This window comes from Methylobacillus sp. DLP286 (assembly GCF_056636515.1).
Genome location: NZ_CM153145.1, coordinates 1,136,934 through 1,194,604, shown reverse-complemented (window position 1 = coordinate 1,194,604; position 57,671 = coordinate 1,136,934). Strand labels below are relative to the sequence as shown.

Here is a 57,671-nt window from a genome sequence, read left to right as displayed (position 1 = left end):
TGTTCAACGCCATGATCGCGATCATCCTTATGGAAATGGACGTGTTCCAGGCGCTGGAGCAGGTGCTGGGCCTGTATTCCAATATCGCCATTTCCTGGATCACGGCGGTGGTGGCCGACCTCGTCATCAACAAGCCGCTGGGCCTGAGCCCCAAGGGCATCGAGTTCCGCCGCGCCTACCTTTACGACATCAACCCGGTCGGCGTCGGGGCGATGGTGATCGCCTCGCTGCTGTCGGTGGCCGCGTTCTTCGGCGTATTCGGCGTCGAGGCGGAAGCGTTCTCGGCCTTGATCGCGCTCGGCACCGCGCTGGTGGTTTCCCCGTTGATCGCCTGGCTGACCAAGGGCAGGTACTACATCGCGCGCCGGCCGGTGAGCTACCAGCCGGTGAGCGGCGTGCAGCGCTGCAGCATCTGCGAGAAGCAGTACGAGGTCGACGACATGGCGCATTGCCCGGCCTACCAGGGCGCGATCTGCTCGCTATGCTGCTCGCTGGACGCGCGCTGCAACGATATCTGCAAGCCGCACGGCCGCATCGAGTACCAATGGCAGCGCGTGATGCGGCGGGTGCTGCCGGAGAGCTGGGTCGAGGTGATGCAGAGCGGCCTGGGGCATTACCTGCTGCTGATGGCGGTGACGCTGGCGTTCCTCAGCGCCTTGTTCGGACTGATCTATTTCCATGAATCGCTCACCTTCACGGGCGAGAAGGAAGTCCTGCTGCCCGAGCTCAGGCTGGGCTACTTCAAGGTCTTCGCCGCGCTTGCGTTCGCGAGCGGCATCATTGTCTGGTGGATCGTGCTGACCTCGGAGAGCCGGCGCGTGGCGCAGGAGGAGTCCAACCGCCAGACCAATTTGCTGCAGCGCGAGATTACCCTGCATCGGCAGACTGACGCCGAACTGCAGCGCGCGCGCCAGGTCGCGGAACAGGCCAACCAGGCCAAGAGCCGCTACATCACGGGCATCAGCCATGAGTTGCGCACGCCGCTCAATAGTATCCTCGGCTATGCCCAGCTGCTGGACAACGACCCCAGCATCCCGGAGAGCCGCCACCAGTCGATCCGCGTGATCCGCCGCAGCGGCGAGCATTTGCTGTCCCTGATCGAGGGCACGCTGGACATCGCGCGCATCGAGAGCGGCAAGCTAACGTTCGACCTGCGCCTGGTGCGTTTCCCCGAATTCATCCAGCAGCTCGTGAGCATGTTCGAGCTACAGGCGCACAACAAGGGCATCGGCTTCCATTACGAACTGCATGGCGATTTGCCCAAGGTGGTGCGCATCGACCAGAAGCGCCTGAGCCAGATCCTCATCAACATCCTCGGCAACGCCGTGAAGTTCACGCGCCAGGGCGGCGTTTCGTTCAAGCTGCGCTATGCGCGCGAAATGCTCAATATCAGCATCGAGGATACCGGCCCGGGCATTGCGCCCGAGGAGATCGAGAAAGTGTTCGAGCCGTTTGCGCGCGGTTCGGCCGCCGCCAACAGCAATATCGGCGGCACCGGCCTCGGCCTCACCATCAGCAAGATGCTGACCGAGCTCATGGGCGGCCAGCTCACGGTGCGCAGCACGCCGGGGCAGGGCAGCCAGTTCAATATCCGCCTATTCCTATCGCAGGTGCGGGTGGCTGAAGAGATCGAGAACGCCTCCATGCCCATGCCGCTGGCCTACAAAGGCCCGCGCCGGCGCATATTGGTGGTGGACAACGAGCAGGTGGACAGGGAGCTGCTCAAGAATATCCTGCAGCCCCTGGGCTTCGAGGTGGCGGAGGCGGCGAGCGGGCGGGAGTGCTTGCAGGTCTACACCGAGTTCAAGCCCAACGTCATCCTTATGGACCTTGCCATGCCGGACATGGACGGCTGGGAGGCGAGCTACATGATACGCAAGGTGCACCAGTCCGACGTGCCGATCGCGATTGTGTCGGCCAATGCGTTCGACAAGGGCCTGGAAAACACAGCAGGCATCCCGGCTTCGGATTTCATCGTCAAGCCGGTGAACGTGATGGAGCTGCTGCGCTGGATCGGCGAGCAGCTCAAGCTGGAATGGGTGACCGAGGTGGGCGACGCGGTTGCCGATGCGGGCATTGCCGTCGCTTCCGGGGCTAATAATGCGGTGGAAGCGCCGTCCAGGGAGCAGCGGGACGAATTGATGGCCTTGATCAAGGTGGGCTACGTGCGGGGCATCACGCGTAAGCTGGACGAGATCGGCCAGGACGACCGGTATGGGACTTTTGTTGCGGCGATGCGCCAGCTGTCGCAGCAGTTCGAACTTGAAGCAATGCAGAAAATGTTGGAAGAAGTGAATGATGGAGGCTAGAAAAGACACCGCGGTCGTGCTGATCGTGGACGACGTGCCGGATAACCTGGCCGTGCTGCACGATGCGCTGGACGAATCCGGCTACATGGTGCTGGTGGCCAACAACGGCGAGACCGCGCTCAGGCGCGCGGAAGAGGCGCGCCCCGACATCATCTTGCTGGATGCGATTATGCCGGGGCTGGATGGTTTCGAGGTCTGCGCCAGACTCAAGGCCAACCTCAACACCCGCCATATTCCGGTGATCTTCATGACTGGGCTCACCGAGTCCGAGCACGTGGTGGCAGGCTTCGCCGCCGGCGGCACCGATTACGTCACCAAGCCCATCCGCACTGCCGAAGTCCTGGCGCGCATCAGCACCCACTTGCAGGCGTCGCGCCAGATGCATCAGGCGCGCGGCGCCCTCGATGCCTTCGGACAGGCGGCCATCGCCGTATTGCCCGCGAGCGGCCGCATCGTCTGGCAGACACCCCTGGCGCGGGACTGGATGCAACGGTATTTCAGCACCAGCGAGGCCGATGCCGAAACGCACACGCCGCAGCCCTTGCTCAAATGGCTAGTCAGCCTGAAAGCCAGCGGCGCCGAAGCCAACCCGCTGACCGTGGTGCAAGGCAGCGGCCGCCTGATCTTCTCCCTGGCCGACCTCAATACCGAGGAGCAATGGGTCATCATCCTCAGGGAAGAGTCCGACGCCGCCCAGATCGAAGCCCTGATGCAAACCTTCGGCCTGACCCAGCGCGAATCCGAGGTGCTCTACTGGGCAATCAAGGGCAAGACCAACCGCGACATCGGCGACATCCTCGGCACCAGCCCGCGCACCGTCAACAAGCACATGGAGCACGTCTTCGCCAAGCTGGGCGTTGAAACCCGCACCGCGGCCGCAGCACTCGCCACCAGCAAGATGCGCAACCTCAAGGCGGGCTGACGGCCAGACTTGGAGAGCGGCTAACAAAATTCAGCGAAGCGATGCTGGCTAGGCGCCCTACCGCAGGCAGTACAAGCAGTACGGCCAGGCAGGGCAACAACGCCAGCAGGATTTTGTGGCAGCGCTTAGGCCGCCTGTTCCAGCATATCCCCTGTCTCCGCATTGGATGCGGCGGCATGCGAATTCACCTGCTGCGCCGCTTCGCTGATGCGCGTGATCAGGTTGACGGCCGATAGCAGGATCAGCAGGTTCTCGCCTTTTTCCGTCATCACCTTGGCAATGCCTTCGGCCGGGATGTTGATGGTCGCGAAAAAGGCCGACAGCGGCTCGATCGCGTTGGGGGCGATGGCGGGGATTTCTCCCAGCGCGCTCACCAGCAGGCCGAACTTGGGCAGCTTGGGGCCGGCCTGGACAATGACGATCTGCTTGTCCTGCTCGGGCGGCTGGAAGTCTATGCCGGTCAGACGGGCGAGGTTGAGCACCGGCACGACGTTGTCCTCATGCTTGAGCATGCCTTCCAGTACCGACGAGGTGTCGGGCAACGGCTTGATGTTGTTGGCCTGTACCGCTTCGACAATGTGCGAGGCGGGCAGGCCGAGCCAGTGCTTGCCGATGTAGAAGGTGGCGTATTCCTCGGCATCCGCGGCGGCGGCCTGGTTGCTCGCCGGCTTGAACTGGTTATGCTGCAGCAGGTTTTCCGAATCTATCATGGCATTGATGTCCGCAGCCTTGCCCAGCGGGATGAAGATCAGCGCGGTCACGTGGTTCTTGTAGCTGTCGCCATCGCCTTTGTATTCACGGTACCCGGCCGATGCGCGCGCGCCCACGGCATAGTAGTTGCCGTTGTAGAGCGCGATATCGAAGCCGGTGCTTCCCGGCGTCAGCTTGCACAGCTCCGGATGCACGGAGAAGTGGCTGCCGACGGCAAAATCGCGCGAGGTGGATGAGATCACGCGCAGTTTCTCATCGACGTAGAGCGTGAAGCTGCCTTTGACGGCATTGTTGTCAGCGCCGCGGGGCAGGGCGTCCGCGAGCATGGCGGAAAACTGCGGCGTGCTGTCGAACACGATGCCGATGCCGCCCACGGTCTGCTCCTGGTGGCGGATGGCGGCGGCATAGATGTAGGTGGGTTGGTTGCCATAGAGCGGGCTGGGCTCGAAATCGGACACGACGTAGTCTTGCGAATGGCGCAATTGCAATGCTGCCTTGACCCAGTCGGCGGTGATGGTTTCGCCCACCTGCCGCTGGTAGGCCGGGTTGGAGGCCGCCACGATACAGCCGTGGCGGTCGAAGACGACCAGGTTGGAGTACACCGTGTAGGCCTTGTTGATGTAGACCAGCACCTTGGTGATTGCATTTTTCTCCTGCATGCTGAGTTCCGGCTGGGACAGCAGGCGCTGGAACGTCGCGGTCAATGCCCACCAGCGGCAGTCGTTGGCGCGCTCGTACAGGTTGCGGTCCATGATATCCACCGCCAGCGAGGCGAAAAAGCGCGAGTTTTCCAGCATGACGGCCACCACGGTCTGGTAGAGGTCGGCCACCGTCTTTTCCACCACGTTCTGCGTCTTGAAGCCGGTATTGCTGATTTCCCACAACAGCATCTTGGAGAAGTTGTTCTGTTGCGCGTTGTGGCTTGCATCGCGCTTTTGCCAGATATTGCCGTTCCATACCGACTGGTTGAGCTTGCTCTGGATGGTGGCGGCCTGTTTGGGAATGCCCAGTAATGTCGCCGAGAATAATAGCGGGCTGCGCATGACTTTCTTCAGCAGCTTGCTGTCGATGCCGGCGATGATGTTGGCGACATTGTCCTCGAAAGCATGCTCGAGCGGGATCATCACATGGCCGCGCCAGCCCGGGCCCATATAGCCCTGGTAGCCTTTGGTTTCACGCGTGACGGCAAGATAGAGCCTGCCGGCGAAGCGCGTGAGTATCCAGTCCTGGCCCTGGGCATGCTCCAACGGCGCGCCCAGCGGGATCTGGTAGTGGTCGCTGCTGGCGACGACCCGGTCATTCTCGTCCAGCAGTAAGCCCACGCACCATTCGTTCTTGCGGATCAGGTCCTTGAAGATGCCGTCCATTTCATTTTCAAACTTGAAGCAGAGGCAGAGCACGCCCAGCGCGTCGTCGCTGTCGTCGTGGCATACCCTGCGGGCATAGATCAGGCTGGCATCCTGCCCGGGCGATAAGTCGCTGTGACGGAATACCTCGATATAGGGTTCGTCGGAATGCAGGGCTTCCTTGATCAAGGGGTCGTGCGATTGCCTGGCCGGGTTGTCCTCATCCAGTTGCACCAAAATGTTGCCTCCTGCATCAAGCAGGATCACATTGAAGTACACCGAGTACTTCTGGACATACTCGCTGAAGCGTTCGCGCAGCAGCATGTAGTCATCCTCGTCGGCGCTGCCCGCGAGGTGCTTGTCGAGGAAGTTGCTGAGATTGTCGTCGGTGGAAAGAAAGCCGATATCCGCCGTGCGCTCGAACAGGTTGCGCACCACGATATCCACCGCCACCTGGGCCTTCGCCGTGATCGCTGTGATGGTCTTGTTCAGGGTTTCCCTGGCCAGGCTGTCCAGCACGTCGGTCGTGACCTTGCCGAAGGCCTGGCGCGTCTCGCTCATGTCAGTGCCCGTGCCGGAAAGCTGGCTGAGCAGGGAGAGATTGTCCCATGTGCTCTGCAACTGCTGCAACGATTCGCGATAGCGGTTGAGGCTGCTCATGCTTTGCGTCATGGCAGGGATATTGTGGTTTGCGGTGGTCATGCTTTGCTTTCTTGTAGTGATGCCTGTTTCCAGATCAGCAATTATCATGCCCGCTGTTACGGCCCGGATTGGCCCTTGATTTCTCCCGAAGCTGAAAGTGCGCTTAGCCAGGGAGTAGGCAAATGTATTGTACGAACGTACAATATGCCGATGCAGGTGAAACAGAAACTCGAAATCCTGGCCGATGCCGCCAAATACGACGCCTCGTGCGCCTCCAGCGGCACCGAGCGGCGCGACTCGCGGGACGGCAAGGGCATAGGCTCGACCACGGGCACGGGGATTTGCCACAGCTACGCGCCAGACGGCCGCTGCATTTCCCTGTTGAAGATATTGCTCACCAATTTTTGCCTGTACGACTGCGTCTACTGCGTCAACCGGGTAAGCAGCAATGTGCAGCGGGCGCGCTTCAGCATAGACGAAGTGGTGCAGCTGACGCTGGCGTTTTACCGCCGCAACTACATCGAGGGCCTGTTCCTGAGCTCGGGCATCATCCAGAGCCCGGACTACACCATGGAGCAGGTGGTCGAGGTGGCGCGCATCCTGCGCGAGGAGCATGGTTTCCGCGGATACATCCACCTGAAAACCATCCCGGATGCCGCCCCGGAATTGCTGGCGAGCGCAGGGCGCTATGCGGACCGGCTGAGCATCAATATCGAGCTGCCGACGGCGGCAAGCCTGTCCGCGCTGGCGCCGGAAAAGGACGGCGCGGCCATCCGCATGTCGATGGCGCGGCTGCGCGAACGCATTGACGCCGGGAAGGACAAGACCGCCAGCGGCAAGCGCCCGCCGAAATTCTCCCCGGGCGGACAAAGCACGCAAATGATCGTCGGGGCGGATGCCACGGACGACAGGACGATACTCAGCGCCAGCGCCGAGCTGTATGGGCGCTACCGCTTGCGGCGCGTCTACTATTCCGCGTTCAGCCCCATCCCCGATGCGAGCCCGGCATTGCCGTTGCAGTCGCCGCCGCTGGCGCGGGAGCACAGGCTGTACCAGGCGGACTGGCTGATGCGCTTCTATGGGTTCGAGCCGAATGAAATCATCACCGGCGAACAAGGCATGCTGGCGCTGGACATGGACCCCAAGACGGCATGGGCGCTGCGGAACCGCGCCATGTTTCCCGTCGACCTCAACCGCGCGCCCAAGTCCACGCTGCTGCGCGTGCCGGGCCTGGGGGTGCGCAACGTGCAGCGCATCCTGGCAGCCCGCCGCGTGCGCGCGGTGCGGCTGGACGACCTGGTGCGCATGCATGCCCCGATCAACCGCATGCTGCCGTTTATCCAGTTGCCGGACCATCATCCCGGCGCGACGCTGGATGCCGCCAGCCTGTCGACGCGGCTCAAGGACACGCGTACAGCCCCGCAGCAGCTGGGATTGTTCATGTAAAGCACTGCCGGCGTCATATGCACAACGTTTATCTCCAGGATGAAACCGATATCGAAGGCTGGCGCGCCGCGGCGCGGCGGCTGGTCTCCCAAGGCGTCGCGCCGCAGGATGTGGACTGGTACGTGAGGCCGGCCGCAGATGATGTGGTTCAGGAAGATTTTCTGGCGATGGCGGATGATGCAGCGAACCCGGCTGGCGATCAATTTTGCGTTGCCGCTCAGGGAAAAGCCGATATTGTGCCGTCAGCCATGCCAGACGGGCAGCAGCCGTCTGGCGACAGCGTGCGCCTGATGGTGCCGCGCCAATTCGTCGAGCTGGTGCGCCCGGTGATCCTGCACCGGGCGCCGGAACGCTTTGGCTTGCTTTACCGGGCGCTATGGCGCTTGCAGCGGGAGCGTGGCCTGATGAGGCTGGCAGGGGATCCTGATATTGCCCGCCTCAACGCCATGGTCAAGGCGGTGCGGCGCGACATGCACAAAATGACGGCGTTCGTCCGGTTCCGCGAGGCCATGGTGGAGGGCCGGCCGCGCTATCTGGCCTGGTTCGAGCCGGAGCACCACATCATGGCGGCGATCGCGCCTTTCTTCATCGGGCGTTTCGCCGCGATGGACTGGACCATCATGAGCCCGCGCATGGGCATGCGCTGGGACGGCGACACGCTGCATTTCCTGCCCGGAGGCAAGCCAGAGGCGCTGCCAGCGGAGGATGCCGGCGAAGTGCTGTGGCTGAGCTACTACCGGTATATATTCAACCCCGCGCGCCTCAAGCTCAAGGCCATGCAAAAGGAAATGCCGAAAAAATATTGGCACAACCTGCCCGAGGCTGAGCTGATCGCGTCATTGATCGCAGGCGCTGGAACGCGCACGCAGGCGATGCTGGAAAGGGCGCCCGAGCCGCCCAGGCGCAAGGTCGTCGGCTATCGGCGAAAGCCGCGGCGTCCGGATATCGCTAGCGGAAACGAATAACGGCATTCAGCATGCGATAGAGAGCCGGTAAAGCAGCAAATGTCGTGGCTGGCATTTTTCGTGCTTTTGCTCGGGTAACCCGCAAACCGCGAACAACCATAAGAAGCCGCCATGCAAATATTCCTGTTCCCGCTATCCGCTTTTTTCTGCCTTTACTTTCTTGGTCTCCCAGCAGTATCCGCAGGCGATGGCTCATCCCAGGCGCAGGCCATGGATAGCGTGTGGGTGGCGATTTCCGGCGCGCTGGTGTTCATGATGCAGGCGGGGTTCGCCATGCTGGAGAGCGGCATGGCGCGCGCCAAGAACGCTGTGAATGTGATGATGAAGAACTACATGGATCTGGCGGTCGGGGCGTTGTTGTTCTGGCTGGTGGGATACGGCCTGATGTTCGGCGGCAACTCCAGCGGCTGGATCGGCACCGATCATTTCGCCTTGGCCTACGGCGACGACTGGAACGCCAGCATGCTGTTTTTCCAGTTGATGTTCGCGGCGACGGCAGCGACCATCGTGAGCGGCGCCATGGCCGAGCGCACGAGTTTCGTCGCCTACCTGCTGGGGGCTTGCGGCATCATGGCCTTGATCTACCCGGTGTTCGGCAGCTGGGCCTGGAATGAGCATGGCTGGCTCAGGCAGATGGGCTTCATCGATTTTGCCGGCTCCACAGTGGTGCATTCGGTCGGGGCATGGTGCGCGTTGGCGGGCATCATGGTGCTTGGCCCCAGGCTGGGGCGTTTCGGCAGCAAGGGCGAGGTGCACATGATCCCGGGGCATAACCTCAGCCTGGTGGCGATGGGCGGCTTCCTGCTCTGGTTCGGCTGGTTCGGCTTCAACGGCGGCAGCACGCTGGCGGCAGGCAGCGAGATCGGCCCGATTCTCTTGAATACGCATATGGCCGGCGCCGCAGGGGCGGTGGGCGCATTGCTGACTGCGCTGGCCATGCGCCAGCCGGTACTGATGGCCTACGTGGTCAACGGCAGCCTGGGCGGGCTGGTGGCGATTACCGCAGGTTGCGCCAGCATGGATGTGCCGTATGCGGTACTGACCGGTTTCGTGGGCGGGATCGTCACGATGTTCGGGGTATGGGCGCTGGAAAAATTAAGACTGGATGACGTGGTGGGCGCGGTGGCCGTGCATGGCTTCAGCGGCGTATGGGGCACGATTGCGGCCGGCTTGTTCCTCAAGGGCAATATGTTCGACCTCAACCAGGTCATCGTGCAGCTGATCGGGGTGGCCGTGGCTTTTGTCTGGGTTTTCCCTTGTGCGTTGCTGATGTACGGGGTGCTGGCCCGCACCATAGGCTTGCGCGTCAGCACCATGCACGAACAGCGCGGGCTGGACATCACTGAGCACGGCGAGGTGGGCTATCCCGAGTTCAACCGCGATGCCGCCTACCAGCGCGAACATGTCCAGCAGCTCAACCGGCTCTGAGTCGATCTATGGATATCGTGTTACGCCGCCGCGCAATCCTTACCGGGCTCAGGCCATTCCTCAGCGATGAGGAGTTGCTGCCTGCGGTGGCGTTATGGGAGCGAGAGTATGCCGGGCAGCCAGTATTTGCCCTGAGCAGGTTCATCGCGAAATGCTGCACACGGCCGGCGCTCAAGGCGCAACGCGGCCAGATGCTGCGTGCCGTGATCGGCGCCATGGAGTTGCCGGAGAGACAATTGCTGCCGGACCCGGGCGCCCGGGAGGGCGATGCGGCAACGGCGCAACGCACGACAAGCCTAAGCGCAGATGATAAAACCAGTATGTTCACCGTCCTGCTCCAAGCCATGCTATTGCTTATTGAGCCTGCATTGCAGGGTGCGGTTCGCAACCGCCTGTTGCAGCAGCTCGACAAGCAAAAGTTTGAAGGCGTGCGCCAGCAGGTATTGCAGGAGTGGCTGGCAGGCCATAATGCCACGCTGACCCACAGCTACAGCCTCGACCTGCTGCGGTCGTTCATCAACCAGGCTTATGTCGCGATGTGCGAAGCCCTGGGGCCGGTCAAGGCTGACCAGCTATTGGCGCAGGCGATCCGCCAGGCCGAGATACAAGGGCATCACCTGAGTTTTCGGGTGCATGATTTGTTGTAAGAGCCTGTTCACGATCTTTTCAAAGGGTACGTTGCCCCGGCAGGGTAGGTGATGCAAGGCGCAAACCGCAGACGTGCTGATTGCCCGGCGAGGATTTGCAACGCAGCAGCGGCTGCGCTGCCGGGGCAACCCGAAGGGCATGGCCCCAACACGCGCCCGCTCTGCGTTGCAGTCCTTGGCAAGGCAATGAGCATTACCTGCGGACTGCGCCTTGATCGGATACGTCCTGGAGCCATGCGTGCCCTATGAAAAGATCGTGAACAGGCTCTAGAGCTAATAAAAAAGGGAGCAATTGCTCCCTGTTCAATGCAATCAATCGCTCTTACTTCACGCGGTTCTTGTATTCCAATGTGCGGGTATCGATTTCGATCTTGTCGCCGATGTCACAGAACAATGGCACTGGCAATTCGAAGCCGGTGTTGATCTTAGCCGGCTTCATTACCTTGCCGGAAGTGTCGCCCTTGACGGCCGGCTCGGTGTAGGTGATTTCGCGTACGACGGAGTTCGGCAACTCGACGGAGATGGGCTTGCCGTTGTAGAACACCACTTCGCACTCCATGCCGTCTTCCAGGAACTTGAGCGCGTCTTCCATGGTTTCAGCTTCAACTTCGTACTGGTTGTATTCCGCGTCCATGAACACGTACATGGGGTCGGCGAAATAGGAGTAGGTCACTTCCTTCTTTTCCAGCACCACCACGTCGAACTTGTCATCGGCCTTGTATACCGCTTCGCTCGGGGACTCGGTGAGCAGATTCTTGAATTTCATCTTGACCACGGAGGAGTTGCGGCCCGATTTGCTGTATTCGGCCTTCAGCACGACCATGGGATCGTTGCCTACCATAAATACGTTGCCTACGCGAAGTTCCTGAGCTGTTTTCATGTGATGTCCTGGGACTTAAAAAGGGTAAAGTGTAAAAAGTCGCGCATTATACCCGAAAATCAAAAAAATTTCTTACAGTAAATCACCAGCTTAGCGGCCAAGCCGGTTTCTTTTGCACATGCCTGGGCATAGTTCTGCGCCTGCCGCTGCCAGCCGGGCAGGGCGGTGAGCAGCGCTTGCCAGGCTGAGGAAGTGAAGCCATACCGGTTCCAAGCGCGATGGGCCGCCATGATGTGTACAGTCAAGTCTGACGGACTATCTTGACAATAGCGTTGCAGGAAGGCCTCCAGCTTGACGAGGTGGGCATCCTCCGCTTGCAGATAGGGCTGCCAGATCATGGGCTTGCCTGCCCATAGTGCCCTGACCCAGCTGTCTTCGCCGCGCACGAAGTTGAGATCGCAAGCCCAGAGCAACTGGTCATAGCGGTCCTGCGGGAGAAATGGGACGGTGGCGATTCTGAGTCCGCCTTGATTCTCCCTCTCTTCCAGCCAATGCATGGCCTGGTCGGCGACAGGGCCGTGGGGAATAATGCAGAGGACCGGTTTATCCGCTTCCGCCATGGCCTCCAGCAACGAGTCCACCGGCGCATGCGGGTAGCAGAACAGGCTGACGGTATAGGCATGCTGCGGCATGATGCCCAGGCTCTGCCAGAAGGCTGCCTGCAAGGCCGGGCTCTGCTGGAAGCGCGTGCGTTCTGCCAGCAGGCGGCCTTCGCGCAGCAATCCGCCGGAGGCCGGGCTGAACCCGGGAAAGAAGAAGTGCTTGGTCAAGCCAAGCTGCGGGTGCGGGGAAGGCCGGGCGTGAAAGTCGTCCACCCATTGTTCCGCGCTCAGGTATTCCAGGTTGACCCATACCGGCCGGGCATCCTGCATGGCGCGCAGGTAGGGTGCCGGCAATGCGCAGCCGAATGCTTCGATCACGACATCGGCAACATCCGCTTGCGGGAATGGCGCAGTCCAGTGGCGGATTTCCACTCCCGCGGTTTCTTGCGACGCCAGTTCCGGGTCCAATCCCTGGACCAGCTTGGCGGCGATTTGGGGCCGGTCTATCCACAGCCTGACTTTTATTCCGTGCTCGTGCGCCAATTGCCTGGCCAGACGCCAGCAGACGCCGATGTCGCCGTAGTTGTCGACGATGCTGCAAAAGATGTCCCAGCGCATGGCGTCAGTCAGCCTTGCCCAGGTGCATGGTAGCTCACGTCGACGACCTCGAAGCTTTCTTCCCCGGCAGGCGTCTCCACGCGGATCACGTCCCCGGGCTGCTTGCCGAGCAGCGCGCGGGCAAGCGGCGATATCCAGCTGATATAGCCCTTGCCCGGCTCGAGTTCGTCCTGGCCGACGATGCGGTAATGGTGCTCGCTGTCCTTGTCGATGGAGTAGAGCTCGACCCAGGCGCCGAAATAGATTTTCTCCAGGTCCTGCTGCTGCGCCGGGTCCACGACCACGGCAATGTCCATGCGCTTCATGAGAAAGCGCAGCCGGGAGTCGATCTGGCGCAGGCGCTTCTTGCCGTAGATGTAATCGCCGTTCTCGCTGCGGTCGCCGTTGCCTGCCGCCCAGGAGACATCGCTGACGACCTTGGGACGCTCGATTTTGTAGAGTTGCTCGAACTCGTCCTTGAGCCGCGCATAGCCTTCCGGCGTGATGTAGTTTTTCTTGTCTGCCATAGGCTCGCAAATTAGGCGGCAAGTCGCCGGCTGTCAAGCGAGCAGGCGTGAAAAGCCGTAGCCCATTGCATGAGCATGAGCTTTGGAGGTAAGCTCAACCTGCCTGGCAGGCAAGGCAGGCATCATCAATTTATATAACAGCAACAATAAATTAAGGGAGTTTCATGATGAGTGGGGAGCAAAAAAGGCCTGTCGTGTTCACAGGCAGGGCGGGCGAGTATTTCGGCATCTGGATCGTCAACCTGCTGCTGAGCATCCTGACATTGGGCATTTATTCCGCCTGGGCCAAGGTGAGGCGCAAGAAATACTTCTACCAGCATACCTTCATCGACGGCGTCGCCTTCGACTATCACGCTTCGCCGGTCGCCATCCTCAAGGGGCGCTTTCTCGCTTTCGGCTTGTTCGTCCTGTATTCGATCAGCGCCGAGATTTCGCCCATATTGTCCGGCGCGTTCATCATCGCCTTTATTATCTTCCTGCCCTGGATCATTGTGCGCTCGTTGACCTTCAACGCGCGCAACTCCAGCTATCGCGGCTTGCGCTTCGATTTCAAGGGCAGGCTATGGGACGCAGTGCTGTATTACATCCTGTTGCCGATACTGATGGTGCTGACGCTGGGCCTGCTGTACCCCTTCATTTCCCAGCGGCGCAACCGCTTCCTGGCCGAAGGGCACCGCTTCGGCAGAAGCCCCTTCACTGCCGGTTTCAAGGTGAAGGACTTTTACTTCGCATACCTGAAAGCCTTATTGCTGTTGGTTGGGCTTTTATTGGCGGCAGGTCTGTCCATCGGCTTGCTGAACGTCAACAACACCGACGCCTGGGCCAAGGAAAGCATGCAGCAAGCCATCGTGCCCTTGATATTCATCTACCTGCTGATCCTGACCGTTTGCGGGGCCTTCCTGCGCGCGCGTTTGCTCAACCTGGTCTGGAACGGCACGCGCGTCGAGCATGTCGGCTTCAGCGCCAACCTGCGCTCGCGCGACCTGGTCTGGCTCTATGCGACCAACCTGCTGCTGATCGTGCTTTCGCTCGGCTTGCTGACGCCATGGGCGCAAATCCGCACCATGCGCTACCATGCCGAGCGCCTGAGCTTGGTGGGCGAGACCGATTTTGCGCATTTCGTCGGCGAGAAAAAGGCGGAAGTCAAGGCAGCGGGCGAGGAAATCGGCGAGATGTTCGATGTCGAGCTTGCCCTGGGGTAATTCCAGGAACACATATTGGCCTGTCATGCGCGTTTTTGAAGCGGATTATTTCGACGGCATCACTGCCGATGCCAAGCCGGTGCTGGTGACGCTTGAAGCGCAGCACCTGAGCTTTGGCATCGGCGGCGAACCCGAACGTTTCCTGCTCGCGGCAATCCGGCCGCAGGCACCGGTAGGCAGCGCCAGGCGCGTCATCGAGCTGCCGGACGGCGGCCGCCTGGAAACGCGGGACCATGCGGCCTTCGACAGCTTGCGCCTGCCTGCGGGCAACCGTTTCTGGCGCCTGCTGCATTTCATTGAAAATCACCTCTCATGGGTGCTGCTTGCATTGTTGCTGGCCGTGCTCGCCGGCTGGGGAATGATACGCTACGGCGTGCCGTTGGCCGCGGAGCAGGTGGCGCGCATGGTGCCTGCGGGCACGGAATCCGGCCTGGGGGAACAGGTGCTCAAGGCCATGGACCACAAGTATGGCTATTTCAAGCCGACCAGGCTGAAGCCAGAACGCCGGCAGGCCTTGGAGCAAGCTTTGGCTACATTCTGCGCCCGCCAGGAAAGTTGCCCGCCCCACCGGCTGGAATTCCGACGCGGCGGCGATATCGGCGCCAATGCCATGGCGCTGCCGGGCGGCATCATCGTGGTCACCGACGAGCTAGTGGCATTGAGCCGCAGCGACGATCAGGTGTTGGCCGTGATCGCGCACGAACTAGGGCATGTGCAGCGGCGCCACTCCCTGCGCCACGCCTTGCAGGCCACATTGTCGGGATTGGTGCTGGTGGCGCTGACCGGCGATTTCGACGCGCTGGCCTCCGGCCTGCCGGCCGTGCTGTTGCAGCTCAATTACTCCCGCAGCATGGAAACCGAGGCCGATGCCTACGCCCTGGCAGCATTGCGGCAAGCCTGCATTCCTCCAAGTGCATTTGCGGAAATACTGAGCGCCTTGCAACGCCAGGCCAAGGGTGGCAGGATGCCGGAGATGCTTTCCTCGCACCCCGATACGGCAGCGCGCATTGCGCCTTTCAAGGACGGTCTGCCTGCAGGTTGCGGAATTTAAGCAAGAGCGGCTAGCTAACATCCTGGCAGAGCTGTTCTGTTTGCCGTACCACTATAGAGCGCCTGGCCAGGATCGCTTCGCTGGGCCTTGTTGGCCGCGCTAAGTCCTGAATGCCGATGCATAATCAAGTAAAATCCCGCTGATGAGTACCGATCACCTAATTCTCTGCGCCACGGCGCGGCTGGCGCGCGCATTGCAGTTTGACCATGCCAGGGCGCAGTCGGCCCGAGGCCTGAAGCAATGGGCGCTGCTGGATGCCATGACGGTCAGCCAGTGGCTGGACGCCTTGTTCGAGGAAGCCATGCTGACGGGCGGGCTGGACGTGCGGCAGGTGCCGCAGGGCGTGCTGAGCAATGTGCAGGAGCGCATGCTGTGGGAGGCGGTCATCAAGGAGATGTTGTCAGCCGAGGTGGCTGGCGAACTGTTCGACGTCAAGGGGCTGGCATGCATGGCGCAGGAGGCAAATCAGTTGTTGCTGGAGTGGCGCCTGCCGTTGCCCGATGCCGGCTATAGCGAGGAAACACGCCAGTTCCTCGCCTGGCGGCGCGAGTTCGTGTCGCGTTGCAGGCAGGGCGGCTGGATGGAGGCTGCGCGTTATCTCGACTGGCAGATCGACATGCTGGCGAACGGAGCGGGGCGTCTGCCGGACAGGATCGCGTTCGCGGGCTTTGACCGCATCACGCCGCAAATGGCGCGATTGCAGGAAATATTGCGGCAGCGCGGTGTCGATGTGCAGCGGCACCACACCGGACTGGCTGAGCCAGGCCATGTCCGGCGTGTGCTGCTGGCTGACCAGGAGGCGGAATGCCGTGCCGCCGTTGCCTGGGCGAAACGGCAGCTTGCCGAAAACCCCAGCGCCAGCATCGGCATTGTGGTGCCTGAATTAGCCAAGCTGCGGGGCACGCTGGCACGTTTGCTGGACGATGCGCTGCATCCTTCATGGGTGCGGCCTGCCATGGTGGAGGCGCCGCGGCAATATGATTTTTCCCTGGGGCAGCCCTTGCAGCGGGAGCAGGTAGTGCAGACGGCGCTTGAGCTGCTGCGGTTCTTCAGCCAGTGCCGGCACCGGGACAAGGTAGAACAGCAGGATTTCTCGCAATTGCTGCAGCGGCCTTATTGGTCGCATGCCGTGACCGAGGCGGATGCCCGCGCCCAGCTGGATGCGCGCATGCGGGAATGGCTGCCGTTGTCCATGAGCATGCCGCGCCTGGTCCGGTTCATCCGGCGCGAAGCGAGCAGCGAGAAAGCGCCGTTATCGTTGGCCGGCCTACAGACGCACATCAATGCAGCATTGGACATTCTGCAAGCCCAGTCCGGCCAGCAGCTGCCTTCGGCCTGGGTCGATGTCATGCAGCGCACCCTGGAAGCGCTGGACTGGCCGGGCAGGCAGCGCAGCCTGTCCAGTTTCGAATTCCAGGCCATTCAGGCCTTCGACAAGGTCTTGCAGGCGATGGCGGCGCTGGATGTGCTGCAGCAGCCCATATCTTTTCAGCAGGCATTGGCAAGGCTGCGCGAGCTGGTGCAGGAGCAGATCTACCAACCGGAAGCGGAAGGCGAGGTACGACTTCAAGTCATGGGCATGCTGGAAAGCGTCAGCGGGCCGCTGGACGGCTTGTGGGTGATGGGCATGAACGACCATAGCTGGCCGCCGCCGCCGCGGCCCAACCCCTTGCTGCCGGCCGCGATGCAACGCCAGCATGGCGTGCCGAACGCCGATAGCGTGGTGCAGGCCGCATTTGCCCAGGTGATCCATCAGCGCCTGCTGCATAGTGCGCATCGTGTCGTGTTCTCAAGCGCAGCGAAGGAGGGCGAGCGCGAGTTGCGCCTGAGCCCGTTGGTGCAGGCGATTCCCTTGCGTGAAGATATGCCGGAAGCCAGCCAGAGCCTGGCGCAGATGCTGGCAGAGCACGATAACAAGCCGCTTCAGCGGCTGGATGACCACCAAGCGCCGCCGGTTGCGGAAGGGGAGCATATCTCGGGCGGCACCGGCCTGCTCAAGGCGCAAGCGGTTTGCCCGGCCTGGGCCTATTTCCAGTACCGCTTGCATGCGCGGACGTTGAAGACCCCTGTCAACGGCCTGGATGCGGCGGAACGCGGCACGCTGGTGCACCTGGTGCTGGAGCATTTCTGGCGCGGAAGAGGCCTGCACGACCTGCAGGCGATGGACGAGCTGCAACTGGAACAGGCGCTTGCCGAAGCGGTGCGGTCCGCCTTGGCTACTTATATGGAAACTTGCGGCGAAGTATTGAGCGACGCGTTCGCCGGGCTGGAAACCATGCGCCTGACCCGCTTGCTGAAAGGCTGGCTGGCCTTGGAGAAAATGCGCGAACAGCCGTTTACCGTGCTGGCAAGTGAACAGCAACAGAAGGTGGTCATCGAGGGGGTGGAAATCAGCCTGGTCATTGACCGTATCGACCAGCTGGAAAACGGCAGCCGCATCGTCATCGACTACAAGACCGGCCGCAAGCCCGATACCCGCAACTGGGCGCAAAACCGCATCACCGAACCGCAATTGCCGGTCTATGCCGCCTTTGTGCTGTCGTCGCCCGACCCGGCAGATGCGGGAGCAGGCAGCACGGGCGGCGACAGCGCCGAAATCTCCGCTATCGCCTTCGCCATGATCAAGCTGGGGGAGCACGGGTTTGCCGGGCTTTCCAGCGAAAGCGTGCTGCCGTCGATGCCGGTGCTGGACGACAAGAAGACGCGGGAAATCTTTCCCGAGGCGGATTTCCCTGATTGGCACAGCGTGCTCGCGCACTGGCGCGGCAGCATCACCGCGGTGGTCGATGAGTTGAAGCGCGGCGAGGCGGCGGTGCTGGTGAAGGACGAAAAGGAACTGGCCTATTGCGAAGTGCTGCCCTTGCTGCGCCTGCCGGAAAGGCGGCTGCAGTTCGAGCATATGCAGCAGGGGAGAGCACAATGACGCAAGAAACGGATCAAGCCATGGATTTGCTGGAGCTGGACCGCGTCAGCCGCGAACGCGCCCTCGAGCTTGCCTCCTTCATCGTGGAAGCGCCTGCAGGCGCCGGCAAGACCGAGCTGCTGACCCAACGCTTCCTGCGCCTGCTCACCACCGTATCTGCGCCCGAGCAGATCATTGCGATCACCTTCACCAACAAGGCGGCCGCCGAGATGCGCTCGCGCATTCTCGACAGCCTGCTCATGGCGGCGAGCGGCAACATGCCGCTGGCGGCGCATAAGCAGCAGACCTTCAGGCTGGGCGTGGCGGCATTGCAGCATGCGGCCAGCCAAGACTGGCAGCTGCTGGACAATCCCTCGCGGCTGAGGATATTCACGATCGACTCCTTATCCGGCCACCTGGCGCGGCAGATGCCGTTGTTGAGCCGCTTCGGCAGCCAGCCTGCCATCACCGAGGATGCCACTGCGCATTACCGGCTTGCCGCCGAGCGCACGCTTGCCTTGGTGGATGAAGACGGCTTGGGCGAGGCGGTAAGGCTTGCGCTGAGCTATGTCGACAACGACGTGCAGAAACTCACGGGCCTGTTGGTCGATATGCTGGGCAAGCGCGACCAGTGGCTGGATTACGCCAACCACGGCGACCTGCAGCAGGCCGCCGAGCGGGCGCTGGAGCACTTGATCGCCCAAGACCTGCAAGCTGCCGCCAACCTATTGCCGGGTCGCTTGCAAAGCGCCTTGATGCCGGTGGCGCGGTATGCCGCCGGCAACCTGGCCTGCGACGTGCCCCAGGCCTTGTTGCTGGATTGGGAAACGCCATTGCCTGCCGCACCGCAGGCATTGCGTGCATGGCTGGCGCTTTGCGACCTGGTGCTGACCGGCACCGGCACATTGCGCAAGACGGTCACCGTCAAGAACGGCTTCCCGGCAACGCCGGAATCCAAGCCGTTCAAGGAGCAGTTTGCCGAGATCATTGCCACCTTGCAGCAGACTGCCGGCGCGGAAGCGGCTTTGCAGCGCCTGCGCAGCCTGCCGTTGCGGCAGGACGGACAAAGCTGGCAAATGGTGGCGGCGTTGGCGCAGTTGTTGAACATTGCCGTGGCGCAATTGTGGCTGGTGTTCCAGCAGGCGGGAGAGGTCGATTTTGTCGAGGTGTCGCAGCGCGCGTTGCGGGCATTGGGCAATGAGGACGATGCGCCCAGCGAGCTGGCTTTGAAGCTGGATTATGAGATCAGCCATTTGCTGGTGGACGAGTTCCAGGACACCAGCCCGGGCCAGGTCAAGCTGTTGCAGCGGCTGACGCAAGGGTGGACGCCCGGCGATGGGCGGACCTTGTTTGCCGTAGGCGACCCGATGCAGTCGATTTACCGCTTCCGCAAGGCCAACGTCGGCCTGTTCCTCGAAGTGGCCGAGGAGGGCATAGGCGAGCTGCCGCTGGAGCGTCTGCAGCTTTGCCGCAACAACCGTTCTTCGCCGCCCGTGGTGGACTGGATCAATGCCACGTTCCGGCATGTGTTCCCTGCCGATGACAGCGTCGTGCAGGGCGCAATCCGCTACCGCGAGTTCGTGGCGACCCGCGGGTATGAGGCCGGTGCCGGCGTGACGGTGCATCCGTTGATCTGCGGAACTGAAGAGGACGCCGAAGCCCTGCGCATCCGCGAGGCGGCTACGGTGATCGAGATCATACGTAATACCTGGGCAAGCAAGCCTGATGCGAACATTGCGGTATTGGTGCGCGCACGCGCGCATCTTGAAACGCTGGTGGCGGAAATCCGCCGCCGCCATCCCGACCTGCGTTTCCAGGCGGTGGAAATCGAGCAGCTTACGGGACGCCAGAGCGTGCAGGACCTGCTGGCCCTTATCCATGCCCTGTTGCAGCGCGCCGACCGCGTCAACTGGCTGGCGATATTGCGCGCGCCCTGGTGCGGCCTGCAGCTTGCCGACCTGCATGTATTGGCCGGGCGTGAGCGCTATCGCACGGTCTGGTCGTTGTTGCATGATGGCGGTTTGCTGGCCGCCATGAGCGAGGATGGCCGCCGGCGCAGCCAGCATGTGGTGCATGTGTTGTCGGAAGTCCTGGGGCAGCAAGGGCGCATGCCCTTGAGCCGGTGGCTGGAGAGCGCCTGGCTGATGCTGGGCGGCGCGCAATGCTTGTGGCAGCCGGGCGATATTGCCGACGTGGAAGCCTTTTTCGCGCTGGTTGACCAGCTTGACCAACAAGGCCGCTTCAGCCTTGAGCGCCTGGTGCAGGAGGTGGAAAAGCTCTATGCCGCACCGGATGTTGCAGCCGACGGCCAATTGCAGTTCATGACCATCCACAAGTCCAAGGGCCTGGAATTCGATACGGTCATCCTACCGGGGTTGGAGCGCCGCCCCCGCAACGGCGAAACGCCATTGTTGCTATGGGAAGAGGTGGCGGTGGAGAGCGAGGCGGGCGTCAGCACCGAGCTGGTCACCGCCCCTTTCATTCCCAAAGGCGCAGCGGGGCGGGACGAACCCAGTCCGTACAGCTACCTCAGGATGCTGGAAAAGGAACGCGCGGATAATGAAAGCGCGCGGGTGCTCTATGTCGCGGCGACCCGCACGGAGCGGTGCCTGCACCTGCTTGGCAGCGTCGCCCCGAATGCCAAGGGCGAGCTCAAGCCTGCCGGAGGCGCCTTCCTCGATTTGCTATGGCCGCATCTGGCGGGCGAGTTCCTGCAAATGGCTGCGCAAGATGTTCAGCCTGCGAATAATGCAAGCCAAGGCCCGCTGTTGGCCGACTTCATTCCCAAGCTGGTCAGGGTTGCAGAAGCAGGGATGCCCGCCATATATGCCGACAACAGGCACGAAGCCATTTCTTCCGGCCAGCCACATGGCGAGGCGCCGATGTTGGGCAGGCAAGCAGGGCTGGAAGCCCATATCGGCACACTTGCGCATAAATATGTAGAAATGATCGCTGCCGATCCTGATCTGGATGACTGGCTTGCGCGCCTGCCGAGCCTGAAGCCTGCGATGGCCCGCTGGCTGATCCGGCAAGGGCATCAGCACCATGCCGCTCAGGCGGCGGCAGACCAGGTGCTGCAGTTGTTGGAGCTTACCTTGCAAAGCCAGGATGGCCGTTGGGTATTGTCGGCCCGTCCGCAGGCGGCAGCCGAGCTCGCTATCGGGCATATCGGCGATACAGGCTTCAAGCAGCAAATCGTCGACCGGTGCTTTATCGAGAATGGCGAGCGCTGGATTATCGACTACAAGTCGACACAGCTGCCTGCCGGTGCGGATAATGAAACGATATTGAAGGCCGCTTCGGCGTATGAAGCCCAATTGGCCGGTTATGCTGCGTTGTTTGCGGATGAGAGAATCACAGTTCGCAAGGCGATTTACTTCATGGCGCTAGGCAAACTCTGCGAGTTGCCTTGAAATGAAGTGTCAGGATTGACGAAATCATGACGCATAATTGTCAGAATTTTGATGGATGTGTGGAAATTTTGTCATATGGGCTGGCATGGTCTTCAACCACAATCAGGCGTTTTTAATTGAAAATATATGGCCGTTAATTTTTAAGGTATTGAATTTTAAATATATTTACCCATGAATCCTTAATTTGGCATACTGTCGATCCAGATTGGTACAGGGGTTGCTTATAGTAAAGCGAACGTAACCCCACTATAGGAAAAGTGAAGATGAAAACGAAGTTAGGTATGTTGGCAGTATTGGCAGCAATCTCTGCTCCGGCCGCTGCGGGTACGATTGATCTTGGGGTTGCTTCCAATTACAACGCTTTTATTTTTGGTGATTACACAACTTGGGGTAATTCGGTTGCAGGGGCTCTCGCCATTGGCGGCAACGCAACCTTGTCCAGCAACAGTATCGCGAACGGCAAGAATAACGAATATGGCCTGGTGGTAGGCGGAAATTTCAACCAGGTAAACGGCGGCAGCCTCAATGGCAACGCCTGGATAGGCGGTAATAATGGCATTACCCAGCAATATAGTGTGTCGGGTCGCGTCGATACTGCGGCGACAGTCGCTGCACCAATTGATTTTGCTACTGCAAAGTCTGAGTTGAGCGCCTTATCCAGTCAACTGGCTGGTGTGACTGCCACCGGTAGCTATGCCGCCTTGGATCAATGGAACCAGAATAGCAAGGTGTTCACAGGCTCTGGCGCCAATGTGGAATTTTTTTCGTTGAATGCCAGTGAGTTTGCCAGTTTCAACAACCTGTTTTTTAACAGTATTGCGGCTGGTACCACCTTGATTTTCAATGTTGCCGGCGAAAGCGCAACTTTGGGTTGGCAATGGCAGGGTTTTGGCAGTCAATACAATGTGCTGTTTAATTTCTATGAAGCAACCAGTGTGACTCTGAATGCCTCAAGTCTGTATGCCAGCATTCTAGCTGTGGATGCCACGATCAACCCAGGCTCCGGCAATTTGTACGGTACCGTGGTTGCTAATAACTGGAACAACAGCGTGACATTGGGCAATGGCAGTTTTGCCACAGCTGATACACCACTATTCAACAATATCACTACTGCAGTACCCGAACCGCATCACTACGCCCTGCTGTTGGCAGGCCTGACTGTTATCCTCGTGACAGCCAAGCGTCGTAGAAAGATGTTGACCGCTAAGGTCTGACCGTCTGAATCCCGGGGGGGATAGAGGAGGAGAAAGGCGTGGGGTAGCATTACCCACGCTTTTTTCCTTTCTGGCGTTTGCGTTTCTCTATCCGTTTTGACGGGATGCAGTCCGGATTAACGGTGGTCGTGGTGGTGTACGCGGCGGATGGCCTTGAAGTGGCGCCTGACGTACCACACGGCAAAGATCACGCCAACGACGACCAACACGATATGGAACTGGTGGAAGTAAACCTCTAAGGACTCCCAGTGCTGGCCGAATTTCATGCCGGCATATGCCAGCAGGAAGCACCAGATCAGGGAGCCGACGAAGGTATAGGCGACGAACTTGCCCAGATGCATGCGTGCGACCCCGGCCGGGAAGGCGATGAAGGTGCGTACCGCAGGCAGCAGGCGGCCGATGAAGATGATGATGTCGCCGTATTTCTCGAACCAGCGGTCCGCCAGATGCAGGTCGTGATGCGAGATCAGCACCCACTTGCCGTATTTTTCCACCAGTGGGCGGCCGCCGAACATGCCCAGATAATAGGCGGGGATGGAGCCGACCACGCAGCCCACAGCCCCAGCCAGCGCCACGCCCCATAAAGTCAGCTCTCCCGTGAACACCAGGTAGCCGGCAAACGGCATGATGATTTCAGAAGGCAGGGGAATGCAGGCGGACTCGATCGCCATCAGCAACACGATGCCGCCGTAGCCCATGGTCGAGATGATGCCGATGATCCAGGCGGCAACCGCGGCAATGATTTTTTCCAGCATGTCAGGCGAGTTCCTTTAACAAGTTTTTGATGAAGTCAGTGCGTGGCGCAATGCCGGGGTATTGTACCGTAACCCTGAGCTTGTCCGGCCCGTTCATGCGGCAGCGGCGGTCGCGTTGCAACAGCGCGATGAGCTTGGTCGGGTCGAGGTCGGTGCTCGGCGCGAAATGCAGCTGGATCGCGGAGTCGCTGGCGTCGATCTTGTTGATGCCCAGCGGCTTGGCGGCGATGCGCAAGCGGTGGCAGGCCATCAATGCCTCGCCTTGTTCAGGCAGTAATCCGAAACGGTCGATCAGTTCTTCCTGCATGGTGTCCAGCTCATCGTCGTCGTTGCAGTTGGCCAGGCGCTTGTAGAGCACCAGGCGTTCATGCACGTCCGGGCAATAGTCGTTCGGTAATAAGGCAGGCGTATGAAGGTTGATTTCGGTGGTAACGCCGAGCGGGGCCGAGAGGTCCGGCTCCTTGCCTGCCTTGAGCTGTTTCACGGCATGGTTGAGCATGTCGGAATAGAGGGTGAAGCCGATTTCCTGCATTTCCCCGCTTTGGCTGTCGCCCAGCAATTCGCCCGCACCGCGGATTTCCAAGTCGTGCATCGCTAAGTGGAAGCCTGCGCCCAGGTCTTCGAGCAGTTGGATGGCATCCAGGCGCTTTTGCGCTTGTGGCGTGATGTTGCGGTCGGGGTCGGTCAGCAGGTAGGCATAGGCCTGGTGGTGCGAGCGGCCCACGCGTCCGCGTAGCTGGTGCAGCTGCGCGAGGCCGAACATGTCGGCGCGGTTCATGATGATGGTGTTGGCCGTCGGCACGTCGATGCCGGTCTCGATGATGGTGGTGCACAGCAGCAGGTTGAAGCGCTGCTGGTAGAAGTCGCGCATCACGTGCTCCAGCTCGCGTTCGCGCAATTGGCCGTGGGCGATGCCGATACGGGCTTCGGGCAGGATTTTCTCCAGTTTCTCCTTCATGACGAAGATGGTATCCACCTCGTTGTGCAGGAAATAGACTTGGCCGCCGCGCTTGAACTCGCGCATGGCGGCTTCGCGGATGATGCCTTCGGAATAATGGGTGGCGAAGGTCTTGATCGCCAGGCGCTTCTGCGGCGGCGTGGCGATCACCGAGAATTCTCGCAGGCCTTCCATTGCCATCGACAAGGTGCGCGGGATCGGCGTCGCGGTCAGCGTCAGCACGTCCACTTCGGCGCGCAAGGCCTTGAGCTGTTCCTTCTGCCGCACGCCGAAACGGTGCTCCTCGTCGAGGATGACCAGACCGAGGTTCTTAAACTTGACGTCCTTCTGGATCAGGCGGTGGGTGCCGATGACGATGTCGATGCTGCCGTCTTCCAGGCCCTTGAGCGCCTGCGCTTGTTCCTTCGCGGTACGGAAGCGGGAGATTTCAGTGATTTTCACCGGCCAGTCGGCAAAGCGGTCGCTGAAGTTGTTGAAGTGCTGTTCGGCCAATAGCGTCGTCGGCACCAGCACGGCCACCTGCCTGCCGCCCATGACGGCGACGAAAGCGGCGCGCAAGGCCACCTCGGTCTTGCCGAAACCGACATCGCCGCAGACCAGCCTGTCCATGGGGCGTCCGGACTGCATGTCGCCAATGACGGCCTCGATCGCGGCAAGCTGGTCGGCGGTTTCCTCGAACGGGAAGCCTTCGGCAAACGCCTCGTAATCATGCAGGCCGAGCTTGAAGGCATGGCCTTTGCGCGCCGCGCGCTGAGCGTAGAGGTTGAGCAGTTCCGCGGCAGTATCGCGCACCTGCTTCAAGGCTTTTTTCTTGGCCTTTTCCCAATGGCCGCTACCCAGGCGGTGCAGTGGAGCGGATTCCGGCGGCCCGCCGGAATAACGCGAGATCAGGAACAGTTGCGACACCGGTACGTAGAGCTTGTCGTCGCCGGCGTATTCGAGCAGCAGGAACTCGGTCTCGCCTTCGCCGAAGTCGATATTGACCAGGCCGCGGTAGCGGCCTACGCCATGCTGTTCGTGCACCACCGGGTCGTGCTCGCGCAGCTCGGAGAGGTCCTTGAGCATGCCCTCGGTATTGCGCTGCTTTTCCTTGTCGCGGCGGCGCTGCTGGCGCACGGTGTTGGCGTAGAGCTCGGCTTCGGTGATGACGGTCACGTCCACCAGCCTGAAGCCGCCATGCAGGGGGCCGATGCCCAGCATGACGTGGGCGGCGCCAGCCTGGAAGCCTTGCCAGTCCTCGCAGGTCTCGAATTGGATGCCATGGTCGTTGAAAAGCTGCGCCATGGTTTCGCGGCGGCCCAGGCTTTCGGCTGCAATCAGGATGCGGCCCTTGAAGCGGCGGATATAGTCCTCCAGCTTATGCAGCGGTTGTTCGGAACGGCGTTCCACTTCGAGCGCGGGCAGTTTCTTTTCCGCATCCAGGCTCAGTTGCATCCTGGCCCAGCCGTGGCTTTGGCTGAAGAAATCCTCCGCCTTGATCAGCAGCGCATCCGGCTTGAGGATGGGGCGCTCGGGGTCGTGCGCCAGCTGGCGGTAGCGCGATTGCGCGTCGTGCCAGAAGGCTTGCGACGCTTGGTCGAGATTGCCATGCAGGCACAGCAGGGCGTCTGGCGGGACATAATCCAGCAGCGTCGCGGTCTGTTCGAAAAACAACGGCAGGTACCACTCGATGCCGCCGCTGGCGATGCCCTTGGAAACATCCTTGTAGATGCGGCTGCGCGAGGGGTCGCCCTCGAACACTTCGCGAAAACTCTGGCGGAAGCGGGCGATGCCGGTTTCATCCAGCGGAAATTCCTTGGCCGGCAGCAGGCGGATATCGGCCACCGGGTAGAGGCTGCGCTGGGTATCGACATCGAAGGTTCGGATGGTCTCGATTTCGTCATCGAACAGGTCCAGGCGGTAAGGCAGGGCGCTTCCCATGGGAAACAGGTCGATGAGGCCGCCACGCACACTGAACTCTCCCGGGCTCATGACCTGGCTGACATGGTGGTAGCCTGCATCGGCACATTGGTTGCGCAAGGCCTCGATATCGAGTGTTTGTCCCTTTTTCAACAAGAAAGTATGGGCTGACAGGTAGGCATGAGGCGGCAGGCGCAGCAGCGCAGTCGATATCGGCACGAGTACGATATCGCAACTGTTCTGGCTGATCTGGTACAGCGTCGCCAGCCGCTCCGAGATCAGGTCCGGGTGCGGCGAGAAATGGTCGTACGGCAAGGTTTCCCAATCGGGCAGCAGGTACACGCGCAACTGCGGCGCATACCAGGGAATTTCTTCCAGCAGGCGCTGTGCATCGAAGGCGTTCGAAGTGATGACGACGATAGGTGTCTTGGCTGATGCCTGTATGCGCTGGATGGCGAGTTGTGCGAGCGCCAGGCTGTCGGTGCCGGGCGTGAGTGGATCGATCCGGGATGTTTGGCCGGGTGCCGGGATGGGCAGGGAAAACTGCATTGCTTTGCTGTGACGTATTGAATAAACGGCTTATTATAGCCTTTTCACCTACCGGACAGGGCTAATACCGGCATCAGGCGGAATTCTGGGATGGGGTGTCCCAAATGGCATTCCAGGCTGTCCGCTTGCGGACATGCCAGGAGCCGGACTTGAGAGAGTTACTTGCTGAGCAGCTTGCTGATTTGCGCTTCGGCAGCCGTCCAGTATTCCACCGGGCTGCCAGCAAAACCATTGCGTTCGGCAAGAAAATAGGCGGCTACTTCCACCATGCGATAGCGTTCTTCCGGGCTGATCTGAGTCACGGTATCGGTAATCTTGGCCTTGCTCGTGCTAGCCTTCCTGGTGGCGGTGGTTTTTTTGGGAGATGCTGGTTTTGCCGTTACGGCCTTGGGCGTTGCGGTTTTTTTTGCAGTAGTGCTCTTGGATGTAGCCATTTCGGTTCCTTTCTTGTAGTCGGGACTTCCATGCTGCTTGGAATGGGAGGCGAAGGCGGTAACCTTCGCTTCCCATCATATTAAACCGTTCCGCCTACCGTCAAGCCGTCTATGCGCAGGGTGGGCTGGCCGACGCCGACCGGCACGCTCTGGCCTTCCTTGCCGCAGGTGCCGACGCCGCTGTCCAGTGCCATGTCGTTGCCGATCATGGACACGCGGGTGAGCACGTCCGGTCCGTTGCCGATCAAGGTGGCACCCTTGACCGGGTAGGCGAGCTTGCCGTCCTCGATCATCCATGCCTCGGCAGCGGAAAATACGAACTTGCCGCTGGTGATATCCACCTGACCGCCGCCGAAGTTGGCGGCATACAGTCCTCTCTTCACCGACTTGATGATTTCCTCTGGCGCCATGTTGCCGTTGAGCATGTAGGTATTGGTCATGCGTGGCATGGGGATATGGGCGTAGGATTCGCGGCGGGCGTTGCCTGTCAGCGCCATGTTCATGAGGCGGGCATTGAGGCTGTCCTGCAGGTAGCCGCGCAAGATGCCGTCCTCGATCAGCACGGTGCGCTGGGTGGGGTTGCCTTCGTCGTCGATATTGAGCGAGCCGCGGCGGTTGCTGATGGTGCCGTCGTCGACCACGGTCAGGCCCTTGGCAGCGACCTGCTGGCCGATCGCGTTGCTGAACGCGGAACTGCCCTTGCGGTTGAAGTCGCCTTCCAGGCCGTGGCCGATGGCCTCGTGCAGCAGGATGCCGGGCCAGCCGGCGCCGAGGACGACCGTCATGCTGCCTGCGGGGGCAGGGCGCGCCTCCAGGTTCACCAACGCCTGGTGCACGGCTTTCTGCGCGTAATCCTGCAACACTTCGTCGGTGAAATAGCTGTAGTCGAAGCGGCCGCCGCCGCCGGCGGAACCTTGCTCGCGCCTGCCGTTCTGCTCGGCGATCACTTGGATGGAGAGTCGCACCAAGGGGCGTACGTCAGCCGCCATGACGCCATCGTGGCGCGCCACCATGACCACTTCGTATTCGCCTGCGACCGAGGCCATGACCTGGGTGATGCGCGGGTCCGCCTTGCGCGCATACAACTCCAGGCGCTCCAGCAGCTTGACCTTGGCCTCGGCGCTCAGCGAGGCAATGGGGTCTTGCGGCAGGTAGAGTTGGGGCGCGCTGATGCGCTGAACGGCTTGTCCCTGCTTTTCCTCGCCGAGCGCGGCGATGGCGCGGGTGGCGGTGGCGGCCTGTTTCAAGGCTGCCAGGTTGATGTCGTCGGAATAGGCGAATGCGGTTTTCTCGCCGCTCACCGCGCGTACGCCTACCCCTTGGTCGATGCTGAAATTGCCCGACTTGACCTGGCCTTCTTCCAATCCCCAGCTTTCCGCACGGCTGTATTGGAAGTACAGGTCGGCGTAATCCACCTGGTGCGACATGATATTGCTGATCACGCCCTGCAAGTGGCCGACATCCAAGCCGCTAGGGTTGAGCAGGGCTTCTGTCGCAGTATGGAAATGCGAGTCGGTGGCGGGGCTGGAGGCGGTCGGTAATGTATCTGGCTTCATGGCGGAACGTCTTCAAGGTTGATTGATACCATCATAACAGCCCGCCGGGATGGCGGAACATAAGTATTTTCTGTAAATGATGATCAAGATATTGAGCTGTTTGGCTGTTTTTCAAGCCAGGCAATTAGAGCAACCAACAAACTCCTCTTGCCGTTGTTGCCCTGTCTTGCCGTACTGCGTGTACTGTCTGCGGCAGAGCGCCTAGCCAGGATCGCTTCGCCGAGTTTTGTCAGTTGCTCTTTTACAGCTTGCGGTGCTTCAATGCCGGTAGGCTCTTGCGCAGGCTCTTCAGGTAGGCGGTATTGATGGAGGAGATCACGATGCCCGACCCGCGCGGCAGCCTGTCCTGCACGACGCCCCAGGGGTCCACTATCATGCTGTTGCCGTGGGTTTCGCGCCCGGAAGCATGATAGCCGCCTTGGCCCGGCGCAATTACGTAACAGAGGTTCTCGATCGCGCGTGCCCTGATCAAGGTTTCCCAGTGGGCCTTGCCCGTCGTCTCGGTAAAGGCCGAGGGCACGGCGATGATGTCGACATCCCCCATGGCGCGGTACAGCTCGGGAAAGCGCAGGTCGTAGCAGATGGAAAGCCCGAGCTTGCCGAAGGGGGTGTCCACGGTGACGACTTTGCTCCCGGGCTCTATGGTCTTCTTTTCCTGGTAGTGTTCCTGGCCTTTTTCGAAGCCGAACAGGTGGATCTTGTCATAACGCGCCACCTGCTTGCCCTTGTCGTCGTAGACCAGGCAGGCGTTGCGGACTTTTTCCGGGTTGTCGCATTCCAAGGGGACGGAGCCGCCGATGATCCAGACCTGGTGTTTTTTTGCCGTCTTCGAGAGAAAGCGCTGGATCGGGCCGCTGCCTTCCTTTTCACGGACGGCGACCTTGTCGGTGTCCTTGAGCCCCATGATGGCAAAGTATTCCGGCAGGGCGACGAGCTTGGCGCCCATGTTGACGGCAATTTCGATCAGGCGTTCCGCTTCGCTCAGGTTGGCGGCGACATAAGGCCCGGAGGCCATCTGGATGGCAGCGATGCGGTTGATCCCGGGGATGGAGTTCTTGGTCTTGCTTTTGGCAACTTTTTCTCTTGATTTGATGGCCATATTTTAATTTCCGGACGGAATGCGAATTATCAGCTTGGTTTGTTGCATTTGTATGAGCAACCAGTCACCTGCCCAGCGGCAGAGGCGCCTGGTTGGCATTGTCCCGCTTGCTGCTTGCCTTGATTTCCACCGGGTTGTCCCAGGTGCCGACGAACTCGTACTCCGAGGAGGCGATCTGGTTCAGCGGGTCTTTCAGCAGTTTCTGCGCGAGGTAGGTGGCGGCGCCCACGACAGGGCCGCCTGCAAGCGCCGCAATCGAGAGGCTGTCGCTGACATAGGGCGTCACTTTGACCTTGATGTGCTGGGTTTCCTTCTGCAGGTCGGTTTCCCCGGTCATTTGCACCAGGGCGGTAGGGCCTTCCAGGCGGAAATCGTCGCTGCGCATGATGCCGTCATCAATGCGCACGTTGGCTCCGATCTTGTCGAAAGCAAAGCCGCTGCTGAACACATCGCGGAAATCGAAAGTAAGGCGGCGCGGCAGGTTCTGCAACGTCAGCACGCTGAACAGGCGGCCGACGCCGGGCTGTATCTTGAGGATCTGCCCCTTGCGCACGTCGAGTTGGAGGTCGCCGCTCAGCTTGGTGGTTTCAAAGTCGTGCGGGCTGCCGGGCCACTTGAGCTGGCCGGTGAGGTTGGCGTTGCCGTCCTTGATGGCATTGGGGTAGCCGAAGCGTTCCAGTGTCTTGCCTACGTTGCTGATTTTCCAGTTGATGTTGAGGCGGGTGTTGGGGGAGCGCTTCCAGTTATGCCATTCGCCATCGGCGTTCAGCTCGCTTTCCGGGGATGAAATGCGCAGTTTCTCTATGCTCCAGTCATTGTTGTGCTCGTTGGCGAGCAGCTCCAGCTTCCCCAGTTGCTTGGCGCCATATTCGAAGCTGTCGGCGACGATGTCCAGCGAGGGATATTCGCTGACATTGCTTTGCTGGCTGAATTGGCCTTGCGTGCGCAACATGGCGGTATCCGGCGTCGAGGAGGGAATGCTCAGGCGTTTCAGGCGGGCCAGCACTTTGCCGTTGCCCTGGCTCAGCCACTGGATATCGCCGGTCAATTCCTTGCTTTGCGCCTGCATCTGCCAACCGTCCTTGATCGCGATGGCGGCCAGCTTGAGGTCGTTGATACGGCGGTCAAACACGTCCAGCTTGTTGATGTCGAGGTCTATCTTGCGGATGTCGACACTGTTGCCGGCTTGCTGTCTGCCGCCCTTGGTGCTGCTTGCCAGCTCCCGCCATTCGTCCACATCCAGGTGCTCGATCTTGCCGTGCACCGTGATGCCCGACTGCTGGGCGAGGGAGGGCGCCACGTTGAAGCCGATGTCTCCGCGCTCGATTTTCCAGTCGCCGTTGCCCTGTTTGCTGCGGGTGAATAAGGCGCCGAGGTTGTTGCCATAGCTGATGCTGATATTGTCCTGGCTGGGATTGGGCTGCTTTTTCTCGATGCGCAACGGCACGTTGTCATTCATGGCCTTGTTGAGCGGAAAGGGCAGACTGGACGTCATGCCTTGCAGGTTTGAATTGATGGCGATGTCGACGCCATTGGGGCTGACATTGATATTGCCGTTCCAGTCCGCAGTGCCGAATATGCGGTCGAAGACGCCATTGCCGAAGCTGGAGCGCAGGCCGGCGTCGCTGACCTGCCCGCGTGCGGTGATGCGGACGGACTTGTCCTTGCCAGTGTTGAGGCTGACCTGCGCCGGGCCGCCGTACACCCAGGTCCCCAGGTTCTGGCCGCGTACGCCGTTTTCAGTGAAGTCCAGCTTGCCGTTGATGCGGGTCAGCGGCGGCGTGTCGTCGCTGGAGAGGCTGCCGTTGATGATGGTGTAGCTGCCCTTGACCTTGGTGGTGTTGACGTCATGCAGCGGAATCTGCAAGTCCAGCGCCAGCTTGCCGTTGCCGCTGGTTTGCAGGCCTTGGGTGAAGCCGCCCATGATCTTGACCAGCGGGCTGGAATTGAGGTACTGGATGCCGTTGCTGATCGGGCCCTGCCCTTCGCTCACCACGCTCAGGACCGGTTGGTGCGATGCCAGGTTCGGTATCACGACCTTGCTCCTGACCACTTGCGTGCCCAGTGTGCTGCCCTTGTTGGCATTCAGTTCCATGCGGTTGCCCTCGAACAGCATGTCGAGGGCGATGTTCTCGATCTTGGGCCATTCCGGGGCGAACTTGAGTTCGCCGTCGTGAATTTTCGCCTTGACCTGGAACAAGCCGTTCTTGTTATCGGCGAAGGGGAATTGGCGCACGTTGCCCTTGATGATGACGCTGACGTCCTCGCTTTTGCCGGCCAGGATGGAGTTGTCCAGCCATGACAGGGTATGCTCGCCCAGCAACAATGGGTAGTAGAAGCGCGCATGCTGCCCATCCACGCGGTTGAACTTGCCGATCAGTTCGAGTATGCCGCCCTTGGCAGGGTCGTGCTGGAAGCTGGCGTTGATGGCGCCTGCAAGGTGTCGGTTGGCAATATTGAGATTGTTGACGCGAACTTCCGGTTTGCCGTCATTGGTTTTCCATTTCACCTGCCCGGTGAGCTTGTCCACAGGCAACGGCCAGCGCAGTATGTCCTTGAACTCAAGCTCCGTGTTGCGCGAGTTGAGCGTGAGGCTGCCGCCATCTTCATCAGCACTGATGGAGCCGCTCAACTGCTTGAAGCCAGGTATCTTCATGTAGGGCTGCATGCCCAAGTCGCTGAACTGCGCGTGGAGCTTGTATTTTTCCGGAAAGCCGCCATGGCTGGTCCATTCCAGGCTGAGCTTGTGCAGGTCGCCCGCGGGCTTGATCTCCTCCAGGGTCTGCTTGAGTTTTTCCGGCAAGGGCAGGTGGGATGCGAGGAGATGGGCGGACGGCAGCGATATTTCATCGAGTGTGATGTTGCCTTCGAGCGATTGCTTTTCCGCAGCATGCCGTTCGCGCAGCGCAATCTGGCCGTTCTGCATATCCAGGCCGTTGGGGGTGGCGATCTTGAGGTTTTCGGCCACCAGCTCCTGCCCGTCACTGTGCTTGATCCAGGTCAGCCTGCCGGAGAGTTTATCCAGCCTGGTTTCGGGCTGGTCATGGATAATGCGGCTGACGACGTTGTGCAGGATCATGTCGCTGACGAGCTTCTTGGGCTCGCCGTTGGCAAACTCCAGCCATGCCCGCGTGGCGCCGTACCCTTGGCGGATATCGATCAGGTTGGCCGGCAGCCATTGGTGCCAGGCGGCGATATCGGTGCCGTCGGCGTGGACATACAAGGTGCCGCGCCAGTCGTCCAGCCTGCTGATGTCCTTGCCGTAGAGGTTGCCGCGTACATCGATCGGCCCGGAAGCCGCCACCGAAGGGACGGCCTGCAATCCAAAGCGGTGGTGGCCGACCAGGCTGCTCCAGGCCGGGTTTTCGACATGCAAGTTGAGTTTGTCCAGGCTCAGCGGCGGGGCCTGGCGCAAGTCGTCATGCCAGGTGATGCTGGCATTACTCACATCAATGCTGGCCTGGCGCAGCAGCCAATTGGCGAAGTCCGGTTTGGAGGGGCCGCCGGTTGCAATGCCGGCGATATAGACCGTGCCGTCCGCCTCCCTGCGGATGTTCAATGCGGGCTCGTGAATGACGAGCGAACTGAGGCGAGGCTCCAGCAGGGCAATGCTCAGCCACGATACGCTGGCCTCGATATGCTGGAAGGAAAGCGCGACGCGCTGCTCGGCGTCGTAAATATCGATGTCGCGCAGGGATAGGTGCGGGTTCAATCCGCTCCAGCTCGCATGCAGTTGCTGGATGGTGACGGTCTGGCCCAATGCCTCGCTGACCTTGGCGGCAATGCGTTCGCGGTATTCGCCGATATTGGGCAGGACGAGGTAGCGCAGGCTGAGGACGATGATGGAGAATGCAATGATGGCGAACCATAGCAGGGCAAGGGTGGCGCGGTAACACCATAGCAGGGACTTTTTGACCATATTTTATTGCACTATCATCGCCGGAATCCGCACGAATTGTGCCTGTGAGCAGCATGTCTATTTAATATGCCCAAAGTATTTCATTGGCACGATGGTTGGTCAACGCTTGAAGGGCGAAAGTTGCCAGGATTGGCTTACAATAACAATTGTTGACAATATATTTCCTGCAAAAGTCCTTCTTTAGACTTGGGCATTATCGAGTAAAGTTCTTGATTCAGCTAAAAAACATCAAATTATACCGTGGAGTGAAGTGCCTGGTCGAAGGCGCAAGCTTCCAGCTTCATCCCGGCCACAAAGTCGGCCTGACCGGTGCGAACGGCGCAGGCAAGTCCAGCGTATTCGCCATGTTGCGCGGCGAACTGCATCCCGAGTCGGGCGAACTGGAAATTCCCGCCCATTGGACCATTGCCCATGTGGCACAGGAAACCCCGGCGCTTGCCGACGCTGCGATCGAGTTCACGCTGGATGGCGACGTCGAGCTGAGGCAGGTCGAGGCGGCGTTGCGCGAGGCAGAGGCCACGGGAGAAGGCGAAAAGGTCGGCGAGTTGCATGCCCGCCTAGGCGAGATCGATGGCTATTCCGCACGTGCGCGGGCGGCCGAGCTGTTGCATGGCCTCGGCTTCGCTACCGCCGATTTGCAACGCCCGGTTTCCGATTTCTCCGGCGGCTGGCGCGTGCGGCTCAACCTTGCCCGCGCGTTGATGAGCCGTTCCGACCTGCTGCTGCTTGACGAGCCGACCAATCACCTCGACCTCGACGCCGTGATCTGGCTGGAAAACTGGCTCAAGGATTACCGCGGCACCTTGCTGTTGATTTCGCACGACCGCGATTTCCTTGATGCCATCGTCAACCACATCGCGCATATCGAGCAGCAGAAACTCACTCTTTATCGCGGCGGCTATTCCGATTTCGAGCGACAGCGCGCCGAACGGCTGGCACAACAGCAGGCAAACTACGAGCGGCAGCAGCGCGAAGTGGCGCACTTGCAGAAATATATCGACCGTTTCCGTGCCCAGGCCACCAAGGCCAGGCAGGCGCAAAGCCGTATCAAGATGCTGGAGCGCATGGAACTGATCAATGCGGCGCATGTGGACAGCCCGTTCAGCTTCAGCTTCCGCGAGCCATTGGCCGCACCCGATCCGTTGCTGGTGCTGGATGAGGCCGATGCAGGCTATCAATCCACCCCAATATTGCAGCGCATCATGCTGACCTTGCGCCCGGGCGAGCGGGTCGGCCTGCTCGGCCGCAATGGCGCAGGCAAGTCCACCCTGATCAAGCTGCTTGCCAATGCCATGACGCCCTTGCAAGGCAAACGGGTGGAAGGCAAGGATTTGCGCCTCGGCTACTTCGCCCAGCACCAGCTCGAACAACTTCGCGCCGACGAATCGCCATTGCAGCACATGCTGCGCCTGGACCCCGAGACACGCGAGCAGGAGCACCGCAACTACCTGGGCGGTTTCGATTTCCGCGGCGACATGGCCACCAGCGCGGTCGGCGCGTTTTCCGGCGGTGAAAAATCCAGGCTGGCGTTGGCATTGCTGATCTGGCAGCGTCCCAACCTGCTGTTGCTGGACGAGCCGACCAACCACCTCGACCTGGAAATGCGCCATGCCCTGACCATGGCCCTGCAGGACTACCAGGGCGGCATGGTGCTGGTGTCGCATGACCGCGCCCTGCTACGCGCCACCTGCGACCACTTCCTGCTGGTGGCGGACGGCAAGGTGCAGGAGTTCGACGGCGACCTCGAAGATTACCGCAACTGGCTCAATGAGCAGCGCCTGCGTGACAAGGCCAAGGAAGAAAAAATCAAGCCCGAGGCGGCGCCCAATGCACGCGCGCAGAACAAGGCAGAACGCCATGCAAGGTTGCAGGAACGCAGGCCATTGCTGAAAGAGCTGGAGCAGATAGAAAAGAAAATGGCCGCCTGGCAGCCGGAAAAGAACCAGCTGGAACAAGCCTTGGCCGCGCCCGAGCTATACCAGGAGGCAGACAAAACCCGCCTGCAAACCCTGCAGAAGCGCCAGGCCGAGCTTGAGCAGCAATTGGGCCACGCCGAGGAGCGCTGGCTCAGCCTGCAGGAGCAACTGGAAGCCTTGCCGGAAATCAGTTGAATACGATCCGTCAAGATAATCGCCAAAAGAATTAAAAAGGAAAGCAATGGAAATAAGTTATTCGCAAAGGCTGAGCCTGACTTACGCCCTGTGCCTCAACGAGGCGCGTACCAATGCCGGTGAGCTCCCCAGCACCAAGCTGGAAGATTATGATGCGCTGGAGGCTTCGACCTACCTAGCCTGCTACATCACCTTCCGCGCGATCCAGCACGCAGGCCGTTCGCCTGCGGACGAGCGCGTGGAAAACTTCGACATGTTGGCCGTGTACCAGGCGTACGCGATGCTGGCCTATACCTACCTGACCCTCCCGTTGGGGGACGAAGGCATAGAGCCGGATTACAAGACGGCCGCCATCACCATTGCACGCTCATTGTTCGCCGAACTGGAAAACGAGGAACTGGCCGAGATTATCGAATCCGGCAACCATAAATACCAATTGATAGGCGATGCCGAGGCCGAGCACTGGATGAATTACCGCCAGGATATCGAGAAAGTGCTTATGGCCTTCGTGATTGCCGCGACGGATGAAGAAGCGCCATTCGACAAGGAGGAGTTGGTGCCGATGCTGGGGGCTTTGCTCAGCATGCTGTGTGAGGCGTTTGCGAGTGAGTAGGTGTAGGTCATCTTTGATGAACTGTTGAAATGCTACATGGATTGAAGCAAGCAGATTATTTCTATCCGCAATCAGTAGTAAATTACAACAAGTGTTGGGAAACACAGAAGGAGTGTCGGTGCACATGAGTGAGTTGGCTAAATCTCATTCAATGCGGTGCGATTGTCTAAATATAGTTATGCTGCATTCGGTACTATGTTTGATTTGCAAATTTTTGGGGACATATCAGTGAACTTTGAGTACGACAGACTTATTCTTTTAGCAGAGGAGCTAGACACACCGTCTACGCCAGAAAAAATGGTAGAGCTGAACGTCCTGCTTGCAGAACTGTTACCAGATGATGTAAAACCTGAGCACCTCTCCTTACTAAATGACCTGATTAGTATCATGTCGAATACTGGAAATTTGTTTGTAGAGCATCGGTCTGCGATTCTCAGGGTACAAAACGATCTCCGGGCAAAATGTTAGCTTGCGATTCACTTAAGCTAAGGCGTCACTAACAATGACCACGCAAAGAAATATGTCAGGACTTACTGTTTATAAAGATTATTTTGTTTATCACGGAGATACGAAGACGCAGCACTCTTCGATTAAAAATTTATCATTACAACAATTAGCTGCCATAGTGATCCGATGGGTAGGCTACAGTAGTTACTTGCGTCGAACTCAGCATATTAGATTGCTTAAAACAACTGACTATGACGGAATGCCATTCGAAGATTTCTATGAAATCGTGTATGAGAACAGTCATGACCGGAAAACCTCGAGTAATTCCTCGATAGTGGTTGTATTTAACAGCACTTATGAGGACGATTTCGACTACACCGCGATGGTTAGTCGAAGTACCACCACTGCGTACAAGCAAGGAAAGAGCCTAGAGCCAAAGGAGACGAAATTTAAAGTCCATCGCTCCATTATCAAACGACAAGACGGAGATGCTGAGATTTGGATTCAAGACGAACTGCTTAGGTTGCAAATAATCCTGGACGACTTGGATAAAGCAACACAAAGCCTTCGTTCGTGGGCTGATAGCGGACTCCACATGAGGGTATTGTGCAAAACTTACCTTTGCAGACCGGGTGATGATCCTGCAATCATTTCCTGCAATCAGCTTCTCACTTATGCCAACAAGGGATTCTCCCTTGATGATTTGAAGAAAAAACTGATTTGCAAGGTGTGCGGGGCACGCTGTTCAGACATAAGTGTAGTTTGAAAGGCTTCATCAATTTCTTAGAGTGCTCGTCTGCAGTCTAAAAATTCATTCAAGCCGATGCTTCACCTTGAATCGCCCCGGCTTTTCTAGACACTCTGTAGCCGGTTGAAATACTGATTTTCGAACTCTACCGGAGAAACGTCGTTTGCATAACCATGGCGACGTTTCGGGTTATAAAATATCTCGATGTAGTTGAAGACATCCCGGCGAGCTTCCTCGCGGTCGAGATAGGTTTTGCGGCGGATTCGCTCCCGTTTGAGTAGCTGGAAGAAACTCTCAGCGACAGCGTTGTCATAGCAATTTCCCCGTCGGCTCATGCTGGCCACCAGGCCATGGGCTTTCAGAAAGGCTTGCCAGTTGTGGCTGCTGTACTGGCATCCCTGGTCCGAATGGACGATCACGGGCGCCGTGGGATTTCGCCGCCAGACCGCCATCAGCAAGGCATTGATTGCCAGTTCGCTATCGATCCGCGAGCGCATCGACCATCCGATGACCTGACGCGAGAACAGGTCCAGTACCACGGCCAGATACAACCAGCCTTCGTTGGTTCGGATATAGGTGATGTCTGTCACCCAAACCTGATTGGGCGCTTCGACATCGAATTTCTGCTCCAGCTGATTCTCAGCCACGACCGCGGGCTTGCCGTAGCGACCGGCCCGACGACGGTAGCCCACCTGTGCCCGCAGCCCTTCCTGCCTCATCAAACGATAAACCCGATGTTTGCCGCAGCGCTCGCCCAGATCGCGCAGGTCATGTGCAATCTTGCGATAACCATAGACGCCACCGCTCTCCAACCAGGATTGCTTGATCAGCCCCAGCAGTCGTTGATCATCCTGCTGACGAGGCAACACGGGTTCGGCCTTCCAAGCGTAATAGCCGCTGGGATGAACGGCCATCATGTGGCAGAGCCGGCGCACCGGATACTGCGTTTCATGGGATTGAGTACCTTACCGGGACTCTTTGGCAAAGTACGCTGCGGCCTTTTTTAGGATGTCGCGCTCCTCGCTGACCCGCTTCAGTTCGGCCTTGAGTCGGCGAATTTCTGCCGCCTGGCCTTGCAACTCGCTACGCTCAACCTCGGGCACGCTGTAACGCTTCAGCCACTCGTACAGGGTCGGCAACGTCACGCCCAATCGACTCGCCACTTCTGAGGCGGGATGACCACGATCCGTGACCTGTTTGACCGCTTCAATCTTGAACTCTTCCGGGTAACGCTTGCTGCTCATGACTTCTCCTTTTGCCTAAGTTTAAGGCTTCGGAGCGTCTAACCCGGACTTTTCATCAGCCAAGTGATCCGAGCGTTTTTCGGCCGATTTGGCTGGAGTCGTTCGCGGCGAAGACAAGATGACGGCGCGGATGGTGTTTTTTTGATGCCACAGGCGCAATTGCCCCAACCCCCATGGCTTTATAGCGTGCCGGGGACAGCACTTTTTCAGAACTACGGGGCCATGGCGTGTGCCGCGTGGGCGAACACGTGGCGCAAGGGATGGTGTGAGGCCAACAGGATTCGAACGCGCCAGGTATTGCGCACGATGGCCGCCCCGATCTTGAGCAGTCGCACACGGATGGTAGCGGCGCTGGCCCGTTCCAGTTCTGTGCCGCGCAGGGCCAATTCGCGCAGGCGCTGCATCAGGGTGTAGGCCAGCGCGGCCAGCAGCAGCCGGAATTGGTTAGCCGCAAACCGGTGGCAACTGGCGCGGGTGCCGAACAGGTCGAGCTGTGCTTCCTTGATGCGGTTCTCGGCCTCACCCCGGGCACAATACAGCTGGTCGTACCGCATCGGCCTCAGAGCCCGCAATGTTGGTGACGACGAAGCGCGGGTTCACGCCCTGGACGCCGTATTCCAGGCGGGTGAGTACGCGTCGCGGTCGGTTCCAGGAGGCGGCCGCATAGATGAATTCGCTGACCAGGCGCTGCTTGGATCCGGTGCGTCGGTAGTCACGCTCGAGTACCTGTTCGGCCAGTTTCACACGCGCCTGAAGGCGGGTGTTGCGAGCCAGGCCGATGATGTACTGCACATTGGCCCGTTCGCACCAGCGCAGCAGCCGCTGACGACAGAACCCGGAGTCGCCCCGGATGATGATCTTCACCTGCGGCCAGACTTGACGCAGCCGCGTCACCAGCAGCCGCAGCACGGCCGACGCATGTCGGGCACCATCAATGCGGCTGGGTCGCAGCAGGCAGGCCAGCATCGACTGGCCGCAGAACACGTACAGCGGCAGGTAGCAGTGGTGGTCGTAATAGGCGTGGAACTGTTTGAGTTCCTGTTCACCATGTAACGGGATATCCGAGGTGTCGACATCCAGAATCAACTCTTGGGGTGGGCTGGCAAAGCTGGCAATGAAGTGCTCGACCAGAATCTGATGCAGCGCCCAGGCATCGGCGCGGCTGGCACCGGTCTCGAGCCGACTGAGTGTGGGCGAGCTGGCCAGTGTCTGATCGCGCCCGACGGCCGTTTGCATCAACAGGTCCGAGCGCAGCGTGTCGTGATCGTTCAGGTCTTCGTAGCCGCAGCACAGGCCATACAGGCGCTGGGCGATGAGATCGCGCAGGCGGTGGCGAATCCGACCCCCGGCACGCCGATCGGTCAGGGCCTTGGCGGCCAGACGCGACAAACCGGTGCGTGCATCAATCTGTCGCAACAGCATCAGCCCGCCATCGGAACTGAGGTCACCGCCCTGGAAATTGGCCTGCAAATGACGGCGTCCAAGGCGCCCAAAGTTCAGCTCTTCAGTGGTACGATTTGGCATCGGCGCTACCTTCCCAAAATCTTGTTTCGCACCTCGATTTTATGCGGGCTTAAAGGTATGCGCCGATTCCTTTTGGTGAAATTTCCGGGCTAATGGTTCCGGGGCGATTCAAAGCTTCACCATCACCATTGCCATACGAAGCAATCAACTGCTCGATCTGCCGATTGTCCGCTTATTCGATATAATCTTTATGCTTTCTTGTTAGCGATCAATATTGATAAGACCATTTAAAGGTACTATGATCAATATCATTAAATAGACCTTGGAATGATCATGTCCAACTTGATATTAGCTGAAACCACCGCGAGCATTTCCGAACTAAAAAAGAATCCCATGGGTACCGTTGCTGCTGGAGAGGGATTCCCAGTGGCGATTCTTAATCGGAATGCGCCTGCCTTTTACTGCGTGCCTGCGAAGGCTTACGAGGTCTTGCTTGAGAAGCTTGAAGATATGGAGCTGAGTGCCATTGCGGATGCACGCGAAGGGCAGCCTGTCATCCGAGTTCAGCTTGATGAAATTTGAACTCGGCTTTCTGGAAGAGGCTTTGAAGGAGTGGCGCAAGCTGGACAATCACACTCGCGAGCAATTCAAGGCCAAGCTTGCGGAACGGTTAGAGAACCCGCGTGTGCCTGCTGCCAAGTTAAGTGGTCAGAAAGACCGTTACAAGATCAAGCTGCGTAGTGTGGGCTATAGGCTTGTGTATGAGGTCCGTGACAATGAGCTGATTGTTATTGTGGTGGCCGTTGGCAAGCGTGAGCGTAACGCAGTATATAAGGCTGCGGTAAAGCGTTAGCGAGTAGCGCTGGGGCAATAGCGAAAAATGAAATCAAAGGCACTTTTAAAAGTGCCTTTGGTGTTTATATACGCTTATCAGGCCGCCAAGCTAAGCGAACTGCTAACGCTGGAATCATCACTGCTAATGCCATACGCCGCAATCAACTGCCCGATCTGCCGGTTGATGCTGTTTGCGTCCTGCTGTTTTGCCTGGTTGCTGTCGTTCTGGCGTTGGTATTCCATCGCTTCCTTGGCGCTTACCTTGCCGTCCTGGTTGGTGTCAGCAGCCTCGAAATTGGCGGCGACGCTGCTCGCCAGGTTGGCGAGGTTGGTATCAGATGTAGTGGAGGCAATGCTTTCCAATTCTTCCTGGGTATAGCCTTCATCGTCCTCTTCGTTTTGCGGAGGAGGTGGAGGTGGCATGCCGCCTTGCACGCGTGCATTGTTGAATTGGCTGTTCAGTTCGCTCAGGAGGTTGCTGATGCCGCTGCTGAGTTCCGATTCCGTCAATTTGCCGTCGCTGTCGCTATCCAGTGTGCTGAACAACTCGTCTGCATCGCTGCTGTCGTCGTTGCCATTCAGTTTGCTGAGCACGGACTGCAGGTCCGCTTGTTCGATATAGCCTTTGTTGCTGGTGTCCAGCTTGCTGAAAATCGAGCTGGCAATTTGGGATGCGTTGCCGGAAATGCTGTTGATCATGTTGTTCTCCTGATTGGTCGCGCTGTCGGCCGGGCGGTTGCCCGGCTCCTGGAGTTTCTAACGGGCATGATGCGCTTATTTTTTGCCTGCGAGGTGTAAAGCCGGGTAAAGCTGTGTAAACCCTAATGTCATCTGGATACTGCGCTATCCCATAAAAGGATATTTGCCGTCGTTTATTCACAATTGATTGTCATCCCGGCCTTGAGCCGGGATCTGGTGGGAGATGGTGGGGGTATTGCAAGATGCCGGATCAAGTCCGGCATGACAGGGGGCGTCCTGAGCGGCTGGTTCTGCCTTGGTCGTATTTCCTTGCATTGTCCGCAGGATAGCGATGTTGAATAATTAAATGGGCCTGGGGCGATCCTCTTTCGGGCGGCCTTCCCATGGCTTGCTTGCAGGGAATGGGCGCAGGTCGGGCCGGCCCTTGCCCAGCTCTTTTCTTTCATCCAGCTTGCCAAGTTGCTCGGGCGTGAGCAGTGCGCGAATGCGCGATTCTGTACTGACTCGGGAGAAGATGGCATCACTTTGCACGCGCGCGAGTTCTGCGGCCAATTGCCTGGCTTTCTTTTCATCGAAGCTGGGCGCAGTGCTCAGTTTGTCTATTTCCTCGCGTAGTTTGCGCTGCTGCTTGAAGTTGTTGCGTATTGCGGGCGCTTCGGCATGCAGGAGATAGAATATTTTATCTTCCTGAGCCTCGCTGAGCTCCAGGCCAGCAAGGTGAGGCGGCAGGGCAAAGCCCGGGGCCTCCTGGATAAAGCCGGGGCCCGGCCTTGGCGGGCCGTCTTCGCGCAACGGGGGCTCGGCGCTGGCCCATGTGCTTGATATTGCGAATGCTGCCATGAGGATCATGGATGGGATGCTGCTGGGGTTCATGTGCGTCCTTTCTATTCACGGTAGGTATGGGGAAATTCTGCCGCCGCGAGTTGTTAGATGCTGTTAACCAGGGGTAAAGATAGGTAAAAGTAGGCGGCCGGGCATGTCGCCGGCATAGGCGAATCGTTATGATGTGATTGCAAAAATACTATTCAACATCTCAGCATTCAGAATCTTATGGCTAAAGTACTATTGATCGACGACGATGTGGAGCTGGTCAACCTGATCAGGGAATACCTCGTGCAGGAGGGGTTTGACGTGGAGTGCGCGCACGACGGTGAAACCGGGGTCGTCTATGCCGAGTCGCTCAAGCCCGCGCTGATCGTGCTGGATGTCATGATGCCCAAGCTCAATGGCATAGAGGTGCTGCGGCGCATTCGCGCCTCCAGCAACGTGCCGGTCTTGATGCTCACCGCCAAGGGCGATGATGAGCACCGGATTGTCGGCCTGGAGCTCGGGGCCGATGATTACGTGCCCAAGCCCTGCACCCCGCGAGAGTTGGTGGCGCGCATCCGCGCCATCCTGCGCCGCATCGTGCCGACCGACCAGCAGCCGCAGGCCCATCATATCGCCGTGGGGCCGTTGACGCTCTGGCCGGAGCGGCGTCTGGTAGAGTGGGCGGGCCAGCCTGTGAACCTGACCAGCACCGAGTTCAACCTGCTGGAGGTCCTGGTCAGGCAGGCAGGGCGCGTGGTCAGCAAGAGTGATCTCTCGACACTGGGCCTGGGACGTCCGTTGTCGCGTTTTGACCGTACCATCGACGTGCATTTGAGCAGCATACGCCAGAAGCTGGGTACGCTTGCCGACGGTCGTCAATGCATCCAAACCGTCTACCGCATGGGTTACCAGCTGATCAAAGAATAGCCATGGGCCGCCTGTTCTGGAAATTCTTCTCCTTTTTCGTGCTTGCACAGATGGCCTCCATCATCGGGGTAAGCCTGTTTTTCTGGGTTTCCGCGCAGCAGCAGGCCAATGAAAGGCAGGCGCGCGAATTGCTGCGCAGCGGGCCGATGGAAATGGCATTGCTGGAAGCGGCAAAGGGCGCCTTGCATTATGGCGGGGAGGCTGGGTTGTCGGATTTGTTGCGGCTATGGTCGCAGCGGCAGATGCCCCAGGTGTTCGCCGTCGATGAGGCCGGACAGGAACTGCTGCAGCGTTCCTTGCCTGCTGGTATCGAGGAAATATTGCGTTCCGGGCGCGGGGTTGCCGTCGGGCATGATAGCCAAGGCAAGTCCATCCGCCTGTTCACGCTGGACGGGCGCCGCATGGGTCCCGGCTTCGGCGCTATGCCTCCTGGTATGCCGCCGCAGGCAATCTACGGTGATCGCCGTCCGCCCGGGCCCCCCGGTAGGATAGGCGGCCCGCCCGATCAGCACGGCCCGATGTTCCCCTGGACGCCGGTATGGGCTGGCCTGATTGCCAGCCTGGTGTTTGCCGCATTGCTGGCCTGGTATGTTTCCAAGCCGATCAAGGAATTACGCGGCGCGTTTGCGCGCGTGGCGGGAGGCAACCTCAAGGACAAGGTCAGCCCGGCCATGGGCAGGCGGCGCGACGAGTTGGCGGACCTGGGGCGTGGTTTCGACCGCATGACCGAGCAGCTGCATGCCCTCATGCAGGGGCAGAAACGTCTGTTGCATTACGTCTCGCACGAAATGCGCTCCCCGTTGGCGCGCCTGCAGATGGGCATCGGCCTTGCCAAGCAGAATCCGGAACGGCTGGGGGATACCCTGGACCGCATCGAGATGGAATCCATGCGCATGGATAAATTGCTGGGCGAGGTGTTGGAGCTGTCCAGGCTTGAGTCGGGCATCATGGCGGTCAAGAAGGAAAGGATTATGCTCAGCGAGTTGCTGGAAGGCGTGGTCGAGGATGCGCGTTTCGAGGCTTCGGCCAAGCATGTGGATATCCAGAGCCGGATAGAGGCGGACGCTGAAATAGAGGCGCAGCCGGACCTGTTGTATCGCGCGCTGGAAAACGTGCTGCGCAACGCCATCAAGTACAGTCCCGACTATAGCGAGGTCAGCCTGGAAACCCAGGGCAGGGATGGGGCCCTAACGGTGCTGGTGTCGGATCGCGGGTCTGGCATCCCTGAAACCGAGCTCGACAATATTTTCCAGCCATTCTACCGCGCCGATAGCGCTGGCAACGTCAGCGGGCACGGCCTGGGGTTGGCCATCACCAAGCAGGTGCTGGACCTGCACGGCGGCAATATCAGGCTGCAAAACCGCCAGGGCGGCGGCTTGGTGGTGGAAATCTCGTTGCCGGTAGCTTGAGCAATGCCTGGCTGGCTATATTCTATGCTTGGGTTCGCCAACAACATACAGTAATTCTGCCGCAAGCAGGAGCGCAGCAAGGCAGAGCGACATCATCAGAAGAGCCTTCTCAGCGCCCTTATAGCAGTTCGTTGAACAGTTGGCGGTAGGCCGAGATGCCTTGGCTCAACGGGTAGCGCTCAATGATGGTGGCGCGGGCGGCGTCGCGCATGGGTTGCAGTTGGTCTGGCGCTACAAATACCCGGTCTATGGCATCCGCGAGTTGCTCGCCGGAGAAAAAATCCACCAGCAACCCGTTCTCTTCATGGCGAATTACTTCCTCCACCGGCGCGGTGCGCGAGCCTATCACCAGGCAGCCTGCGGACATGGCTTCCAGCATCGACCACGACAGCACGAAAGGCACGGTCAGGTAGACGTGCGCTGCGGACACTTGCAGTACGCGCAGGTATTGCTGGTAGGGCAGCTTGCCGAGGAAGTGCATGCGGCCGAGGTCCAGGCCAGGGATTTCCCGCAACAGCCTGGCCCGGTAGGTTTCGCCTGGTGGCAGTTTGCGGCCATAGCTGACATCGTCGCCTCCCACGATCAATACATGGCACTTGGGCCTGCGCCTGAGGATTTCGGGTAATGAACGCATGAGGATGTGGAAGCCACGATAGGGTTCGAGATTGCGCGACACATAGGTGACCACTTCGTCCTTGCGTGTGAGCCTCAGGCCGGAACCGAGCTGCAGCCAGGCGGTGGGGTCGGGGCGGGCGGCATCGGTATTGATGCCTTCATGGATCAGCCGGATCTTGTGCTGGTATTCCTGCGGATAAAGGCTACGCTGCCATGCGGTCGGGCTGATGCCGATGTCGGCGGCATGTAGCGAGAGCAGGTTGGTGATGTTCTTGGTGCGGATGCGCAGGAAGTCGTCCAGCGCGAGCGGGTATTCGGGGTCGAAACCGGCATCGGCGCCTGTCGGTTGGTAAAAGAACTCGAAAAACGTGACCAGCGGCACGCCGGGGTAGATGTCCTTGGGGTATATCGCCTCGCCCCAGCCCATATGGGCGACGATGATGTCTGGCCGGTAGCCTTTTTCTTTCAAATGCAATAGCGCGCGAGCGACGCTCTGGCCGCGGATCACATGTTCTTCCACGGGCGCCAGGTAGGCATGCACGCCCTGGGTGGCGGCGCGTGCCGGCTTATATTCCATGCGCTGCACGCCCTGCATGCCGGGGGCATGGGCTTCGCACAGGCTCAGCACTTGATGTCCACCTTCATCGACCAGGGATTGGGCAATATGGCGGAATTGCCCGGGGAAGTTCTGGTGGATGAAGAGGATATTCATGTCAGTCCTCGATGAAGTCGCCGTCAACGTACAGCCATTGTCCATGTTCGCGCACAAAGCGGCTGTTCTCGTGGAGTTTCTCCGCCTTGCCGTTTACCTTGTAGCGGGCAATGAACTCGACAATAGCGCGGTCGCCGCCGGTTGCCTCATGCTGTACGATTTTGAGGCCTAGCCATTTCGGTGGCTGGGCACCCGCTTCGTCCTGCAAGGAGCCTGGACGAGTAGAGGGGTGCCAGGTATGCAGCAGGTAATCATTCAGACCTAACGCATAGGCCGTGTAGCGCGAACGCATGAGCGCTTCGGCGTCGGGCGCGGGCTCTCCCTGGTGCCAGCGCCTGCAGCACCGCTTGTAGGCAGTGCCGCTTTCACAAGGGCAAGGGTCGCTTGGTTTCATCGGGCTCAGAAAATCTCGCGGGTTTCGAGGAACTCGATGTCGGGGTAGCGTTCCTGCGCCATTTGTAGGTTGACGCGGTTGGGCGCGAGATAGACGTATTCCTCGTTGCCGTCCAGCGCGACATTGAAGCCGTACTTGTCGGCAATCGCCTTGAGGTCTGCATCCGGTCCGCGTAGCCAGCGCGCGGTGGCGCAATCGTAGCTCTCGAATACGACGTCCACGCCGTATTCATGTTCGAGGCGGTGCGCCACCACGTCGAACTGCAACAGGCCGATGGCGCCGAGGATGAGGTCGTTGGAAAGCAACGGGCGGAACAATTGCGAGGCGCCTTCCTCGGCCAGTTGCTTGAGGCCGATCTGCAATTGCTTCATCTTCATCGGGTTCTTGATGCGCGCGCGGCGGAAATATTCAGGGGCGAAAGACGGAATGCCGATGAACTTGAGGTTCTCGCCTTCGGTGAAGGTGTCGCCGAGCTTGACCGTGCCGTGGTTGGGGATGCCGATGATATCGCCGGAATAGGCCTCGTCCATGGTGGTGCGGTCTTGCGCCATGAAGGTGATGGCATTGTTTACCGACAATGTCTTGCCGCTTGCGACCTGCTTGATCTTCATGCCGCGCTCGAAGCGGCCCGAGCAGATGCGCAGGAAGGCGATGCGGTCGCGGTGCTTGGGGTCCATATTCGCCTGGATCTTGAACACGAAGCCGGAGAATTTTTCCTCCTTGGGGTCAACGCTGCGGCTGGCGGTATTGCGCGGCAGAGGTGAGGGCGACAGGTCGACAACGGCGTCGAGCAGCGACTGCACGCCGAAGTTGTTGATGGCGGAGCCGAAGAACACCGGCGTTTGCTTGCCATCGAGGTAGGCCTGCTTGTCGAACGCATTCGAGGCGCCACGCACCAATTCGACATCCACGCGCAGATCGTCGGCTTGCGAGCCGATCAATTCGTCCAGGCGCGGGTTGTCCAGGCCCTGGATGATTTCGGCCGTGCCTTTCTCCGCATGCGGGTCGAAGAAGCTGATGGTGTCGTTGTACAAATGGTAGACGCCGCGGAAGCTCTTGCCCATGCCGATCGGCCAGGTCATCGGGGCGCATTGCATGCCCAGCGTGGATTCAATCTCATCGAGTAGTTCGATCGGCGCGCGCGATTCGCGGTCCAGCTTGTTGATGAATGTGAGGATGGGCGTGTCGCGCATGCGGCAGACGTTGAGCAGCTTAATGGTCTGCGCTTCCACGCCATTGACCGAGTCGATCACCATGACGGCGGAATCCACGGCGGTAAGCGTGCGGTAAGTGTCTTCCGAGAAATCGTCGTGCCCTGGTGTGTCGAGCAGGTTGATCATGTGTTCGCGATAGGGGAACTGCATGACGGAGGAGGTGACGGAAATGCCGCGCTGCTTTTCCAGCTCCATCCAGTCCGAAGTGGCATGGCGTGCCGCCTTGCGTCCACGCACTTCACCAGCCACCTGGATGGCGCCGCCGAACCAGAGCAGTTTTTCGGTGAGCGTGGTTTTACCCGCATCCGGGTGGGAGATGATCGCAAAGGTGCGGCGGCGTTGGACTTCTGAGCTGAAACTGGACATATCTAAATTGGGGATTTGGGCAAAAGGCTTATTTTACCTTTTTGCGCGGCAGTTCCGTTTTTATTTATGTTTTCGCGGGTATGATGCCGTGCTTGCTGCGCTCACTACAAAAAGTAATGAAAAGATGATAAAAACATAACGTCGCTGCAAGGGGGTAAGATATACGTCATCGACATTCATTATGTGAAAAGACATATTGCTAAGTATATGGTTTTTCTATAATCCACTTGCAGCTTATAAAAACCAGGGGGGCAGCGTGAGTAACAATAACAATCAGGCTCTAGAGGTTTTATCAAGGTTGAGGCAGGCCATCGCCGCACTGCATCGAAATATCGACAGTGCGTTGCCGTTAGCTGGCATTGCCCCCAGCCAGCAGGATTATATCGCCCACTTGAAACTCAGCTACCGCTGGTTGGCCGGGGTGAACGCGGTATTGGCCGGCGTGAGCGGTTTTTCCGCAGCGATGCTGGGCTATAACCGCTTGTGCATAGACGCATTGCGGCAAGACCTGGAATCGGCGCATATGCTCGAAGGTGCGGAGTCCGAGGACATGGCCGGCTTTAGCCTGCCGGCAGGCCCAGGAGTGCCATGGGGCGTCCAGTATGTCATCGAGGGCTCTTATCTCGGGGTCAGCGTGCTTTACCAGCGCCTGCGCCACATGCAATCCCCTTCCTGCCCGATGCATTTCTTCTCTGCGCGCAGCCAGGCAAGCGCAGGCCGGTGGCGAACGTTCCGGTCGACGATCGAACAGGTATTGGATAACGAGCAGACGTTGCAGGAAGCCGAGCAGGGCGCTATCGAGGCGTTCCATTATTTCTCGTTGGTCATGCAGTCTGCAACCAAGGAGCGGCATGAGCCTCGCCAGCGTTACGCTTGATAATTGCGACCAGGAGCCCATCCACATCCCGGGTCTGATCCAGCCGCATGGCGTGCTGCTGGCCTTTGATTTCGAGGGGCACCTGCGCCACTACAGCAGCGGCGCCAACGCCGTGCTGGGCGCCCTGCCCAAGATCGGCGAAGTGTTGCAGCCTTCCCACATGCCGCATGCTGCCGCTGCCTATCAATTGATCAAGGAATACACGCAGGACGTGGTGGTGATCGAGGGCCTGGCACAGACCCATGAGCTGGAGGTGCAGGGCCGGAAATTCGACCTGGTGCTGCATGTAAACCAGAGATGCATCATTGCCGAGTTCGAGTTGCGCCTCAACGGCGACAAGAACATCAATATTTATTCCGTGAAGGCGCAGAAAGCGATCAATGCAATCAAGAGCCAGCGCAGCATAGAAAGCCTGCTCAACGTCGCTGCCGAGGAGTTCCGCGGCCTGACCGGGTTCGACCGCGTGATGGCCTACCGCTTCCGCCATGACGACAGCGGCGACATCGTGGCTGAAGCGAAGCGCGAGGATCTCGACAGCCTGGTCGGCAGGCGTTATCCCGCAAGCGACATCCCTGCCCAGGCAAGGCGCATGTACGTGGAAAACACCCTGCGCCTGATTGCCGACGTCGACGGCCAGCCAGTGCCGGTCGTTAAGGCTGCGAATACGCCGCCACTGGACATGAGCCGCAGCGTGCTGCGCAGCGTGTCGCCCATCCATATCGAATACCTGCGCAACATGGGCGTCGGGGCTTCCATGAGCGTTTCGATCGTGCTCAACGGCAAGCTCTGGGGCATGATGGCCTGTCACCATATGTCCGCGTACCAGGTGCCGTATTCCGTGCGTATGGCCTGCGACGTGCTCTGCCATATCCTCGCCAGCGCCATCCAGCATATTGAAACGCGCTTGAGCGCGGACAGGCAGATTGCCAGCAGCCACCACCGTGCGAGCCTGGTGATGAAATTTCTCGAATCCGACGACCTGTCGACGGCGCTTTTTTCCAGCTTGGATCGTCTCAGGGAACTGATTTCCTGCGACGCCATGGTGGTCAGCTACGGCGATAAAACCTATGCGACGGAAGGCATCCCGCAGGAACTCGGGCGCCAGCTGGTGCAATGGCTCAACCAGGGGCTGGAGGCCAGGGATTTCTACCATGTTTCCACTCTTGCTGAAATGCCGCCGGTGCTGGATGCCTTAACCGAAAGGTTCTGCGGCTTGCTGGCCTTCAACATAGACAAGGTGAATGCCAGCTGGGTCGTATTGTTGCGGCGTGAGCAAATCCATACCATCAGCTGGGGCGGCAAGCCGGAAAAGCATTACAAGCCAGGCCCGCTCGGGCCAAGGTTGACGCCGCGCGGCTCGTTTGACGAATGGAAGGAAACCGTCAAGGGCCAAGCCGAACCCTGGAGCGCTGCCGACCTGGCTGACGCCCGCGACCTGCAGCACGAGCTGCTCAAGGTGTGCAATGCGCGCAACGCGGAAACCGAGCGGACGCGCCTGCAACTCATGGCGATCCTGGGGCATGATTTGCGCGATCCCTTGAATTCCATCAGCATGGCGGCACAATTGATGGAAATGCAGTCCGGCTCCTCACGCATGAGCGCCCGGATCAAGAATTCAAGCAGCCGCATGCAGCGCCTGGTGAACCAGGTGCTGGACATGGCACGTCTGCAAACAGGGCTGGGCCTGAACCTGGGTTTTATCGAGACGGATGTTTCCGCGCTGCTGCATGACCTGGTGGAGGAAAACCTAACGGCCTATCCCGACGTCAGCATGGAAACGGACATCGAGACCCAGGTCACGGCGCAGGTCGACCCTGACCGGGTCGCGCAGGCGATCGCCAACCTGATCAGCAATGCGCGGCACCATGGCGAATCAGGCCGCCGGGTGAGGGTGAGGATGTGGCGCGCCGGGCATGCGTTCAATATCAGCGTGCATAACGCGGGCGCGCCGATCGATGCGGGCGCGGTGGAAGGCCTGTTCAACCCGTTCAAGCGGCAGGAACAGCTCAATATGCGCAACCGCAACGGTCTCGGCCTCGGGCTCTATATCGCCAACGAGATTGTGAAGGGGCATGGCGGCGAAATCAGCTACCGTTACCAGGACGGGGAAATTGTATTCAATGTGGAGTTACCGCTACGCAAGTAGCGAAAAGGAGCAGGATTGAACAGGCAAGTGCGGCAGGCATTGATTATCGAGGATTACCAGGCAGCGGCGGAAACTTTCAAGGAGCTGCTGGAGATGCTGGATTGCGAAGCGAATTATGTCATGGCGGGCGCAGAAGCGCCGCAGGCGCTTTCCCAGCGTGATTACGATGTGGTGTTCATGGACTTGAACCTGCCTGACATTTCAGGTGTCGCGCTGGTCAAGCAGCTGAGGACCTTGGCTGCCGGCCGGATGCCGAAGTTTGTCGCCGTCAGCGGCTATGCCGAGGCCGAGCTGGGAAAGGAGGCTAGCGACTTGTTTGACTTCTACCTGGAGAAGCCGCTGGATATGAATAACTTGGAACGCATATTGCAATCCTTTTGACTAAGCCATGGATTCTCCAATGACAATACAACAGCAGGAGTGGCTGGTGGCCGGCATCAAGCATGAGATATTCATGCGGATTTTCCCAACATTGCGGCATGGCCTTGTCGGGCCGATCTCCATTGCCCGCATGAGCGCTTCCATCGTCAGGCGCCTGTTGTCGAAAGGCGAGAGCAGCAAGGCAGCGCTGGGCGAGCCGGTGGAGCGCATCGATCAGCAGCTGGCCGAGGCGGTGACCGGCATCCGCGCCTTGCAGGTATGGGAGCCGGAAGCCAGCGGCCTTGCCATCCCTGCCGAGATATTGCGTCAAGGCATTGCGCTGATGACGGCGCCGTTGGCTTTGCGCGATATCAAGATGGACTATGTGCCCAGCGATATCCAGGATCTTGAAGAGGTGCGGCAGCAACCGTTTCTCTATGCATGGCTTGCCTTGCTGTGCTATTTCGAAGACCAGCTGAACGAGCCTGCGACCTTGCGCCTTGAGCAAAAGGAGCCCAGGTCCGTGTGCGTCGAAGTGACACGGCCATTTTATGATGTCAATCAGACAAAGGGCAGGGCTAAAGCCCATGCGCGCATCATTGACAAGTTTGCGTTGGAGGCTGTCGCAAATGCCGGCGGGTTTCGCCTGAAATTCGGCCAGGAATGGGCCAGTTTCAGTTGGACATAACAGCCTAGCAAAGCAAGGGCCGGGGCTTGAGCGGCGCATAGAAATAATCCGCGAGGCTGGCCAGCATTTTTTCATCGTAGATAGTCAGCGAATTGTTGTTGATGCTGTGCAGCCCGAGCTTTTCCAGTTTGCGCAAGGTCTTGTTGGTATGGGCGAGCGATAGCCCCAGCGAGTCGGCGATTTCCTGTTGCGTCAATGGAAAGGGAATCGTTTTTCCAGGCATGGGGTAGATGGATTTATAGCGTTTGTAGAGATGCAACAGCAGCATGGCAATTTTCTCCTGACCATTGCGCGCGCCTACGTTGACCAGGTTGTCGTCGACGATTCTCTCTTCTTGCGCGCATAGCCAGGTGATATCGTATGCCAGCGAAGGGTGATGCTCGTAAAGCGACCAGAGCCTGTTCTTGTCCAGTTCGCATAAGGTAACGGGCGTCAGGGATTGCACGCTGCTGTCGCTGTTGTCCAGCAGGTTCTGCTGCAATCCGATCAAATCTCCGGGCAACAGGAAATTGAGGATCTGGCGGTTGCCGTTCTTCAAGGCGCGGTAGCGGTAGGCCCAGCCGTCAAGCAAAGTGTAAAGCTGTGTCGAGCTGGTGCCTTCTTCCACGATCAACTTGGCGGCCGGCAAAGTGAGTTGGCGCTGCTTGAGTTGTTCGATAAAAGCGATTTCCTCAGGCCGGTGGGTTTTAAAGGCTTTTTGTTGCCGCAGGTACTCGCTCATTGTATCCATAAATATTTCCTCGTGAGAGTGGTTGTAGCCATGAAGGCCTTTGTGCGCCCGCTTTATCAATGCCTGCTCATCCGTGTGGCAGGGACTCTATCCCCAGCCTGCGGTTGGCTGGCACCGCAATGTCGATCATCTCGGGCTTTGGCAGGTCGAGCGCGTGCATGATGGCAATGAATTCTTCACGGGATTTTCCCGCAAGCCTCGGATTGATGGCCTTTTCCTGGCCGATGGCGCTGACGCGATAGCCCTGGTAATCATGTCCCGGATAGACCAGCGTTTCGTCTTGCAAGGTGAAGAGCTTTTGAGTGATGCTGTCGTAGAGCGTGCCGGCATCGCCACCCTGGAAATCGGTCCGCCCGCAGCCGTTGATCAGCAAGGAATCTCCAGTGAATACACGGCCATCCACCAGGTAACTGACGCTGCCCGCCGTGTGACCCGGGGTCGCGAGCACGTGGATGATGTGGTGCCCCAGGCTGAGCTGGTCCCCATGCTGCAGTTGCAGGTCTGCAGGCAAGGCATTGCAACGGCTGCCAATGCCCGTGAGCGTATTGGTTTCCTGCCGCAGCAGGCCGCTGGCCGTAATATGGTCGGCATGCACGTGGGTTTCCAGGGAGTATTTCAGCACCAGGCCATATTGTTCCAGCAATGTAAGGTAGTGCTGGAACCCTGAATCCACAGGATCGATCAGCAATGCTTCCTTGCTGGATTCATCGCCGAGCAGGTAGGTATAAGTGGAGGATCCCTGGTCAAACAGTTGCCTGAATATCATTGAGGTTCCTTTCTTGATTGTTATCGGTTGATCCTCGAGGCAAGTATTTCAACTCAAACTGACACTGTAGGAGACAACGGTTTGCCGGACTATGTTCCTGGCCGGCATCCGTCTCATCAGCTTTTTACGTAGCCGCACCAAAAATTTTTCCAGCGTTATGGCAGGCTGCGGAAACATATCGTAAAAGGAATGAAATGTTGTCTCAGTCCTACAAATAAGCCGCTTTCCAGATAGTTAGGTTCCTTCCGAATTTTGGATATCCCGCGTCGCATCAGATTGAATCGAAAGACCAAATAGCCGAGCAGTAACGAAAAATATGTTATGGTAAAAAAGTCATCATTCATTTCACACCCGAGGTGAACCCCCATCATCAATCAGCGTTAAGGATTTTTAATGATTTTCAAGGAAAGACTTATCCATGCCGCCATATTCGATATGGACGGCACCATGTTCGATACCGAACGTCTTCGATTCACCACCATCAAGCAAGCTTCCGCCGAGCTATTCGGCGAAACCATCAGTGATGAAATCCTCATTGGATCCCTGGGCCTGAGCGCCAAGAAGGCGGAAGAGCTCGCCAAGAGCCGCTATGGCGAGGGGTATCCATATGCCGCGATCCGCAAGCGCGCCGATGAGCTGGAGCTGGCGCACGTGCGCAAGCATGGCGTGCCGGTCAAGCCGGGGCTGTATGAAATCCTCGAGCGCCTCAAGCGCAACGGCCTGTTGATGGCGGTGGCCACTTCAAGCCGCCGTGCGATTGCCGAGGAGTACCTGATCAACGCCAACGTCATGAAGTATTTCGACATCACGGTCTGCGGCGACGAGGTAAAGCAGGGCAAACCGCATCCTGAGATATTCCGCACCGCGGCCAAGGAGCTGAATTGCCTGCCCGAGCATTGCCTGATGTTCGAGGATTCGGAAAACGGCCTGCGTTCCGCCTCGGGAGCCGGCGGCCTGCCGATATTGATCAAGGATATCAAGGAGCCTCGGCCCGAGATCAAGCAACTGGCCTACCAGGCTTACGACCGCATGCCGGATTTCCTTGCTGACCTGGTCAGGTTTACGCCCAACCTGCCCAAGCCAAAATTGACGGATGCGTTCCCGCAAACCATCAACAACATGCGTGCCGGCATCCATGGCTTCGGCGCCATGGGCGGCGGTTACCTGGCGCAGATATTCTCGCATTGGGACGGCTATACCCGGCCTTATGAAATCATCGGCGCTAGCAACAATACGACCCTGCGCAGCCTGGTCAATGCGTTTGGCAAGTACGACGTGCACTACAGCAACCTGGCTTTCCGCCAGACCATAGACCGCATCCGCTTGATCGACATGGCGGACGAGGCGGCAGTGTGCGAGATGTATGCGGTTTCGGAAATCGTCGGCCTGTGCCTGCCGGAATCGGCCATCAAGCAGCAGGCGGCGATGATAGCCAAGGGGCTGATCGCACGCTACCAGAACGGGGCGGGCTCATTGACCATCCTGGTCGTACTCAACAAGCTGAGCGGGGCGGCATTTGTCCGGCGGCAAGTGAGGGAAGCCATGCTGCGCATGCTGGAGGGGCCGCAGGCAGAGCAGATCATGGAAATGGCGTACTTTACAGAAACGGTCGTCAACCGCATGGTGTCAAAAATACCGAAAGAAATTCTCTTGAAGCAGGCCAGGATTAATTTCGCTAGTTTTGAAAAGCACACCCAGCAAAAGGCATTGGCGCCTGGCGGTAGTGCAGCACCTATGCACCAGGAGTCCGTCCTTCTGGCCGAGCCGGGGCTGGGCAAGATCGTGAGCCAGTTGCGGCATGCCTCGCACCTCAACCGGGCATTGGACCAACTGGGGGTCACCCTGTTTGAAAGCGGTCCCGACATGGTGCTCTACGCCAAGAAGGGCGGCAAGATACTGGAACGCCTGCGCCAGGTGCAGACCGTGGACAATATTGCCGAGATCCAGGCGATCAAGAACCGGCTCCTGAACGGTACGCATGCCATCATCGCCTGGTATGCCAGCCTGCTGGGCTACCAGACCATCGGGCAGGGCATGGGAGACGAGCGCGTCGTCATGCTGGTGAAACGCCTGGTGAACAACGAGATCAAGCCCGCCATGCTGCAGGAAAACCCAGCATTGGCGGAATATATCAATACCTCGTTCGTCAACAGCTTCATCGCACGGTGCAAGGCTTCGTTCAAGGACCCATGCCGCCGCATCGGGCGCGACCCGTTGCGCAAGCTGCAACGCAAGGAGCGCATCATGGGCAGCATCGAGCTGGCTGCGCGCCATAGCATTCCAACCCCCATGCTGGAGTTCGGCGCTGCGCTGGGCATTTTGTATTCGTTGCGCCTCATTACGCCCGAGGACAAGGAATGCCAGCGCATCAAGGCCTTGTTCGAGGCGAACGCTTCCGTTGCCGATGTGCTGGCCTTCAGCGGCGACTACCACGGCAAGCCCTACCAGGGCCTGGACCCGCAACAGGATGCGGCATTGATCGAGCGTATCGCCGAGCATCTGCGGCAATTGACCAATCCTGCCTCGGCCCACTGGCAATGGCCGCTGAGCTATAACTACGCGGAGGAGCTGGCGTCCTGAAGTCCGCCTGATATCGAGGAGGCTCCGCCTCCTGTGGTATATTGGACATTACCTTACAGGAGGAAACACAGGAAGATGACGCTTACCACCAAGACCATCAGCGACCAGTTCAGCAGTTGTCCGCAATTGACAGTCGACCAAGTGGCAGAGGCCTCTGCCGCCGGCTTCAAGACCATCATCAACAATCGCCCGGATGGCGAGGGTGGCGCCGAACAGCCCAGCAGCGAGGAAATCCGCCAGGCTGCCGAAGCCAATGGCCTCCAGTACGTGCATATTCCTGTGGTGCCCGGCCAGTTGACTTATGCCCAGGTGGACGAGCTGGCCGGACTGCTACCCAGCCTGCCGACGCCGATCCTGGGGTTTTGCAAGCTTGGGACGCGCGCGGTCAATATCTATCAGCAGGCGTTGGCCAAGCATGGGCAGCAAGAGTGAACAATAAGTAAGCTGGAACACTAAAAAAACGGCATCCCTGGATGCCGTTTCTATTTTTAATGTGACAAAGTTTCTAACCTGCTGCCTGTTTGAGTTGTTCCAGGATGGCAGGGTTGTCCAGCGTGGAAATATCCGAGGTGATTTCCTCTCCCCTGGCGAGGGAGCGCAGCAGGCGGCGCATGATCTTGCCCGAGCGGGTCTTGGGCAGGTTCTCGCCGAAACGGATTTCATCCGGCTTGGCGATCGGGCCGATTTCCTTGCCGACCCAATCGCGCAACTGTGCCGCGATGGCCTTGGCGGCATCGCCTTCAGGGCGCTCGCCCTTGAGCACCACGTAGGCTATGATCGACTCGCCCTTGATGTCGTGAGGCTTGCCTACAATCGCGGCTTCGGCGACCAGCGGGTTGGCGACCAGCGCGGACTCGATTTCCATGGTGCCCAGGCGGTGGCCGGAGACGTTGAGCACGTCGTCGATGCGGCCCATGATCCAGAAATAGCCGTCCTCGTCGCGGTGCGCGGAGTCGCCGGCCAGGTACAGGCCCTTGAGCTCCTCGGGGAAATAGGCTTTCCTG

The 57,671-nt window shown here is 59.3% G+C and carries 42 protein-coding genes and 2 pseudogenes (2 of these 44 cut by a window edge); 24 read left to right on the top strand and 20 right to left on the bottom strand.

The annotated features are described in order from the left end of the window. Positions 1-2,309, top strand: partial view of a hybrid sensor histidine kinase/response regulator gene (locus tag ACWXTG_RS05725; RefSeq protein WP_480221215.1) — the 3' portion only. It extends 1,138 nt beyond the left edge of the window; 2,309 of the gene's 3,447 nt are visible here — the last part of the coding sequence; its start codon lies off the left edge, out of view; it ends in the stop codon at positions 2,307-2,309. Next, a complete protein-coding gene (locus tag ACWXTG_RS05720; protein ID WP_480221022.1) occupies positions 2,296-3,231 on the top strand; it encodes a response regulator in 936 nt (311 codons plus the stop codon). The genes ACWXTG_RS05725 and ACWXTG_RS05720 overlap by 14 nt, the downstream gene beginning before the upstream one ends. Positions 3,232-3,356: 125 nt before the next feature. Here ACWXTG_RS05720 and ACWXTG_RS05715 read toward each other — a convergent pair whose 3' ends face one another. Further along, positions 3,357-5,990 carry a chemotaxis protein CheW gene (locus tag ACWXTG_RS05715; RefSeq protein ID WP_480221021.1) on the bottom strand — a complete coding sequence of 878 codons (2,634 nt, stop codon included), beginning with the start codon at positions 5,988-5,990 and terminating at the stop codon, positions 3,357-3,359. A 150-nt stretch (positions 5,991-6,140) separates the two neighbouring features. Between ACWXTG_RS05715 and ACWXTG_RS05710 the strand changes: the two genes are divergently transcribed. The 4 genes from ACWXTG_RS05710 to ACWXTG_RS05695 all read left to right on the top strand — a co-directional run bounded on the left by ACWXTG_RS05710 (position 6,141) and on the right by ACWXTG_RS05695 (position 10,416). Beyond that, positions 6,141-7,376, top strand: a complete 1,236-nt coding sequence (locus ACWXTG_RS05710) for a putative DNA modification/repair radical SAM protein (RefSeq protein WP_480221020.1) — start codon at positions 6,141-6,143, stop codon at positions 7,374-7,376. Between the two features lie 17 nt (positions 7,377-7,393). Continuing rightward, a complete protein-coding gene (locus ACWXTG_RS05705) occupies positions 7,394-8,341 on the top strand; it encodes a TIGR03915 family putative DNA repair protein (RefSeq protein ID WP_480221019.1) in 948 nt (315 codons plus the stop codon). A gap of 210 nt (positions 8,342-8,551) precedes the next feature. Next, positions 8,552-9,769, top strand: coding sequence for an ammonium transporter (locus tag ACWXTG_RS05700; RefSeq protein ID WP_480221018.1), 1,218 nt, complete (start codon positions 8,552-8,554; stop codon positions 9,767-9,769). An 8-nt stretch (positions 9,770-9,777) separates the two neighbouring features. Beyond that, positions 9,778-10,416, top strand: coding sequence for a hypothetical protein (locus tag ACWXTG_RS05695; RefSeq protein ID WP_480221017.1), 639 nt, complete (start codon positions 9,778-9,780; stop codon positions 10,414-10,416). 322 nt (positions 10,417-10,738) lie between these two features. Here ACWXTG_RS05695 and efp read toward each other — a convergent pair whose 3' ends face one another. From efp to greB, 3 genes are read right to left on the bottom strand one after another with little or no spacing between them, the layout of a single operon-like run. After that, positions 10,739-11,296: an elongation factor P gene (gene efp / locus ACWXTG_RS05690; RefSeq protein ID WP_089374702.1), complete on the bottom strand. Its 558-nt coding sequence runs from the start codon at positions 11,294-11,296 to the stop codon at positions 10,739-10,741. A 59-nt stretch (positions 11,297-11,355) separates the two neighbouring features. Further along, positions 11,356-12,456 carry an elongation factor P maturation arginine rhamnosyltransferase EarP gene (gene earP, locus ACWXTG_RS05685; RefSeq protein WP_480221016.1) on the bottom strand — a complete coding sequence of 367 codons (1,101 nt, stop codon included), beginning with the start codon at positions 12,454-12,456 and terminating at the stop codon, positions 11,356-11,358. Between the two features lie 8 nt (positions 12,457-12,464). Next, the gene (gene greB / locus ACWXTG_RS05680) at positions 12,465-12,962 is read right to left on the bottom strand and encodes a transcription elongation factor GreB (RefSeq protein ID WP_480221015.1); all 498 of its coding nucleotides are present in this window, start codon (positions 12,960-12,962) and stop codon (positions 12,465-12,467) included. Between the two features lie 164 nt (positions 12,963-13,126). Here greB and ACWXTG_RS05675 point away from each other — a divergent pair, with 164 nt between their 5' ends. The 5 genes from ACWXTG_RS05675 (at position 13,127) to ACWXTG_RS05655 (ending at position 22,744) form a co-directional block, all read left to right on the top strand. Further along, positions 13,127-14,164, top strand: a complete 1,038-nt coding sequence (locus ACWXTG_RS05675) for a YjgN family protein (RefSeq protein ID WP_480221014.1) — start codon at positions 13,127-13,129, stop codon at positions 14,162-14,164. A 25-nt stretch (positions 14,165-14,189) separates the two neighbouring features. Then, a complete protein-coding gene (locus ACWXTG_RS05670) occupies positions 14,190-15,215 on the top strand; it encodes a M48 family metallopeptidase (RefSeq protein WP_480221013.1) in 1,026 nt (341 codons plus the stop codon). Between the two features lie 142 nt (positions 15,216-15,357). Next, entirely contained in the window at positions 15,358-18,138 is a 2,781-nt protein-coding gene (locus ACWXTG_RS05665) for a PD-(D/E)XK nuclease family protein (protein WP_480221012.1), read from the top strand. Beyond that, on the top strand, positions 18,135-21,530 hold the full coding sequence (locus ACWXTG_RS05660; RefSeq protein ID WP_480221011.1) for a UvrD-helicase domain-containing protein: 3,396 nt from the start codon (positions 18,135-18,137) through the stop codon (positions 21,528-21,530). Before ACWXTG_RS05665 ends, ACWXTG_RS05660 begins: the two co-directional genes overlap by 4 nt. Positions 21,531-21,793: 263 nt before the next feature. Continuing rightward, positions 21,794-22,744 carry a choice-of-anchor A family protein gene (locus ACWXTG_RS05655; protein ID WP_309565580.1) on the top strand — a complete coding sequence of 317 codons (951 nt, stop codon included), beginning with the start codon at positions 21,794-21,796 and terminating at the stop codon, positions 22,742-22,744. A gap of 116 nt (positions 22,745-22,860) precedes the next feature. On the opposite strand, the gene ACWXTG_RS05650 is transcribed toward ACWXTG_RS05655, so the two are convergent. The 6 genes from ACWXTG_RS05650 to ACWXTG_RS05625 form a co-directional block, all read right to left on the bottom strand. Beyond that, positions 22,861-23,499 carry a DedA family protein gene (locus ACWXTG_RS05650; protein WP_309565579.1) on the bottom strand — a complete coding sequence of 213 codons (639 nt, stop codon included), beginning with the start codon at positions 23,497-23,499 and terminating at the stop codon, positions 22,861-22,863. 1 nt (position 23,500) lies between these two features. After that, the gene (gene mfd, locus ACWXTG_RS05645) at positions 23,501-26,905 is read right to left on the bottom strand and encodes a transcription-repair coupling factor (protein ID WP_480221010.1); all 3,405 of its coding nucleotides are present in this window, start codon (positions 26,903-26,905) and stop codon (positions 23,501-23,503) included. Positions 26,906-27,063: 158 nt separating this feature from the next. Then, a complete protein-coding gene (locus ACWXTG_RS05640; protein ID WP_309565577.1) occupies positions 27,064-27,339 on the bottom strand; it encodes a DUF2934 domain-containing protein in 276 nt (91 codons plus the stop codon). Positions 27,340-27,419: 80 nt separating this feature from the next. Beyond that, the gene (gene tldD, locus ACWXTG_RS05635) at positions 27,420-28,895 is read right to left on the bottom strand and encodes a metalloprotease TldD (protein WP_407997064.1); all 1,476 of its coding nucleotides are present in this window, start codon (positions 28,893-28,895) and stop codon (positions 27,420-27,422) included. 241 nt (positions 28,896-29,136) lie between these two features. After that, entirely contained in the window at positions 29,137-29,994 is an 858-nt protein-coding gene (locus tag ACWXTG_RS05630; protein WP_480221009.1) for a carbon-nitrogen hydrolase family protein, read from the bottom strand. A 64-nt stretch (positions 29,995-30,058) separates the two neighbouring features. Beyond that, positions 30,059-33,913 carry a YhdP family protein gene (locus tag ACWXTG_RS05625; RefSeq protein WP_480221008.1) on the bottom strand — a complete coding sequence of 1,285 codons (3,855 nt, stop codon included), beginning with the start codon at positions 33,911-33,913 and terminating at the stop codon, positions 30,059-30,061. A gap of 209 nt (positions 33,914-34,122) precedes the next feature. Here ACWXTG_RS05625 and ACWXTG_RS05620 point away from each other — a divergent pair, with 209 nt between their 5' ends. The 3 genes from ACWXTG_RS05620 (at position 34,123) to ACWXTG_RS05610 (ending at position 37,850) form a co-directional block, all read left to right on the top strand. Next, positions 34,123-36,024, top strand: coding sequence for an ATP-binding cassette domain-containing protein (locus tag ACWXTG_RS05620; RefSeq protein WP_480221007.1), 1,902 nt, complete (start codon positions 34,123-34,125; stop codon positions 36,022-36,024). A gap of 46 nt (positions 36,025-36,070) precedes the next feature. After that, positions 36,071-36,637 (top strand): hypothetical protein, encoded by a 567-nt coding sequence (locus tag ACWXTG_RS05615; RefSeq protein ID WP_480221006.1) that lies wholly within the window; start codon positions 36,071-36,073, stop codon positions 36,635-36,637. Between the two features lie 502 nt (positions 36,638-37,139). Then, positions 37,140-37,850, top strand: a complete 711-nt coding sequence (locus ACWXTG_RS05610; RefSeq protein WP_480221005.1) for a hypothetical protein — start codon at positions 37,140-37,142, stop codon at positions 37,848-37,850. An 86-nt stretch (positions 37,851-37,936) separates the two neighbouring features. Here the strand turns inward: ACWXTG_RS05610 and ACWXTG_RS05605 are convergent. Beyond that, positions 37,937-39,076 (bottom strand): annotated as a pseudogene (locus tag ACWXTG_RS05605) (IS3 family transposase). A 212-nt stretch (positions 39,077-39,288) separates the two neighbouring features. Beyond that, a pseudogene (locus ACWXTG_RS05600) lies at positions 39,289-40,600 on the bottom strand (IS1380 family transposase). Between the two features lie 273 nt (positions 40,601-40,873). Here ACWXTG_RS05600 and ACWXTG_RS05595 point away from each other — a divergent pair. Both ACWXTG_RS05595 and ACWXTG_RS05590 read left to right on the top strand, forming a co-directional pair. Further along, positions 40,874-41,122: a type II toxin-antitoxin system Phd/YefM family antitoxin gene (locus tag ACWXTG_RS05595; protein ID WP_480221004.1), complete on the top strand. Its 249-nt coding sequence runs from the start codon at positions 40,874-40,876 to the stop codon at positions 41,120-41,122. After that, the gene (locus tag ACWXTG_RS05590; protein ID WP_480221003.1) at positions 41,112-41,393 is read left to right on the top strand and encodes a type II toxin-antitoxin system RelE family toxin; all 282 of its coding nucleotides are present in this window, start codon (positions 41,112-41,114) and stop codon (positions 41,391-41,393) included. The genes ACWXTG_RS05595 and ACWXTG_RS05590 overlap by 11 nt, the downstream gene beginning before the upstream one ends. Positions 41,394-41,470: 77 nt before the next feature. Here ACWXTG_RS05590 and ACWXTG_RS05585 read toward each other — a convergent pair whose 3' ends face one another. Both ACWXTG_RS05585 and ACWXTG_RS05580 read right to left on the bottom strand, forming a co-directional pair. After that, positions 41,471-42,073 carry an EF-hand domain-containing protein gene (locus tag ACWXTG_RS05585; RefSeq protein ID WP_309565570.1) on the bottom strand — a complete coding sequence of 201 codons (603 nt, stop codon included), beginning with the start codon at positions 42,071-42,073 and terminating at the stop codon, positions 41,471-41,473. A 342-nt stretch (positions 42,074-42,415) separates the two neighbouring features. Then, positions 42,416-42,946: a Spy/CpxP family protein refolding chaperone gene (locus ACWXTG_RS05580; protein ID WP_480221002.1), complete on the bottom strand. Its 531-nt coding sequence runs from the start codon at positions 42,944-42,946 to the stop codon at positions 42,416-42,418. Positions 42,947-43,123: 177 nt separating this feature from the next. Here ACWXTG_RS05580 and ACWXTG_RS05575 point away from each other — a divergent pair, with 177 nt between their 5' ends. Beyond that, entirely contained in the window at positions 43,124-43,810 is a 687-nt protein-coding gene (locus ACWXTG_RS05575; RefSeq protein ID WP_309565568.1) for a response regulator transcription factor, read from the top strand. 2 nt (positions 43,811-43,812) lie between these two features. Next, a complete protein-coding gene (locus tag ACWXTG_RS05570; RefSeq protein WP_480221001.1) occupies positions 43,813-45,219 on the top strand; it encodes a sensor histidine kinase in 1,407 nt (468 codons plus the stop codon). 118 nt (positions 45,220-45,337) lie between these two features. On the opposite strand, the gene ACWXTG_RS05565 is transcribed toward ACWXTG_RS05570, so the two are convergent. From ACWXTG_RS05565 to ACWXTG_RS05555, 3 genes are read right to left on the bottom strand one after another with little or no spacing between them, the layout of a single operon-like run. After that, positions 45,338-46,546: a glycosyltransferase family 4 protein gene (locus ACWXTG_RS05565; protein WP_480221000.1), complete on the bottom strand. Its 1,209-nt coding sequence runs from the start codon at positions 46,544-46,546 to the stop codon at positions 45,338-45,340. A 1-nt stretch (position 46,547) separates the two neighbouring features. Beyond that, positions 46,548-46,940: a YchJ family protein gene (locus ACWXTG_RS05560; RefSeq protein WP_407997074.1), complete on the bottom strand. Its 393-nt coding sequence runs from the start codon at positions 46,938-46,940 to the stop codon at positions 46,548-46,550. 5 nt (positions 46,941-46,945) lie between these two features. After that, positions 46,946-48,520, bottom strand: coding sequence for a peptide chain release factor 3 (locus ACWXTG_RS05555; RefSeq protein ID WP_480220999.1), 1,575 nt, complete (start codon positions 48,518-48,520; stop codon positions 46,946-46,948). Positions 48,521-48,776: 256 nt separating this feature from the next. On the opposite strand from ACWXTG_RS05555, the gene ACWXTG_RS05550 reads away from it, so the two are divergent. From ACWXTG_RS05550 to ACWXTG_RS05535, 4 genes are read left to right on the top strand one after another with little or no spacing between them, the layout of a single operon-like run. Continuing rightward, a complete protein-coding gene (locus ACWXTG_RS05550; protein WP_480220998.1) occupies positions 48,777-49,397 on the top strand; it encodes a biliverdin-producing heme oxygenase in 621 nt (206 codons plus the stop codon). Further along, the gene (locus ACWXTG_RS05545) at positions 49,372-51,543 is read left to right on the top strand and encodes an ATP-binding protein (RefSeq protein ID WP_480220997.1); all 2,172 of its coding nucleotides are present in this window, start codon (positions 49,372-49,374) and stop codon (positions 51,541-51,543) included. The genes ACWXTG_RS05550 and ACWXTG_RS05545 overlap by 26 nt, the downstream gene beginning before the upstream one ends. Positions 51,544-51,558: 15 nt before the next feature. Further along, positions 51,559-51,924 carry a response regulator gene (locus tag ACWXTG_RS05540; RefSeq protein WP_480220996.1) on the top strand — a complete coding sequence of 122 codons (366 nt, stop codon included), beginning with the start codon at positions 51,559-51,561 and terminating at the stop codon, positions 51,922-51,924. 19 nt (positions 51,925-51,943) lie between these two features. Then, on the top strand, positions 51,944-52,591 hold the full coding sequence (locus ACWXTG_RS05535; RefSeq protein ID WP_480220995.1) for a hypothetical protein: 648 nt from the start codon (positions 51,944-51,946) through the stop codon (positions 52,589-52,591). Positions 52,592-52,595: 4 nt separating this feature from the next. On the opposite strand, the gene ACWXTG_RS05530 is transcribed toward ACWXTG_RS05535, so the two are convergent. Together ACWXTG_RS05530 and ACWXTG_RS05525 are read right to left on the bottom strand one after the other, a co-directional pair. Then, positions 52,596-53,321, bottom strand: a complete 726-nt coding sequence (locus ACWXTG_RS05530) for a Crp/Fnr family transcriptional regulator (RefSeq protein ID WP_480220994.1) — start codon at positions 53,319-53,321, stop codon at positions 52,596-52,598. A gap of 67 nt (positions 53,322-53,388) precedes the next feature. Continuing rightward, entirely contained in the window at positions 53,389-54,084 is a 696-nt protein-coding gene (locus tag ACWXTG_RS05525; RefSeq protein WP_480221214.1) for an MBL fold metallo-hydrolase, read from the bottom strand. Positions 54,085-54,480: 396 nt separating this feature from the next. Here ACWXTG_RS05525 and mtlD point away from each other — a divergent pair, with 396 nt between their 5' ends. Both mtlD and ACWXTG_RS05515 read left to right on the top strand, forming a co-directional pair. Next, entirely contained in the window at positions 54,481-56,667 is a 2,187-nt protein-coding gene (gene mtlD, locus ACWXTG_RS05520) for a bifunctional mannitol-1-phosphate dehydrogenase/phosphatase (protein WP_480220993.1), read from the top strand. Positions 56,668-56,742: 75 nt separating this feature from the next. Continuing rightward, positions 56,743-57,099 (top strand): protein tyrosine phosphatase family protein, encoded by a 357-nt coding sequence (locus ACWXTG_RS05515; RefSeq protein ID WP_480220992.1) that lies wholly within the window; start codon positions 56,743-56,745, stop codon positions 57,097-57,099. 73 nt (positions 57,100-57,172) lie between these two features. Here the strand turns inward: ACWXTG_RS05515 and acs are convergent, their stop codons facing one another. After that, positions 57,173-57,671, bottom strand: the 3' portion of a protein-coding gene (acs, locus tag ACWXTG_RS05510) for an acetate--CoA ligase (RefSeq protein WP_480220991.1). It continues 1,466 nt past the right edge of the window; 499 of the gene's 1,965 nt are visible here — the last part of the coding sequence; the start codon falls outside the window, past its right edge — the gene reads right to left on this strand; the stop codon is at positions 57,173-57,175.

What these genes read in the sequence shown, in the direction of transcription:
- ACWXTG_RS05720 (WP_480221022.1), top strand. Translation starts at nt 2,296, where the DNA reads ATGATGGAGGCTAGAAAAGACACCGCGGTCGTGCTGATCGTGGACGAC.
- ACWXTG_RS05715 (WP_480221021.1), bottom strand. Translation starts at nt 5,990, where the DNA reads ATGACCACCGCAAACCACAATATCCCTGCCATGACGCAAAGCATGAGC.
- ACWXTG_RS05710 (WP_480221020.1), top strand. Translation starts at nt 6,141, where the DNA reads ATGCAGGTGAAACAGAAACTCGAAATCCTGGCCGATGCCGCCAAATAC.
- ACWXTG_RS05705 (WP_480221019.1), top strand. Translation starts at nt 7,394, where the DNA reads ATGCACAACGTTTATCTCCAGGATGAAACCGATATCGAAGGCTGGCGC.
- ACWXTG_RS05700 (WP_480221018.1), top strand. Translation starts at nt 8,552, where the DNA reads ATGGATAGCGTGTGGGTGGCGATTTCCGGCGCGCTGGTGTTCATGATG.
- ACWXTG_RS05695 (WP_480221017.1), top strand. Translation starts at nt 9,778, where the DNA reads ATGGATATCGTGTTACGCCGCCGCGCAATCCTTACCGGGCTCAGGCCA.
- efp (WP_089374702.1), bottom strand. Translation starts at nt 11,296, where the DNA reads ATGAAAACAGCTCAGGAACTTCGCGTAGGCAACGTATTTATGGTAGGC.
- earP (WP_480221016.1), bottom strand. Translation starts at nt 12,456, where the DNA reads ATGCGCTGGGACATCTTTTGCAGCATCGTCGACAACTACGGCGACATC.
- greB (WP_480221015.1), bottom strand. Translation starts at nt 12,962, where the DNA reads ATGGCAGACAAGAAAAACTACATCACGCCGGAAGGCTATGCGCGGCTC.
- ACWXTG_RS05675 (WP_480221014.1), top strand. Translation starts at nt 13,127, where the DNA reads ATGATGAGTGGGGAGCAAAAAAGGCCTGTCGTGTTCACAGGCAGGGCG.
- ACWXTG_RS05670 (WP_480221013.1), top strand. Translation starts at nt 14,190, where the DNA reads ATGCGCGTTTTTGAAGCGGATTATTTCGACGGCATCACTGCCGATGCC.
- ACWXTG_RS05665 (WP_480221012.1), top strand. Translation starts at nt 15,358, where the DNA reads ATGAGTACCGATCACCTAATTCTCTGCGCCACGGCGCGGCTGGCGCGC.
- ACWXTG_RS05660 (WP_480221011.1), top strand. Translation starts at nt 18,135, where the DNA reads ATGACGCAAGAAACGGATCAAGCCATGGATTTGCTGGAGCTGGACCGC.
- ACWXTG_RS05655 (WP_309565580.1), top strand. Translation starts at nt 21,794, where the DNA reads ATGAAAACGAAGTTAGGTATGTTGGCAGTATTGGCAGCAATCTCTGCT.
- ACWXTG_RS05650 (WP_309565579.1), bottom strand. Translation starts at nt 23,499, where the DNA reads ATGCTGGAAAAAATCATTGCCGCGGTTGCCGCCTGGATCATCGGCATC.
- mfd (WP_480221010.1), bottom strand. Translation starts at nt 26,905, where the DNA reads ATGCAGTTTTCCCTGCCCATCCCGGCACCCGGCCAAACATCCCGGATC.
- ACWXTG_RS05640 (WP_309565577.1), bottom strand. Translation starts at nt 27,339, where the DNA reads ATGGCTACATCCAAGAGCACTACTGCAAAAAAAACCGCAACGCCCAAG.
- tldD (WP_407997064.1), bottom strand. Translation starts at nt 28,895, where the DNA reads ATGAAGCCAGATACATTACCGACCGCCTCCAGCCCCGCCACCGACTCG.
- ACWXTG_RS05630 (WP_480221009.1), bottom strand. Translation starts at nt 29,994, where the DNA reads ATGGCCATCAAATCAAGAGAAAAAGTTGCCAAAAGCAAGACCAAGAAC.
- ACWXTG_RS05625 (WP_480221008.1), bottom strand. Translation starts at nt 33,913, where the DNA reads ATGGTCAAAAAGTCCCTGCTATGGTGTTACCGCGCCACCCTTGCCCTG.
- ACWXTG_RS05615 (WP_480221006.1), top strand. Translation starts at nt 36,071, where the DNA reads ATGGAAATAAGTTATTCGCAAAGGCTGAGCCTGACTTACGCCCTGTGC.
- ACWXTG_RS05610 (WP_480221005.1), top strand. Translation starts at nt 37,140, where the DNA reads ATGACCACGCAAAGAAATATGTCAGGACTTACTGTTTATAAAGATTAT.
- ACWXTG_RS05595 (WP_480221004.1), top strand. Translation starts at nt 40,874, where the DNA reads ATGTCCAACTTGATATTAGCTGAAACCACCGCGAGCATTTCCGAACTA.
- ACWXTG_RS05590 (WP_480221003.1), top strand. Translation starts at nt 41,112, where the DNA reads ATGAAATTTGAACTCGGCTTTCTGGAAGAGGCTTTGAAGGAGTGGCGC.
- ACWXTG_RS05585 (WP_309565570.1), bottom strand. Translation starts at nt 42,073, where the DNA reads ATGATCAACAGCATTTCCGGCAACGCATCCCAAATTGCCAGCTCGATT.
- ACWXTG_RS05580 (WP_480221002.1), bottom strand. Translation starts at nt 42,946, where the DNA reads ATGAACCCCAGCAGCATCCCATCCATGATCCTCATGGCAGCATTCGCA.
- ACWXTG_RS05575 (WP_309565568.1), top strand. Translation starts at nt 43,124, where the DNA reads ATGGCTAAAGTACTATTGATCGACGACGATGTGGAGCTGGTCAACCTG.
- ACWXTG_RS05570 (WP_480221001.1), top strand. Translation starts at nt 43,813, where the DNA reads ATGGGCCGCCTGTTCTGGAAATTCTTCTCCTTTTTCGTGCTTGCACAG.
- ACWXTG_RS05565 (WP_480221000.1), bottom strand. Translation starts at nt 46,546, where the DNA reads ATGAATATCCTCTTCATCCACCAGAACTTCCCCGGGCAATTCCGCCAT.
- ACWXTG_RS05560 (WP_407997074.1), bottom strand. Translation starts at nt 46,940, where the DNA reads ATGAAACCAAGCGACCCTTGCCCTTGTGAAAGCGGCACTGCCTACAAG.
- ACWXTG_RS05555 (WP_480220999.1), bottom strand. Translation starts at nt 48,520, where the DNA reads ATGTCCAGTTTCAGCTCAGAAGTCCAACGCCGCCGCACCTTTGCGATC.
- ACWXTG_RS05545 (WP_480220997.1), top strand. Translation starts at nt 49,372, where the DNA reads ATGAGCCTCGCCAGCGTTACGCTTGATAATTGCGACCAGGAGCCCATC.
- ACWXTG_RS05535 (WP_480220995.1), top strand. Translation starts at nt 51,944, where the DNA reads ATGACAATACAACAGCAGGAGTGGCTGGTGGCCGGCATCAAGCATGAG.
- ACWXTG_RS05530 (WP_480220994.1), bottom strand. Translation starts at nt 53,321, where the DNA reads ATGGATACAATGAGCGAGTACCTGCGGCAACAAAAAGCCTTTAAAACC.
- mtlD (WP_480220993.1), top strand. Translation starts at nt 54,481, where the DNA reads ATGATTTTCAAGGAAAGACTTATCCATGCCGCCATATTCGATATGGAC.
- ACWXTG_RS05515 (WP_480220992.1), top strand. Translation starts at nt 56,743, where the DNA reads ATGACGCTTACCACCAAGACCATCAGCGACCAGTTCAGCAGTTGTCCG.